This window comes from Anabaena sp. UHCC 0253 (assembly GCF_009712085.1).
In the GTDB taxonomy this organism is placed as follows: domain Bacteria; phylum Cyanobacteriota; class Cyanobacteriia; order Cyanobacteriales; family Nostocaceae; genus Dolichospermum.
Genome location: NZ_VILD01000002.1, coordinates 96,483 through 154,153 on the forward strand (window position 1 = coordinate 96,483; position 57,671 = coordinate 154,153).

The window sequence follows — 57,671 nt, forward strand, 5'->3', positions numbered from 1 at the left end:
ATCATTACCATCGCTACCGAAAGCGCGATCGCCCTTATTAACAAAAATAATATCGTCACCACTACCAGTATCAACATTGTTCTTACCAGCAAGCCCTAAAATAGGTGCAGTTGCTAGGTCTACTTCATCGTTTCCAGCACCGGTAAAGACAATATCACGGATACCATTAAAGTCAGTTCCAGCTATCAATATATCTGCACCGGGAGTTCCGGAAACGAGTTCTCCAGGAGCGCCTAAAACCGTATCTTCCCGGAAATTGAGGTTTTGGATTCTGGTATCTCCTTCTGGGGGTGTTTCCACAATATTGAAAGTTTTATTCCCACCTATGGGGAAGTTTGCAGCTAAAAATTCAGCTAGTGTATCCTGTTCCGAACCATCCGCAGCAAAGGTAGCAACACCAGTTCTATTAGCATTACTAGGTTGGGTTAAATCAACGCGATTTTCACCAAATTCAGGAAATGGGTAGTTATCACCACCACCTGCTAAGAAATCAAGGGTAATTAGGCGAATTTGCCGATTTGCATCTCCTACCAACTGCCCATTTTCCACAATTACATCTAAGACTTGACCATTGTTAGGATCAATAATAGCTAAACTACGAATGCGATCGCCTTCTGTTTGTACACCAGTCACTCTACCATTGGCATTTCGTTCAAAGACAATAGCCTGTTGACTGGAGTCAAAACTAAACTGAATCCCACTAACCTGGGGAAATTGTCCAGGAGTCGCACCTTCAGCAGTTGCAGCTACACCATATTCTAAAATTTGCTCTAATTCTGCTGCGGTTACAGTCAACAAAGATAAGCCATTATTGAATCGCAAACTATCCAGAATATCTAGCTGGGAAATCTCCCCCGTTTGCTTACCAGAAAAAGGGTTTTCTTGGGTAGGAAGAAGTGTTCCATTTGCATCTACTTCACCAATAGCTGCCCGAATACCACCGCCATTTTTTATGGATACTTGCACAGTAGCATCAATCGTTTTCGCAAAGGACAAATTAGCATCCGCAGACAAATTACCCAAAGTTGTTTCTTGGGTTCTTACCTGTTCTCGACGACCTTCGATAAATACCTCACTCCGACCAAAAACATTACTATCTTGTACTGCAACCAATCCTTCAACAGCGTCGGTTAGCTGTTTAACCAGATTACCTTTTGTCCCTTCAGCAAAAGCAGCTTCTGTACTACCCCATAAAGCAATTACTTGATCCTCTGTAGTCGCAACTGGACCATTAATTACTAAATCTAAATCACTGACTTCATCCAGAGGACTACCATTAGCATCTACTAAAATGCCATTAGCATCAAAATCTACTACCAATCTTCCTACATAAGAATATTCGCCATCAGTGCTAACAATAACTGCGGGATCTCCATCTGCATTAGTAGTGACGATGGGATAGGTATTTGCTGCTGTATCTCCAGAACGCAAATTATCATCACCATTAGCCAGGATAGTATCAGAACCACCAGCTATAACTACATCTACACCCCTTAACTTGGTAATTAGTTGTTGTTCTAGGGCAATTTGTTGCAGATGTGAAACTACAATAATTTTATTAATGCCTTGGGTTTGCAATTGATTGATCACAGGCTGCAAAATAGCAGCTAAGGCATCCATATCATTTGCTTTTGTTCCCTGTACCTTTGTCCCGGTGGGAGAAGAAATACTTTCTAATAATTGGGTGGTAGCACCAACTACACCTATTTTTTCACCACCTCTTTCAATAATTGTCGCCGGGGCAATTTTTGGGGTGGTTGTTCCTGCTAGGGACGCTGTGGGATTTGTTTGAAAGGCTGTATTAGGGAGAATATTAGGAGTAAATAAACCAGATAAATTGCTATCTGCGGCAAAATCTAAGTTAGCGGATAGGTAAGGAAATTGAGTTCCCACCCATCTATCATCGGCTAAACCTGCACCCCGATATTCTGCTTCTATAATGGTTCTTAAAACTTCCGAACCCAGATCAAATTCATGATTACCAAGGGCAGAGGCATCAAAGCCAATGATATTCATAATTGAGATATCAACTCGACCACTACCTTCTCTTAAACTACTATAGCTATTATTGATGGTTGCATTGGGTAAACCGAAAAGTTGATTGTAGATATTATTAAATAAGCCACTGTTACGGAAAGTTATATCTCCTGCGGCGCTAAAAAATGGTCCGGCTAGGTAGTTATCTCCCGCAGATAGGGTAATAGAGTTGTCAACTGAGTCTTCTAAGCTATCAACAATTGCTGCAAAGTTAGGTGCATCAGAAATTGCATTTACACCACCTTCTAGGTCAGAAGCATGGAGAATTTGCAGTCTAAAATCTGTCATGGGATCACCTCAAAACCTTTTAGAACTAGGATTGAATAAATAACTTAAGATAGAATTAAGAAAGTATAGGTAAATAGTTAAATTTATTAAGGTCTCTAGAGGAAAAATTAAACGCAGATTATTTTTTAGATCATGATATTCAACATCTCCGGTAATTAAGTAGGTATCACCTGAAACTGTTGTAGGGACAATTCATGAATTGTCCCTACAATAATTTTGCAAGAGGTCTATTTAGGACTTGCTGATTTTATACAAAAGCGAAATTAGCAGCAGTCAAACTTGAGGTACTGACACCACTTAAAGTCGCAACGGTTGTTGTACCGATCGCAATACTATTACCATTGAGAGTTAGATCACTAAAGTCAAAACCTGCGCCTTGACCAGAAATACCTAAGACATCAGTACCGATTTGGAAGTCAAGAATCGTATTAGCAGCTTTGGGTAATTCACCATTGACAATCCAGAATTGGTCAGCACCTGCACCACCTGATAGCAGGTTGCCATCACCGAGGACAACATAGAATTTGTCGTTACCATCGCCACCTAAAGCCCGGTCATTGCTACCGAGGAAGAAGGTATCATCACCAGCACCACCAGACATCCGGTTGCCACCTTTACCATCTCTAGCATCAAAGGTGTCATTACCATCGCTACCGAAAGCGCGATCGCCTTTGTTGACAAAGATACTATCATTACCACTACCAGCATCAATGTTGTTATTCCCAGCGAATGGAGAATTTGCCCCAAAAACGGTATCTATTGTGTCATTGCTTGCCCCAGTAAATACTATGTCGTTGATGCCGTCAATTCCACCATTGACAAATAGATCATCTATGCCAGTTGTACCTGCAACAACTTGGGCAGTTTCCGCAATAGCGGCAGATACACCTAACCGAGAATCGAGGTTTAGGGGTTGATCAAGTTCCAAGACAACGATTTCATTATTATCAATCGCTGGGGGACGACCGATAGAGAAGGGATAGTTGTTATCATTGGCAACTAAAATGGTTTTGCTATCCAGTACCAACACATCTTCAATGGTTTGGAATGGCATATCATAAGTAGTTTTGCCATCACCATTGAGATCGTTGGGATCTTGAATATTCAACAAGTTGGCAATTTCCTCTTTGGAGACGAATCCGTTAGCATCAATCTTGCTGAAATCAACTTTGAAAATTTTCTTGAAAGCCGCAGTGCTACCTTGTCCGTTATCCCGTTCAATAATTAGAAACTCGTTGTTATTTATGGGGGTAAAATCACCGATCGCATTACTAGGATTTGTTAATTGATAACGTCCTACTAATCCTTGGTAGCTTTCGCTGGCTACATCGAATTTATAAATCCGTAATGAGCCAATAGGATCGCCGACAACAGTCCCTTCCAGCAGAGGATAAAGAGTTTGACGGTCAGGACTAAATGCCATGCCTTCAAAGCCTTGGGAACGGTTCAGATTGGCTGTTACTAAGTCGCCGTAGTAGGGTTGATTAGGATCGAAATAGTTGGGAGAAGTGGAAAAGTAAGGACTGTTGAGATTGGCGTTAGGATTAGCGTAGCCTGTACCAGCAAGGTAATCATTAACTAGAACTTGTCGCCCTGTTTTGGGGAAGTCGGTAAAGAAACCATCTACGCCCAAATCAATGAATCTACGGAACTCTGCACCGGGGTCGTTTTTGTAAGTATCAGGAAGGAAGAACTCGTCATTTCTTAAAGTGTAAAGATGGACGATTAAACCTGCTGTGTGGGCATCTTGAATTAAGGTTGTAGGTGTGCCTAAAACGCGATCGCCATCACTAATTTGTCCATCACCATTCAAATCATCAGCCTGGCCGTCATTATTGGCATCTACCGTCAACTGGGGAATAATCCGCTGTTTATTTGGTCCAATACCTTGGGCATAAGTAGCAATTTCCGCTAAACCTGCGGGGGTGGAAAGATTGGTATAGGTGCGGGTATCACCAGCAACTACAAAGTCATAAGGTTGACCTGAACCGCCAAATAATTGCACCAGAGGAATATCAATCCCTGCTGTGGGCATAATCGTGTTGTTAAGTGCCTTGAGGTTAGCAACTTCAAAGGATTGAATGAAGATCCGGGATGGATCAGTAAAGTTTTCGGCTTTAAGGGTATCTACCAATAGTTGGCTAGTATTGATACCTTGTTGTTGGAAGAAAGTGGGATGTTTGGTTTCAGGATAAATACCGATTTTGCGTCCTGTTTCTTGTTCGACTTGTTTCACCAAATCAATTACTTCTGCCAGAGTGGGTACTTTTAGCCCGTCGTTGTTGAAAGCCGTACCACGTAAAGCAGGAATCCGCTCAATCGCATTTAGTTCTTTAACTTCTGCTAGGGTAAAGTCTTCCGCATACCAACCTGCCACATTGCGACCATCTAAATTTTTGATTGTCAGGCGATCGGCAAATTTGTCACGCAAATAAACATCGGTACTGGTGTCAGTAGTATTGATAACTGGTTTACCATTGGCATCCCGTTGAATTGTGCCATCAGTGTTGAGAACTGCGACGGCTAATAAGGGTTCGTGACGGGCAATTAAGATACCGTCTTTTGTTACCACTAAATCGGGTTCAATGAAATCTGCACCTTGAGCGATCGCTAATTTGTAGGCTTCTATTGTATGTTCTGGGCGATCGCCACTTGCACCCCGGTGGCCGATGACGATGGGGGCTTGACCTGTGAGTGTATCAAATTTAGGTGTAGAAAGCACAGTGGGATTTTGGGGCGATCGTACTTCATCACCAGTAATTTGATCACGGACTAAATCACCTGTCCCTGGGAAGTCGGTAAAGTAACCATCTACACCCAAATTAATGAATTGACGATACTCTAATTCAGGATTGTTGTTGTAATTTGATGCCAGGTAACGGTTTTCATTACGGAAGGTATAAGGATGAACAACCAAACCTTCCTTATGGGCATCACTAACTAAGCTGGTAGGTGCTAAGGTAACTTTGTCTGCATCGTTGATGACACCATCATTATTCAAATCGTCAGGTTGACCATCATTATTATTGTCTACCGTCTTCACGGACACAATCATCCGTTTCCAAGGACCTATCCCATCAGCATAAGCAGCAATTTCCGCTAAACCTGCTGGAGTTTGTAAATCTCCATAGGTGCGGGTATCACCTGCGACGGTAAAATCGTAAGGACGAGCATTGACATCTTGATATATCAATGTTCCATCATTTGCCACATCATAAGCATCAAGCAATTGTACCAAGGGCAAATTCGTGAGGGTATTCAGTTCTTTAAGATTACTGACTTCAAAAGATTGAATGAAAACTCGTGTTGGATCTGTGAAGCCTTTTTCATTAAGGACTGTAAGGAGCTTTTCTTCCAGTGACAAACCCAAGTTATCGTGGAAAGTGGGGTGTTTGGTTTCTGGGTAAATACCAATTTTCTTACCCGTTTGTGCTTCCACTTCTTTGAGTAAATCAATGATTTCGCTCAGAGTGGGGATTTCCAGAAGACCATTATAGACTTGATCACGGAAACCTTGAGGCATAATAGCGCGGAGGGTTTTGATTTCTGCCAAGGTAAAATCAGAAGCAAAGAAACCTTCTTCCGCAACACCATCTACTATCTTCGTGGTTTTCCGACTAGCAAATTCGGGACGACTAGCAACATCAGTAGTATTGATGAGATTGGGTTCATGACGGGCAATTAATATACCATCGCTGGTAGATACCAAATCTGGTTCAATAAAGTCTGCACCGCGTAAAATCGCCAGTCGGTAGGCTTCAATTGTGTGTTCTGGTAGTTCTCCACTAGCACCACGATGTCCGATTACAATAGGATCTTGACCATTGAGTGTATTTAGTTGGACGGGGTTAGGAGTAGCGAAGGGTGCATCTAATAAAACGCCGTTACTATTGAAATGCAGTAAGTATGTTCCAAATTCATCACCGACCCAAATATCACCTTTAGCATCAATGACAAAGGACTCTACATCAAAATCAGCCCCTGTCAATTCACGGTTGGCTGTGTTTTTATTGACAATATCAAAGGGGATTAATTTATTGGGGTCAGAGAGTTGAATAAAGCTTTGAACTGCTACACTACCATTACCGTTTTCTGTACCAGCAAAATTGGGGTCAACTTGGTAAAGTCGCAAGAGAAAATCAGCACTATTATTTTTCGCCCCAAAGCCATTATCTGCTAAAAACCAAAATACAGAACCACCACCATCAGGTGCAAACTGCACACCACTAAAACCTTGTACTGGTTGACCATTGAAAGGTGTAGGGCGACCATTTGTAGGGTTAGTCAATGCAGAACCGGATGCGGGTCCAGCAGCGAAGGTATCAGCAGGAAGAGAAGCAAAACCTTTGAGTGTCACCATATTAGAAGCAATATTTAAAGTAGTTGAAACTTGGTCATCTTCTTGGGCGTTGTTATTACCCGCAACAGAATCAAAGTCAGATTGATTTTGTCCGGTAATTTCGGCCTTGTTAATCACTGCACCACTTTGGGCGATTTTGGCGTTAATTGTCAGGGTGCGGGTGGTGTTACCAGCAATTTCTCCCACATTCCAAACACCAGTTTGACTGTTGTAAGTTCCCTGTTGTGGTGTCGCAGAGATGAAAGTTAATTGTTGTGGTAACAAATCTGTGACTTTAATGCCATTAGCCAGTAGAGAACCTTTGTTGGAAAGGGTTAAGGTAAAAGTTACCTGTTGTCCTACAACTGGGTTAGTGACATTTGCAGTTTGACTCAACTCTAAATCAACAAAATTAGGTTGAGGAGTGCGAGGATTATAGCTGGTAGTATCTATGTTTAGGGGAGTGGGGAAAGCATTGGCGATATTTTCCCAAGGGACTAACTTAAAGTTGCTGCTGATGTTCTCATCATCAACAATGGTGGCGGGATCATTTGAACCATCTTGGGTGATAAATACACCATAAGGGAAGTTCGGACCCAAGGGCAAGTTAATAACATCTGCACCGTCGGATTCTTGAACGCTGTCAATTCCTCCATTGTTCCCAACTCCAAATCTTCCTAAAAATTCGTTGTTGCTTTCACGGGTATAAACTGCAAAGGTGTTATCGCCTTGACTTGAGGCTAAAAGGTATCCTGTACCGTTTTTACCGTAGTAAATTGTTAAGCCTTCAACGTCATTGATGAGATTTTTGCCACCTTCGGCTTTGACTTTCTCAATTAATGTTCCAGTTGTTCCCCCATTGGGTTCGGCTTTGAATTTCCAAATCCCTACATCTTCTTGACCAATATACAGAAATCCTGTTTCTTGGTCTACAACCATTCCCTCTGTTTGGGCTGAAGCGTCTGGTGTGGTAGGGGCAGGAATCGTAAAGTTACGCACTAGCTCATAACCGATTGTACCATTGCCTTTGTCTACTAATTTGAGTTGGGCTACATCTCCAGTTTGACGACGACTGGTGAAGACGTAGTAATCGTTGGTGACGGGACTGCGATAGATTGCTAATCCATAAGCACTGCGAGTAGATTCAGAATAAGGAGTAGCAAAAGGTAGACCTTGGAAAATTGTGGCTGCATTGCTATCGGTAATATTTTCTAGGAAATTGCCATTTGTGCTGTTGGGGTTAATTTTGAAGATGGCTAGTTTATCATTGTTGCGATCGCTTGCTATGGCAATATCAATTTTTTGACCACCTAATGTAAACCCATATTGCAAATCAACGTTGTTGTAACGAATATCTGGATTACTAGGATTAATGGTCTGCAACAGGTTTCCAGCTAAATCATAAATCCGCAAACCACCATTTTTGACGCTGGTGAAAACTAGGCTTTTGCTAGAATCGGTAGAATTTACATAAATTGCCGGATCATCAGCATCGGCTCTTTGACTAAAAGGTAAACTATCATCATCTAAAAGCGCCGGACGGGTTTCTACAATAGGGGTGACTGTGGGAACTACATCTGCACTCAAGTTGATAATTTGAGTAAATTGGGTAGCACCAAAGTTATTATCACTCACCAAAACAATGGATTGACTACCATCTGCCAATTTAGGACCAAAAGCTAAACCTTCAATATTGTCTGTTCCTGTGGGGTGATTTCCGTCACTATTCGGCAAATTCAAGGAATCCAAATTCAATATTAGGCGTTTTTGGGTTGGTTGAATTGCTGCTAATTGTTCACTACTTAACCCACTCAGAGAATCAATTGTATTGATGTCTGTTGCCCCTTGGAGACTAATTTCATAGATTTTGATGGTGTTTCCTTGTCCAACCGCAAAGGAACGTTCTAAAGCTAACAGAGTGCCACGATTATCAATTGCTAGTAAATCTACCAAACCGTTATCAGCAAACCCAGTAATAGGGTTAGGTGCTATAGCAATGGGGTCAGTGACATACAGATATTCTTTCTCTGGTTGTCCTGTCACCAAATTGTATTGAATAATCCGAGAACGAGCGCCTGTGGTAGTTGTAGCAATTCCTCCATCTTGAAATAGACCGCTTTCTGTCGCTGTAAATAAGGTTTTCTGGTCGGGTGAAATTGTTAAACTTTCAAATGCTAAGTTGTTCCGTATCCCTAATGTTTGTTCACCGGGATTTAAAACACCATTGCTGTTCAGGTCGTTAAAAATCGGTTTAAATTTAGTGGGAACAGCGAGTGATTTAATCTCCTGTCCGGTCGTCAGGTTAAACTCTTTGATGAAAGGATCAATAACACGATTAGCACTAACTTCTCCCTCAGAAGAAATAAACACTGTCCCATTTTTAGTTAATGCAATACCTTCTGGGTCAAGACTATTGGCTGCAAAAGGATTACCATTGCTATCCTTGAGTTGGACAACCTTAGTAAACGTGACTGCGTTAGTGACAGGATCGAGAGTAAAAGTGTAAAATCGGGCATTGGATGAGCGATCGTCGGCAATGGCATAATATTGATTATTAGCCGCATCATAGGTTACACCAGACAACCCACCAACAGGTACATCCACTCCATTAATTGATTGTGCTGCACCAGTGGGAATAAATCCTGTATTGAAGATTTTTTGTCCTGTAAATTCTGCACTGACAACGGTTTTACCTGCTTCCGTTGCGCCAACTTGTACATCTGCAAATACTAACCGATGGTCAGAACTAGGAAAACCACCGGGAAGACTAGCGTTAAATGTACCTACTAAGGGGAAATTTGCATCTGTATTGCTAGGCCAGTACACTCCTGAGTTACTAATTTGTAAGTCTGTGGAGGGGAGTACATAGTCTGTTCTCAGGTTGCCAGGAGCAGTATCATTAAAGTCTGCGGTGTCGAAAGCAGGATTGCCTTTTTGACTGGTGTTTGCCCCACCTTGTGAGGTAGCTTGTTGAGGCGCGCCTAAACTTGTGGGGATAACATTGGTATTAATACTGGGATTCAGTAACAGTTGGTGAATGGCATTGTTATAACTATCACCATCCAAGGGATCAGCATTCTGATCACCCATAATTACAAAGCTTGAACCACTAGGAAGATTACCTGTTTTTCCCCCATCATCGTAGATATAATCACCTTTACCGGGAGTAATATAATCTGCCCAAAAACGGATTTCATCACTATTGCGTTTACCGTTGCGGTCTTCAGTTCCGTCAAAGGTGGGTGGTGTGGGGTGACTGACGAGAACATGAACGGTTTCCCCATTTACCTGAATAGGTACATCCCAATGACTCTTGGAAGATAAGCGCAGAACGTTAATTTCTTCCGGTGAATAAAAACCGTTTAAATTTTCATCAATTGCAGTAGTAGAATTATCTAAAGTTGGGTCATTTGTTAATAAGTTTCCTGGCATATCCTTCCACAAGAAATTTTGGAAGGTGCGAATATTAGTGGTATCAATGGGATATTTAGAAAGTAACAACATCCCAAACTGTCCAGGGAAATTCCCAAAGCCAAAAGCATCATCACCGTATCCTGTTGTGCCTTGAGTTGTAACTGTTGTACCATTATTATTTAAGTCAAAACCGGAAGCAATACCTGTGTTACTAGGAGCAATATAAAAGTAGGGGTAGTTAACTGGTACAACACCATTTTGGCTGATTTGGAGATAATTTTGTCTAAAAAGATTTACTGCTGTTGGGGAATAGTCAAATTCATTAATTAGTAATACATCCGGGTTGTTGCGTTGAATAATTTCCGCAACTGTTTTTGCTTGAGCGTTGTTAGGGGTAGATAAATCAGTGAGTAACTGACCTTCTGTGTTGCGATTTAGGGACGCATTAAATTGGGAAAAGCGGACTGTGGTAGATGCCATTTTTATTTCTCAAGTAAATGCAGAGTTGGCTTGAGTAAAGAAAATCTGGTAATTATAAATTCCAGATCATGGCATTAACATATCAGTCGAAAGTTAAGATATTATTGTCTATTGTTGAGATTTATTTAAGTCCTGATTAAGCTTCTCATAAGCTGTTAAATGCCTGATTTGACCTCACGCACTGGACAAGTGATAACAGTAACAGCTTTGGAGGAATTTTTTGATCGAGATTGCGATCGCTAGATTTTTTGCGCGAAATCTGGTATGGGAACAAAAAGTAGAACTCTTTGCTATTCTTGATCGTGCAATTGCATTAAAATTCAACGTGGTCATTTTCCATATCCGTCCTACCTGTAATACCTGATAAGATTACCACTACGATTCTTATTTTGATTTTAATTTTAATCTGATTCATAATGATAACGAGCTTGTAAAAAATAAACTTTATTTTGTGTTACTTTATAAACCAAACGATGTTCTAAATCAATGCGTCGTGACCAAGTATCAGGAGCAATATATTTAAGAGGTTCAGGTTTACCTAAGCCTGTAAACGGTTGACCATCAAGAATATCCGCTACTAAATCTAATATCTTATCTCCTTTTTTTCTATCATGATTATACCACCAAGCCAAATCTGCTTTAAAATCAGGACTGAAAACAGGAAAATAACCAGATAATTCTTTTTCTTCATTATGAGTATCTGGCTTTTTTTTCTTACTACTCAATTCCTAACTCCTCTTTTAATTCAGCCAATGTTTGAGGAGTTTCCGTTTCTGTTTGTGTCCATTCTAAAGCCCGAAATAAACGTTTAGCATTTTTAGGTGATCTTAATAAATAAACACATTCTAATAAACTGGAAAGTTCATCTTCGGCAATTAACGCCACGTTTTTCTCATTACGACGTTTAATTACTACGATTTCTCGTTGATCACACACCTGATCTAAGATAGTTGCTAAATTCAACCTTGCTTGAGAGTAAGTGGTTTCTTTGCTTAACATTCTCTTTTTTAAGAAGTTGTACAACTATATTGTACAATATTCTATTTTTGTTGTCAAAATTGCCTTTATTTATACATTAAAAAATAAGTATTTAGGGTTACAAGCAAAAACGGGAAATGATATGTAAGTCAATACTGTTCGGTTAAGGATTTTGGTAGGTTGGGTTAAGCGACAGCGCAACCCAACAAATGCTTATAAATGTTGGGTTTCCTAACGTCAACCCAACCTTGTATCTTAGAGGTATGAAATTCCTAAATTGAACCTTTAAAACTCTTACCTTTGCGTCTTTGCGCCTTTGCGTGAGACTAAAATTCATACCGTTAATCAGCAACGCCCATTTTTCCTTGTCGGATCTGGGAAATTGAGGATATCCAGATAGTTGAACCAGATAGTTAGTTGAAACTGTTCCCTGTTCCCTGTTCCCTCTCCTCACAGACAACTTTTATGGCTAACGCCACGCTACGCTATCAGCAAACCCTACTTAGCTTCCTAAAATCGTTATTTCCTGGAAGTCCCTTATTTTGGGTATATTTTACTCATCCTCATCTGGTTCTAAATCTTCTTCTGTCAATTCCTGATGAGGTACAGCGGCAATAATGGCATCTATGACTTTACCTACTGGTAATATCTCTATACCAAGATCGGGGAATTTTGTGCCTTTGGGGACTATGGCTCTTTTAAATCCTAGTTTTGCGGCTTCTTTTAATCGTAGTTCCATTTGAGAAACCGATCGCACTTGTCCCCCTAATCCTACTTCCCCAATTAAGACTGTCCCAGGATCAACTATTTTATCTCGGAAACTGGCAACGATCGCTACGGCAATTCCTAAATCTACGGCTGGTTCTTCTACGTTTAATCCCCCAGCAGAAGCTACATAAGAGTCTAATTTTGACATAGGTATACCCACACGCTTTTCTAATACGGCGAGTATCTGCACTAAACGATTGTAATCTATGCCTGTACCAGCCCGTCGAGGAGATGGGTAACTGGTAGGACTAACTAAAGCTTGTAATTCTACTACTATTGGTCTTGTTCCTTCACAAGCCACAACGATAGCAGTACCAGGAGCGGGATCGTCACGGTTGCCTAAAAATAGCTCGGAAGGGTTATCTACTTCCTTTAATCCTTGGGATACCATTTCAAATATACCAATTTCGTGTGTCGCTCCGAAACGGTTTTTTACAGTTCTTAATAATCTGTGAGAGGCAAAGCGATCGCCTTCAAAATACAATACAGTATCTACTAAATGTTCTAATACTTTGGGACCTGCGATCGCTCCTTCTTTGGTAACATGACCCACGATTAACATAGTAATATCTTCGTGTTTTGCCACTTTCATCAAAGCTGCGGTACATTCCCTGACTTGAGCAACTGAACCCGGTGCTGATGTCAAAGCTGGAAAAAACACCGTTTGGATACTATCTATTACCGCTACGTTTGGCTTGAGGGAGTCTATTTCCCGCAAGATTTCCTCTAAATCCGTTTCTGGTAACACATATAAATCTGCACCTATACTATCAGGATCTATGGGTTTCTCAGTCTCTTTAGCTAGATTATCAGGATCTTTATTTTTATGATCTTGATCTTCCGTGATCACTAGAGGAGTGTTTGACATTCCCAACCGAGAAGCCCGTAATTTTACCTGTTGTCCTGATTCTTCTCCCGTGACATAGAGGATACGGTATTTTTGTGCCAATTGATGAGAAACTTGCAATAATAAAGTTGATTTACCGATACCCGGATCACCACCAATTAGCACCATCGAACCGGGAACTATACCACCGCCTAAAACTCGATCTAATTCCCCATAGCCGGACTCCCAACGGGCAATTTGGCGATCGCTAATTTGATCAAAAGTCAAGGCGGATCTGGCTTTAGCTGGTTTATTATGAGACTTACTATGACCTCCAGCTTGCCAATTTCCTACACCTCCCCGGCTGGGTATATCCCCTATGTAAGCACTAATGTTCTGCTCTACTAAAGAATCGTAAGTGTCGCAATTTGAACATTTTCCGAACCATTGGGAGAATTCCGCTGCACAATTACTACAGATATAAATGGTTTTTGGCTTTGCCATGCTGAAATTTATTTAAGAATCTTAATTTTTCTTAATTCTTGGAAAAAACGAAAATTTAATAATAGTAATAGTTAGAGCTTTTTCCAAATCAATTGAGAGAATGATATCTTACTATTATGATATTAAAAATTAATCATGAAAAATTTTACTTAAGGAGCATTACAAAACTTGGAAAGTCATAAAGAAAAAATCCTGGTAGTAGACGACGAAGCCAGCATTCGGCGGATTTTGGAAACACGCCTTTCCATGATTGGCTACGATGTAGTGACAGCAGGAGATGGTGAGGAAGCTTTAGAAATATTTCGTAAAGCTGAACCAGACCTAGTAGTTTTAGATGTCATGATGCCAAAGCTAGATGGTTATGGCGTTTGTCAAGAATTACGCAAGGAATCGGATGTTCCCATCATCATGCTAACAGCTTTAGGCGACGTAGCAGATCGTATTACTGGCTTGGAATTGGGTGCAGATGATTATGTAGTTAAACCATTCTCACCCAAAGAACTAGAAGCGCGGATTCGCTCAGTATTGCGACGGGTAGACAAAACAGGTGCAAATGGTATTCCTAGTTCGGGAGTCATTCATGTCAGCACCATCAAAATTGATACAAATAAGCGCCAAGTTTATAAGGGTGATGAGCGGATTCGCTTAACCGGTATGGAGTTTAGCTTATTAGAATTATTAGTTAGCCGTTCTGGTGAAGCTTTTTCCCGTTCGGAAATTTTGCAAGAAGTATGGGGATATACTCCTGAACGCCACGTAGATACGCGCGTTGTGGACGTACATATCTCCAGGTTACGAGCAAAATTAGAAGATGATCCTAGCAACCCAGAACTAATTCTCACCGCTAGAGGGACTGGTTATCTTTTCCAACGCATACTCGAACCAGGAGAAGAGTAAGAAGTTAGGTGACAGGGGACAGGTGACAGGTGACAGTAAGAAGTTAGGTGACAGGGAGCAGGTAGTAGGGAAAAGAATTTCTTAATGACAAATGACAAATGACAAAATCTGATCCCAATCGAGTTTTACGGCGTTTACCCTTAGTTATTGGGGGTTTAGGAGCTGTACTTTTGTTGATGAATCGGTTGTTAACACCAGAACTGACAAACTCCCAAGCACGAGGGGATGTGGTGGGGGTAATTTTGAGTGCGGTATTGATTTTAACTGGTTTAATTTGGCAACAGGTACAGCCGCGCACACCTGAGACAGTAGAATTAATTGGGGAAGAGGGATTTTTTTTAGCAGCAGATTTACCAGAAACGGCGAAAATGGAACTAGCCTGGGCATCGCGGTTATTATTAACAAATACAGTTACGCGATCGCTCATAGTTTACTATCAAGGTAAGGTTCTATTACGTCGCGGTATTCTGGCTGCTAAATCAGAAGTAACACCAGGAATTATCTTAAACAGAGTTCTGGAAACACAAAAACCAATTTATCTAGTAGCTTTATATGTATATCCTGGTAGATTTGAATTTGACTATTTACCAGAAAACACACAAGGTGTAATTTGTCAACCAATTGGCAAAGGAGGGGTGTTAATTTTAGGTGCAAATGCTCCCCGCAGTTATACTAAACAAGATGAAAACTGGATTGCAGGAATTGCTGATAAATTAGCTGTAACCCTTGCTAATAATGGGTAATTGGTTATAAAATCCCTATTTTCATCCTTTCATCCTGGACATCCTGATTCAGACAATAATTATGCAAATTATTTATTTACTCTTAGTCGCTGTAATGTTAGTAGGTGTAATTGGTGCTGTCGTTCCAGCTATACCTGGAAGCAGTTTGATTTTAATATCTATTATTATCTGGGGAATTGTCAGTAGTTCCTTTACAGCTATCAAAATTCCCCTAATTGTCACCATTATTGTTCTCTTCCTGAGTATGGGTGTTGATTTCCTCGCGGGTTACATAGGAGCAAAACAAGCCGGTGCTAGTAAATGGGGACAAATTGGCGCTTTTGTAGGTTTATTACTGGGATTTTTTGGATTATTACCTGCTTTACCTTTTGGTGGACCATTATTAGGGATTCTATTTGGACCACTATTAGGAGCAATTATTGGTGAGTTCCTTTACCAGCGTCAATTATGGCCTGCGGTGAAAGCTGGTATAGGAATTACTGTCGGTACAGTTGTGGGAAATTTGATTCAAGGTGTATTAGCTATCAGCGCAGTTGTCGTATTTTTATTGACAACTTGGCCGCAAGTATATGGAGGTTAAAATTAATTAGTGCTTGCTGAAAATCAGACAAAAAAACAAAGCCCGCATGAGCAGGCTAAACTTCTAATTATTGAGTTGCAGTGATAATCCCTGAGTGGAATTACAATTTAAAATCTGAGTTAATACTAAACTGCTTGTGAAGCTTTCTTACCTTTACGCAAACCAAAAGCACTAGCTACACCTAAAGCACCTAAGCCAAGAATGGTTGTAGGTTCAGGGACTGATGCTTGCAGACGAGCACCATCACCAGGATTAAATTTACCACCAATTCTACCTAGATGAAGATTGAATGAATTGACATTACTCAAGGTTACTATTTTTATATTGCCATCAAGACCTGGAGTAATATCTATGTCACCACCGATTATGTTGCTAATTTTAGTGCCTATATCTTCTACGTCAAAGAAAGTTAGCTTGAGTTTCTCTATTGTTGTATCGAATGTAAACTTGAATTTACCAACTTCCAATTGACCATCTTCAGAAAGAGTACCGTCTGCTTTTACAGCTACCGGACGGAACCAATTACCACCTGAAGAGTTAGTTCCTTCATCTTCAGCTAAAAAGTTAATACCAAAACCGTAGTCGTTAGCAGTTTCGCTGTCATCGCTAAACAAAAGACTCTCTTTGTAACCATTTCCTACAACTAAACTCTCTATGGTGTAACCGAGTGGGGTTGTGTCAATACAACTTCCGGTCACACACGCGAGGTTTGTTTGAATTTCTCCTTCAGTAGATGGAACTAAAGAAGCGGCTTGAGCCTGAGATACTCCACCGAATAAGCTTAAACCTACAGCGGATGCTGCTAATGTTGCTGCTAAAGAGTTGAACTTTGTCATGTTTTATATGCCTATTTTGTAAGTGTTATACTTGAGGCTGTTATCTTTTGCCTCTTTTAATGCGTTTCTTATATAAACTATAACCCGGATATTTACCTAAGTAAATATAACTGAGGTTACTTTACACAATCTTTAAAAAAAGAAATAGAGTTCTTTATACTAACTTCATAGTAGAAGTCTGTTTCTCCCAAAATATGGCATATATAAATAACTCGAAATCCTTATCCCACAAGACATTGAGGTGAAATAGATATCTATAAAATTAGAGTAGCCTAAGTTAGTAAATTCAGCAGTTGTTATTTAAAGTTACAATAAAATAGGGATAAAGCCAGGCTGTATCCCTAAAACATAGACGGTATTTGCTGACTTTCCGGAAAACCAATATGAAGAAGCAAGTCCTGTTGGTTATTGTTATCTTTACTTATTATTTACAGTAAATACTGATCGCCAGTCAGTGGAGTAAATGCAAGTTGAAGGTATCATCAAGTCTTTATTAAGTTAATTGCAAAGCTTTTTTTGCTTCATTGGCGATCGCTTCTACTTCGTCATTCACCAAAGTTGCTAAAATAGATTTAGCTTCATCACCACCTAAACGAGTTAAAGCTTGCACAACCCTGTAACGCACTTGCCAATCTGGATTATTGCTGTATGGAACTAAAAGCGGAATAGCTTGTGAATCTCCCAACTCACCAAAAGAACTAATAGCCGCAGTTTGAATTAAGCCATTATCTGAAGCCAGAGCTTGTGTAAGTAATTCAAAGCCGCGGGGATCTCCTAATTCTCCTAATGTGGCAATAATGCTAAACTGCACCAACCATTCAGGACTTGTATGATAAAGTTCTTGTAAATCTTCAAAAGCTTCATGTAATTTTAGCGCACCTAAACAATCTGCTGCGGCGGCTTGAACATCAGCTTCCGGATCATTGAGTAAACGGCGTAAAATATCTAAGGATAACTGTAAATCCTGTGTTCCCAGAGTATCCATTTGACTTACCGCCGAATAACGTACACGCGCACTGTGATCACAGATGGCAATTTGCACTAATTCTAAACCGATTTTTGGCTCTAGTTCCCGAATTTGATTGACTGCACGTAGGCGATCGCCCAAATTTTCCGAACTCAGTAATTCTTTCACCGACTCAGCAGAAACACTCATTTAATCATCCTAATTTTCAAAATGTAATTGGTAAAGTCCAGAAATCTTCTCCCTATTCCCTTCTTACTGTCACCTAATCTTCTACTCAGCAGCCATAGCGCGAATAATATCACCACGAGTCAGAATACCAATGACCTGACCTGCATTGTCAAGAACAGGAAGACGGTGAACCTTATGATCCTGTATCAATTTTGCCGCTTCTCTTAATGGTTTCTCAGGAGAAATAGTCAAAGGATTTTTACTCATTACCTCCCCTACCGTTTGTCCTAAAGCCTTATGTAAATCTCGATCATAAGTAGCAGGATTTTGCAAATAAATCACACTATCCAAAAACATGATGTATGCAGGTGGAGTCACACCAGTTTCTTGCCACATCAAATCAGTTTCTGATATAATACCGACTAATTTACCTGCACCATCAATCACAGGTAAACCACTAATTCGTTTTTCTGCCAAAATTTGGATAGCTTCTTTCAAAGGAGTTTCAGGACGAACGAGAATAGGATCACGACTCATCACATCAGCAACAGTTTTAGACATTTTTTCTAAGGACACCTTTTATAAAGTCTTTTTCATTATTGTAGAAAATTACGGGTTATAACCCAAAACAGTTAATACATCGTTACTTTATAATTATAAATTTCCCGAAATAGAGACATTATATAAAATCTTTGGCATTGCTGATAGACTGCATGGCGATCGCTATATTGAAGTATGAAATTGAAAAATCAAAAATTGCGAATTCTTACTCTCTGTGACTGGAGCGCCTCTGCGTGAAACAAAATCATACTCTTAATCAGCAACGCCTCAAAACAAGAATCAAACAAATACATTTGTAGGGGTGGGGTTTCCCCACCCTTCATGACTAAGGATACAAACCCCTATCAGTTAAAGCTTGTGCGACTCTACCCACACCCAGAGTATAAGCAGCTAACCGCAGATTTACCCGCCGTGCTTTCGACTCGTTAATCACCTTATGGTAAGCCTGAACCATCAAATGTTCCATTTCTCTGTTTACGCGTTCCTCATCCCAGAACAGGTAAGAAAGACCTTGTACCCATTCCAAATAACTTACCACTACACCCCCAGCATTAGCTAAAATATCTGGCAACACAGTCACACCACGCGCTTCTAAAATTCGATTAGCCTCCAATGTCACTGGACCATTAGCAGCTTCCGCGACAAATTGCGCTTTGATCTGATGTACATTTTCCTCAGTTATTTGGTTTTCCAAAGCAGCAGGAATTAACACATCACAAGGTAAAGTTAGTAAATCTGCATTACTAATTGGTATAGCTTGGGGGAAACCTACCACACTGCGGCGATTTTCAGCAGCATAAGCTTTTAATGCCGGAATATCAAGACCAACTTCCGAAAAGACACCCCCAGCACCACTAGAAACAGCGATAATTTTCGCTCCCTCTTGGTATAATAATTCAGCAGCAGCCCCGCCCACATTACCAAAACCCTGAATCGCTACACGCACACCAGCAAGGGATTTACCATGATCTGCAAGTGCTTCACGGACAATAATCATTACACCGCGTCCGGTAGCCATTTCTCGTCCTAGCGAACCACCAATAGATAAAGGCTTACCAGTTACTACTCCAGGCACAGAATGACCGACATTGACAGAATAAGTATCCATCATCCACGCCATTTCCCGTGCTGAAGTTCCCATATCTGGGGCGGGTATATCCACCGATGGTCCAATGTCTTTAATTAATTCACTAATATAACGGCGGCTAATCCGTTCTAATTCCCCCACACTAAACTTTTTGGGGTCTATGGGAATTCCGCCTTTACCACCGCCATAGGGAATACCTAACAATGCACATTTCCAAGTCATCAGCATTGCCAGAGCGGAAACTTCCCGTAATGTGACTGCGGGATGATAGCGAATACCACCTTTATATGGTCCTAAAATATCCGAGTGTTGGACTCGATGTCCTGCAAAAACCCGCACGTCTCCATTATCCATTTTTATGGGTATGGAAACTGTCACAACTTTTCGGGGATGACTGAGTATTTCTACTATACCTGGATCTAATTTTAATTCTTTAGCTGCCCATTCTAAATAGCTACAAGCTTGATCATAAGGGCAAATGTAAGCTGGAGATTGATTTTCCATAAGTGGGAGAGACGTTAAAACCATAATATTCACTCCTCATCACGGTATATTCGTAAACCGGATTTATATGGTTAGCTTACCCTCTTTTTTTCAAAAAGACATCAATTTTGTAGTTTTTGTTACAGTTTTATTTTTGGGAGTATGTTTATGGAAACCGATGTTGGGTTTTCTTGCGTCAACCCAACCAACCTACATTTAAATAAATGTTTCGGGTGTAAAGCTCCCATGTAAACCATAGGGAATATGATGTTGAAGATGTAGTTTGGCGATCGCACCCTGTTCCAGATTTCCCGCATCTAAAATTACTACATCGGAACGATCATGTTCTGCATCATAAACTAAAGCTATTACCCAACCATCATCTTCTTGTTGAGAATTTGCACGAGGAACAAAAATTGGTTCACCGACAAAACCTCGTGGTGCAGCACTCCATAGTTGCTTTTGTTGTGACTCTAAATCAAGTTTAAGGATTGCTTGTAATGGTGCATTTCCAGTTGCTTGATGAGTCGCAGCAGCGTATAAGAAACGATATGATTTACCGACATTACGGGGGTGAATAGTTGGAAATTCACAAGATCGATCATCTATTAACTGATTCTGCACTTTATTTTCTTGTAAATTGAGATGAAATCGCCAAAGTTGTCCAGGAGAATTGGCATCAAAATCAGTTTCTCGATAATCGCTATTGGGTTCAACATCTGTTAATGATTCATAGCAAATAGAATCAATGATAATTCCATTCTCTATTTCAAAAGCATTAGCATGATGGAAAATAAACCCGGCTTGAGTTTCTAGAACTTTGACTTTTTCATCTTTGCTTTTTTCTGTGCGCGGAATAATGATAATTTTTGTAGGCTGATTTTTTTGAACCTTAATACATTGGGCTGCGCTAGATATTCCTAAAGCAAAAGGTATGGGATTAAATTTAACAGGATTTTGAAAGAAAATACAGTAATTTTCTGTAATTACAAAATCATGAATGAAGCAAAAACCAGGAACACTATGATTTTGTTTTTTAATAATTTCCCCGTTTGTGTTTAATTCAAATATCGTAATTGTTGTTGATGGTCCTGGTTTTACGGCAAAGTTAACTAATGTACCATTGGGATCAATACGAGGGTGGGCGCTAAAGGCTTCTTTTTTAGCTAAAACACCATTAAAATATTCATTTCCTAATGTTTCCAGCGTTTGGGGATTAAGTAAATAAGGTTCTGCTGCTTCCCATAATGCTAAAAGTTTACCACCCCAATAAATAACATTTGTATTTGCAATATGTTTGATTCTAAAATCAAAAGCATTCGCTAACCAACCTCCTGGTTTTTGAGTACCAAAAACACCACGATAAAGAATTTTACCTGCTTCCTTCTCTGCTAAATAACCTTCTGTTTGTACAAATCTATTCCGAAAATGGGCGCGTCCATTAGTAAATGTAATGCGGCTAATCATGCCATCTCCATCAAAGGGATGATGAAATCTTTGCCCGTTGATATCTAATAAACCGGGACCATTCCTAAATAATGTTCCTGTTAATTCTAGGGGAATTTCTCCTTCTATATCATCAATCCAATAATCAAATTCTTGGGTAAGAGATTCATATCCTCCTTGCCAATCTTTGAGGGTATAGGATTTTTCCGAAATTTGATGATCTTGAGGTTCTAATGTTTGCATAATATATTGTCCAGTTAAAGGTTAAATATCTCCAACTTATTAAAAAAGTCGAGGATCTAAATTAGTTTAGTTCTCAGCTATATTTAGATATGGTTTCTGACCACAAGCCATAAATCCCAATATTAATATAAATGGATTTTCTGAATTTAAAAACTTATTCATGGCAGCAATAGTATTTTCTGCTTCTTGTGCAGACAGCATCCCTAAACTAGCTAAATGTAAAAAGTGTTCTGGTTGAAATTGTTCAGAGATTGCTTCTATCCCTACATCATCACTATGGTAAGCAATAGTTTCTAAATCGAGATTTTCAAAACCTGCTGTTTGGAGAATGCGCCATAATTTACGCCCTAAGAAAGGATCTCCACCTCGATTAATTTGAAATTGTGCGGCTTTTTCATTAATCAAATCAAATTCTGGAAATAGTGGATCAATTAACATCATCATATTTCTATCACCACCAATAATTACTAACTTACCTCCGGGTTTAAGAACACGCAATACTTCTTTAACTGCACCAAGAGGATTAGATATATGCTCTAAAACTAATCGGGCAATAACAAAATCAAAACTGTTATCTGGTAAGCCAGTTTCCATAACAGAAGCTTCAATAATCTGTAAACGATGATCAGCTTTGTTTTGTAAATACTGTTGAGACTGTTTAACTAAAACAGGATCAATTTCTAAGGCTGTGATTTGGCTATTGGGGAGCAAATTCAGAAGTTGTTCTGTATAAAATCCGGGACCACTGCCCAATTCTAAAACAGACATTTGATCATTTAAACCAAACCAGCCTAATGTCCTGGCTTCTTTTTTCCAACTTAAAAGAACTTGTAAATGTAATCTTTGCAGTTCTTTAGCTAAATCAACATTCATGATGCTGGCATCATAAGAACCAGGAGTCGTCATATCATCTATTTTCCTAATAAGTTTTTCTCTATGGACTAATTACATCATTGATAAGTGGTTGACTATTACCAATATCAATTTTAGCATCTGGTAGCCATTTAATAAATAAGATCGGAATCAGGGAGCTACAGTTAGTAATGATGATTAATAACCACAGAGAATCAAATTGATTTTCTGTAATTCCCAACCATTTCATGATGATTGCCCCAAAGCCATAGGAAACTGTTCCTCCTAAATTAAATATAGACATTATTAAAGCAAAGAATGTAGCTTCTATACCAGGAGGACAAAGCTTTGTTGCTAATACTAATACGGGCATAAAGACAACTTGCCCAATAACGGTAATAATCAAACTATCACCTAAACTAAACCAATGATCATCTATTCCTAAAAGTCTGTTAGTGTGAGTGACTAATAATAAAGTTGTCATTCCTAAAGCTGTAGATATAAAAATCCCCCAAGTAAACATCACTCTAAAAGGGATAGTTTTAAAATAACGTTGAAAAGCCCACACCCCAACTAAGGAAGCAAAACTGGTGACTAAACGGACTCTCCCTAAAAATTCTGGTTCAAAGTGTAGTTCATTAGTTGTAAAATAGAAAAATGCTGATTCTGCATTTGGTGTAGCGTGCCAAATAAATATAAATGCTGTTGGTAGCCAAATTGCTTTTTGGCTGAGGGCTTGGATCAATTGTCCAATTTGATGTTTTGTATTATTGCTTTTTTTAGTATCTTTGTTAATTGGTTGTTCAGCAATTAACCAAGCTACAGATGAAATAATTAAAGGAAATAATGCTGTAATTAAAAATACTGTGCGTGTGGTGAAATATTCCAAAAGTAAGCCACTAAAGTAAGCTATACAAAGTCCTCCAATTGCTGAACTACCCCAACAAAGAGATTGCAAAGAACCGATTTTTGCTTCTGATTCGATTCTGGCTCTTTCCACTACTATAGAATCAACTATCACATCACTGATAGCAACAGAAAGAGAAGAAAGTAGAATCATAATCGTTGCTGTTGAGCTAGTATGAACTACTGTTCCTAAGCTCACCCAAGAAATACATCCAATGATTCCAGATAGCACTATGTAAGGTTTTCTGTGGTAGCCAAATAAGGGTAAACTATCGGATATAAAACCATATAATGGCTTAATCATCCAAGGAATGGTACTGATGCCCACAATCGCTGACATCTGCACTGGGCTTAATCGCAATTCATCTTTGAGAAAAAAGCTCACGGCTAAACGCGATAATGCTAATATCCCTTGGACAAAATAGATGGTAAGAATTGCTATTAACTCAGCACTAGGTTCGTTACCTAAGAGAATTTTTTGGGTTAGTGAATTTTTAACCTTGGGCAAGCTAGGGGAGTCATTTAGCATTTGGATAAATATTCTTTAAGTTTTGTTTACTTTTATATCATACCGATATTTAAGGTAGGGAGAAACTCATCCCAGATCATTAATAACAATTTAAGGAAAAGGGGAAATTGTGTAAAACTCAGAATAGGCAAGTAATTGAGCCATTGTAAACAGCCATGACTCCAAACTGAAAAAAACAGCGACTACTATATAGAAGCAGAACTTACGCAAAATAGAACGGAAGTAGGGGTAATTCATGAATTACCCCTACCCAAGAATCAGGTTTTTAGTTCAATCTTGCGTAAGTCCTAAGAAGATAAAGCAATTGTAGAGTAACTCGTATAATATAGCTGTTATCCATCTGATACCGTACAAAAGAGGGTGCAGACACTACACCCCTACAGGATTTACAGTGAAAAACAGCACTTCGCTAATTTGAAAACCGCATAATTTTTTTTCAACTAGAATTGCAATGAATCGCCAGTTAAAAATAGATAATTTATTATTGGGAATACTGATTATATTCGCATTAATACTTCGTGTTGGTATATCCTTAAAATTTCCCAATATATTTTGGGCTGATGAGATTTTCCAAACTCAAGAACCTGCACACCGACTTGTTTTTGGTAATGGGATAGTGACGTGGGAATTTAGAGACGGGATTCGTTCTTGGGTATTACCAGGAATTCTCGCAGGTATCATACGTCTTACTGCTTGGCTAGGAGAAGGTTCTTATGGATACTTACTAGGAATTAATATCTTTTTATCTCTACTTTCTCTCAGTAATATCTTAGTAGCTTATTTATGGGGAAAAAAGATAGGCGGAATAATTACAGCTTTTATTTGTGCGGGAATTTGTACTATTTGGTTTGAACTGGTTTATTTTAGTCCTAAAGCTTTTACCGAAGTTATAGCAACTCATTTATTTTTACCTGGTGTCTATTTAGGAATCTTCAGAAACCATTTGCAACTACGAAAGCGGTTATTTTTAGCAGGCTGCTTTTTAGGAATAGCATTAGCATTAAGAATACATTTTCTACCACTTATTGGCTTTGTAGTTATCTATATTTGTAGAAAAGATTGGCGGCAAAAATGGTTGTCAATGATAGCAGGGATGATAGTCCCTATACTTATCTTTGGTACTGTTGATGCTTTTACTTGGTCTTATCCTTTTCAATCTTTTTGGTTAAACATTTGGGTGAATGTTGTAGAAGGTAAAAGTAAACTTTATGGAGTTTCTCCTTGGTATGAATATTTTATTTTCTTGCTGAAAAGTTGGTCTTGGTTCTCTATACCTATCTTAATTCTGGCTATTATAGGTTTACGTCGTAGCCCGATTCTAGGATGGTTGGTATTAGTTATTATTTTGTCCCATAGTTTACTGGCTCATAAAGAATATCGCTTTATTTATCCAGCATTACCAATGCTGATGATATTAGCAGGGCTTGGTACTGGAGAATTAGTTTTAAGTTTATCTCGCAGATGGAATTCAATCCCAAAATTACTAATCACTATATTACTTTGTCTTTTAGTTTGGACTTCTACTTCTGTGGCTTTATTGAGCCGCTTCAATATTTATAATCCGTTGACTTTTTCTACTTTTGGTACTAATTTAGAAGATACACATTTATATGGTGCAACTAATAATTTACTAGCTTTACAAAGTTTAAGTAAAGAAAATAGTATTTGCGGACTTGGGCTTTGGGGTATTCATTGGGCTTTATCAGGAGGCTATACCTATTTACATCAGAATGTTCCTATATATCCAGTAGAAGAAGCAGCAGATTTTGCAGAGTTAAAAGCAGGTTTTAACTACATTATTGGTAATCGTTCCATACCATTTCCATATCAAAACTATACTTTGCAAAAATGTTGGCAAGGAACTTGTATTTATAAGCGTCCGGGTACTTGTAGCCCAGTTATAGAGCGTGATATTAATTCTGTTCTCAAAAAATCAGGAAATTAGTCTAATTTATTACTTGCCTTGGCGACTATAAGTCGCGCGCCACTTGCTACAAGTCGGGGAACCCGCCCAACGCAGTGGCTTGGCTACACAGACAAAACCCATCTTCATGGGTTTCAAACTCTCAATTTTTCGTTAGGACTTCCGTAGCGTGGCGTTAGCCATAAACTTTTAAAACATCCTCTCAGCAATTTATATTTAAAATTAGCGTTAATTATTAAAAAATTGTGAAAGCTATTACTCTCCTTGGTTCTACTGGCTCAATTGGTACTCAAACCTTAGATATTGTCTCTGAACACCCTGATAAGTTCCGAATTGTCGGATTAGCTGCGGGACGGAATGTGGAGTTATTCGCGGCGCAAATTCGCCAGTTTCGTCCCCAAATTGCGGCTATTTCTGCTGCGGACAAATTACCAGAACTCAAAGAAGCTATTAAAGACCTCAATCCTCAACCCATTTTACTCGCTGGAGAAGCAGGAGTGATCGAAGTTGCGCGTTATGGTGATTCTCAGTCCGTTGTAACTGGTATTGTTGGTTGTGCGGGTTTATTACCAACTATTGCTGCTATTGAAGCGGGTAAAGATATAGCTTTAGCCAATAAAGAAACTATCATTGCCGGCGCTCCTGTGGTGTTACCTTTGGTGGAAAAACACGGTGTGAAACTATTACCCGCAGACTCCGAACATTCAGCAATTTTTCAATGTCTGCAAGGTGTTCCTAAAGATGGTTTGAGAAAAATATTACTCACGGCTTCTGGTGGGGCTTTTCGAGATTGGCCTGTGGAAAAGTTACCAGAAGTGAAAGTTGCTGATGCTATTAAACACCCTAATTGGTCAATGGGGCGAAAAATCACTGTAGATTCGGCAACTTTGATGAATAAAGGTTTGGAAGTAATTGAGGCTCATTATTTATTTGGAGTAGATTATGACAACATCGAAATTGTCATTCATCCTCAAAGTATTATTCACTCTTTAATAGAATTACAAGATACTTCGGTTTTAGCTCAACTGGGTTGGCCGGATATGCGTTTACCTTTGCTTTATGCTTTATCTTGGCCAGAGCGAATTTACACTAATTGGGAAAGATTGAATTTAGTGAAATCTGGTGATTTAACTTTCCGTGAACCAGATCATCAAAAATATCCTTGTATGGGTTTGGCTTATGCTGCGGGGAGAGCGGGTGGTTCTATGCCGGCTGTGTTAAATGCGGCAAATGAGCAAGCTGTGGCGCTATTTTTAGAAGAGAAGATTCACTATTTGGATATTACGAAGTGTATTGAATTTGTGTGCGATCGCCATCAAAATGATAACACACAAAATCCCTCTTTAGATGACATTTTGGCAGCAGATAAATGGGCTAGACAAGAAGTTTTCACAGCTATGGAAAAGGTAGCAACTCAGCCACAGATAATTTCTGTTGGTTAAACATCATAATAATCTTACACTCATCCTATCGGGTGCAGTGTAGGATTATTTTTTTTTAAATAATGTAAATTATCATCAAAAATAAAATATTCAACTAGTAGAACGTTATTATATACACTATAATGAAATCAGCATAAGCACTCACATAGGTCTGGGAATATTACAACCTCAGTCAAAGCCAAAGAGCAGTTTTGAGAGTGGAATTGATTTTTTTAAGTAAAATCACTGCAAAGTTCATATTATTCAATACTTGATAGACTATGGCTAAAATGCAACTGCATTTCAACGGTAATTTTTCTCTCAAAAAAGAAGAAATTAAGAGAATACTTGATGCTGCTTCTGAAAAAGAAGGCTTAAAAGATACTTTACCAAATCTAATGACAAAAACAGGTTTAGGTAATGCCAAAGTTGGTAAAATTAAAAGTTGGGCAATTAGAGCAGGTTTAGTTAAAGATAATTATTTAAGTCCAGAAGGAAAAATAGTTTTAAAACATGATCCTTATTTAAAATCAATTACTACTGATTGGTTCATGCACTTTTATTTAAGTTTTGGTAATCAAGGTTTAAATAAAATTCCAGAAAATCCTGCTGAATGGGGAGGTTGGACTTATTTTATTTATACTTTTCTCCCTGAAAATTCAACTTTTAGTAAAAATGATTTATTTCAAAATAGTATTCCTATATTTGAAGAACCAGATAACGTTATTCCTGAAAGATTCAAGTATGTTTTAAGAGCTTATGTTGAACAACAAGCATTAGCTAATTGTCAATTTATCAAAGAAATCAAAACAGATACATATCAAATAGGGAATTCTAAGCTTCCTAATACCTATTTGATAGGTTATTTCCTAGCTAAACTGTGGGAACGAGATTTTAGTCAGGAAACTTCTGTATTAACTGATGATATTTTTTCTCAAAAGATGGGAATTATCCCTGTTTTAGGTATTCAATCTGAAACTTTACAAGACCATCTGAATAGGATGGAATCTTTAGGAATTATTGAACAAAGACGCACAGTTTCACCTTATCAAATTATCCGTCGTTGGGATAATCCTTTAACTTTATTGGAGAAAGCTTATGTTAACAATAAATAATCTCTATCTTAAAGATGCTAAACCAACTGATTCTCCTCATTTACTATTGTGGGATAACCCTAACGGTTTAGAAATTCAACAAATTTTATTTAACAATAATGCTCAACTTGTCAGTTATCGTGACAACTTAATAAGTCGTGTTAATAGCAAAAGTCCCTTTTTAATTCTTGATAAAAAATTAGGTCAAGAATTAGATGCTATCAGAAAATTTTGTGCTGACAGTAATAAACCAATTGTACTGTTAAAAGACCTTGATATTTTAATAACTTATCTTTACAGTCAACCGCAATCTCCTATTAGTTTATTTTGGAAAAAGTTGGGAGATATGAGACATCTAGAAAGCAGTTTATGGATTATTCTTCCTACTCAATTAAAGCCACAAGATTGGGATAAAAAACGTATTCATTTAAGCTTATAGTTGTTCTTTAACGCAGACAAACTTCAAAATATATAACTAAACCAGGGGTGTAAAACTATGCAACTTCATCAAATAGTTAAAATTAATGAATCAGGAATGGTAGCCAATGCCGTTAATTTTGGTATGATGGCTGATGCTGATAAAAATTTACTTTTGTGTCAAGGATTTGTATTTAATTATAATTCTAATGATCCTAAATCTTCTACATTAGGTGTTCTTGATGCTATTCAAAGAAGTTACCATAGTATAAATCAACCGAATATTCATTTATTTGTTCAAGATTATGGTAAAGGAAAATCTCATTTTGCTTTAGTTGCTGCTAACTATTTTAAACAATTATTAGATAGTCCTGAAATTGAAGGAATATTAAATCAAATTAAAATTGCAGCAGGAAATAATCAAGGAATAGTAGAAGATTTAACAGCTTATAAAAGACGTAACCCTAAACATTTAGTAATTTGTATCAGTGGAGATGAAGGAATAGATTTAAGACAGATATTTTTAAAATCAATTCGTCAAACCTTAGAAAATGAAGGTATTACTGATTCATTAGCACAACAACTTTGTCAGAAACCTCTTGAATATTTATATAATTTAACGGATGAAAAAATTAATCAAGCTAATCTTTTTTTAGACACAACTGGAAATCAATTTGGAGATTTTTACAGTATTATTGATTTATTAGAAAAAGATAATTATCGAGTAATTCCTACGGTTAAAGAAATTAGTAAGCAATTAAATAAAGGTTTTGCTATTGACTTTGAAACAGATTTAAGGATTGAAGAAATTTTAGAAGAATTAATTACTACTTTATGTTCTGGACAAGATGCAAAATATTCAGGGATTTTAATTTTATTTGATGAACTTAATGCTTATCTTCAATCATGGTCAAAAGATCCATTTAATTCAGGAGGATTTACTTTACAAGGTACTACTAATATTTGTGAAAATTATAAAAGCAAAATTGCTTTAGTTTGTTTCACTCAAATTGAACCTTTAAAATCAGTTCCAAATCAATCAGCAGAAGATTATAAAAAACTCGCTTCTCGTTTAGAAGTTGCTGGAAGCACCTATGAACCAAGTTCTAGTTTAGAATTAGTCATTAAAGGTTTATTACCAAAAGAAGATAATACTAATTTATGGAATCAATTTTATCAAAAATGGAATAATACTCTGTTAACTGATAGTAGGAAATCCCATGGAACTAGAATTAAAACTTATCGTGAAAGAGGTTGGAGTTTAGAAGAATTTAATGAGAAGCTTACTATTGGTTGTTTTCCCCTTCATCCTTTGAATAGTTATCTACTTTGTAACTTAGATTTTACTCAAGGAAGAACAGCGATTCAATATATCAAAGAAGATGTTAAACAGTTTATTAATTCTCAACCTGTTGAAGACAACGGTAAATTAAATTGTATTCCTGCTATTTCTTTAGTGGATGCTTTTGAAAATAACTTTTCTCAACTAGAATTTTCTCGTCATTATTCAGAATATCAAAAAGCCTATGATATTATAGCTGCATCTACTACAGATGCAGAAATTGCAGTTTTAAAAGGACTTTTCTTATTTTATGTTAGTCAAAGTAAACTTCATAAACCAGAATCAGAAAAACATGAAGTTATTCTTAGTGAATTGACAGGTTTATCGGAAAAAGAAACAAAAGAAACCTTAGATAAACTAACTTATGAAAGAAAAGTTATTTATCCTAATACCGGAGATAATACCTATCGTTTTTATTCAGGGAGAAATTTACTAGAAATTGATCAAGAACTAGAAGAAGAAGTTAGCAAACAAGCTAATAAAATCTCCATTAATTTAGCAGTTAAACATTGTCAACAAGAGATTAGCACCTTTTTATCAAAAGCAACAATTGAAGGGATAGATTTTATTGAAAAAAATCAACTCCTGAATGATGAATGGTTTTTTTGAATATAAATTTTATAGTATAGCGGAATTTGAACAAGCGTTATCTGGTTACAAAACCATAGAAAACTCAGAAGGAAAAGGAATTTTCGCTTACGTTTTAGCGGAAACTATCGAAGAATTACAGGATATTCGCTATAAAGTAGATCAGCTTCTTTCTCAATCTAAACATAAGGAACGTATTGCTGTTGCTATTCCTAATCAACCAGTTAGAGATATTTGTTATGATTTATGGAAACTAAAAATTCTTCAAAACAAAACTGCTACTGATAAACAAGGATCAGAAACAGCTTTCCAAGTAAAGATTAAAGAGTTACAAGACAAAACTACAAGAGAAATTAAAGAAGTAATTACTTATTGTACTTATCATTGTCTTGATTTGTATAAACTAACTACTACAGACAAACAAAATCCAGAAAGTATTGTTAGTCATCTGTTACAGCAACTTTATCCTTTTGTTCCACCTCTCGGTAGATGTGATAAAATGGCTTTAAAAAATTCAACTGGAAATAGAATAATTGGATCTTTATCGAAATATTTATTAGACAATAATACAAGTAATTTTTTAAATACATCTGATCAGACTTTAATTAATCAAGTATTTGTTAATACTTGGGGATTATTTAAAACTGCTTCTCAAAAATATTCTGTACAAGTTCCCACCTATGAAAATGTTAAAAAAGCATGGAATACAATATCTCAGTTAACGGCTTTAGGAAATAAACAACGAACATCTATTAATATAGATAGAATTTGGCGAGAATTATCCAATCCTCCCTTTGGGTATAATGAATATACCTTTACAATGCTATTTACAGCCTGGATATCTTATCATCGTACTGAAGTAATGCTACAGGGAAATTTTAGTATTCCTAAAAGCAAGAAAGAAGAAGTATTAATTCAAGAAAAACCAATTAAAGATTGGGTGAAAACTAATGTATTTGATAAACCTAAAGATTTTGTCAGAATCTGGATTTTAGGATCTAGTAAAACACCTAAATTGATTCGTATTCAATCTGTTAATTGTCCTGAAATACCAACAAGAGTTGATTATTATCAAGCGCAAAAGCTGATTGAAGAAATTGATAAATTTATTAATTCTGCTGATCCAGATCAAGTAAAAATACAAGAAATTAAACCTCAAAAACAACAACTTTTAGATGAAATTAAAAAAATTGATGATCGGTTAAAACCAATAGAAACATTAGAAAACTTACTAGATGATGTCAATATTGAAACCTTGGTAAATCTTTATTCTTCTCTTCAACTACCATTATCAAAACCAAAAACTTTTAATTTAGCAAATAATTCAAACGCATCAATATCATCCAGTACATCAGATACTATTGTTGTTAATCCTACTCCACAACACAAGCAACGTCACGCTGATGCTTTAAAAACTGTTCCAGATAAAATTAATGACTTTGTTGAAAAGTTAGGTGAAAAATCCGCATCTCTGAAAACAGTACAAGAATTTGCTGATTATCAAGTTGAACTTGAAACGGCAATTGAGAAAATTACCCAAGTTTCCTTACCTGAACATTTAATTGAGAGATTAAATTACTACCGTCAAGTTGCTACTAGAAAACGCGATGAAATTCAACATGAATTTGCAAGTAAAGACTGTTTAGATAAAATCGAAATTCGTTATAATTCTTTGAGTAATAATGCAACTCAGCAGGATTATATAGATGCTATCCATGATATTGAAAAATTAACCAACAATATTATAAAACCAGAATCTCGTTATCAGCAAATAATTACCGAAATTAAAGAGAAACAGAATATTTTAGAAGAAAATATTAGAATTTGGGAAGAAAAACTGAGAGGAATTAATAAACCTGAAGCTTTTAAATTATCCCAAGAAATTAGTAATCAACAAAATCGGTTTACTCACCCTGAATCTTCTCAACAAGTTAAGGAAATATTAGAGAAATTAAACCCGATTATTTTAGAAAGTGCAAATCAAGAAAAAACAGATATAGAAAATCAAATCATTACTTTATTTACACAACTTTCTCCTGAAAGACAACAAGATTTATATTTAAAATTAAAAGAATATTTATCTATACAGGAGGATACTAATGAGTAAAATCATATTAGATCCTACTGGATTATATCAACCTCTTTCTGACTATCTTGTTATCACTACAGAAGTAGAATGGGTACGATACTTCACCCTTAAAAATGACAATTATTGGATTAAAGGTAAAACCCTTTGTAATTGGACAGAAGAATGGTTAAGAGTATGGAACAAATCAGATTTAATAATTGAAAGAAAACAAGTTCCACGTCAAAGATTAACAACTATTTTTTCTCCTTTATCTATTCCTGATGATTGGGATGATCAGTATATTTTAAAATTAGCTACTCAGTTTGATAATTATCCTTCAAATCATCCTCTTAACTCTTTATTAGCTGATATAACTAATACTGAAGAGGATTTTTGGTTAATTGATAATCTATCCATAGGACATTTAGCTAAATGGTTATGTGTTCAAGTCCCCCAAGACTATCAAATATTTGAAGATGTTTGGAAACATAAAATTAGTCAAAACCATAATCATGATCATTTACTCAGTTATTATCAAACTGAGAATAAAAATCAACTTTTAAAGAATTGGTTAGGTTTAAGTTCAGATTGTCAGATTACTAATATATTAGGTCAATATCCTTTAGATATTCCTGATTTTTGTTTAGAGGAATTTAGAAAGTTTTGGGAACAAAAGATTTATCAAACAGAAGCGAAAATTTTAGATGGTTTGATTTTACCTCAAGAATCTGGTAATAAAGTTATTTCTTCCATTGCTTATGATATTTTATTAGATAAATCCATTTGGATAAACACAGAAAGATTTATAAAAATCAGTCCATATTTAGGTAGCACTGAAAAATCTAAATTAGAGCAAAAACTACCTCTACCTCAACCTTTATCCTTATCCATTAATGCGACTCCTGAAGATACTTTAAAATGGGTAACAGAATCTTATTTACCCTTTAGATGTTGGGAGACAACAATTAACAATACTCCTAGAGAACAACAAATTAGCGAACAATTAGCAGATAGTTTTGTTAACTGGATAGTAAAATATTACCCAGAATTAAAAATTGATAATGTAGAAAATTCATGTTTGAATTATAGTGTAGCATTTCAAGTTCAAGAATTAGCTAAAGACAATCCTATTCTTTGGATAGTTGTTGATGGTTTAGGATGGTTAGATCATCAGCAACTAATTGCAATTTTAACTAAGAATAATCAACTTTCACTAGAAACAGATATGAAACCTTATTTTAGTATTCTCCCTACTAAGACTGAATATGCAAAATGGAGTCTTTATTCTCAACTTTTACCGGAACATTCGTCTTGGACACCTAATGCAAAAGACGGTTTTTCTATGGTAAAATCAGGAAATCGTTATACAGATAATAATAAACATGAGTTAAATCAAGATTTAAAAGAAAATAAATATCAAATTTATTGCTGGGATACTGATCAATTAGATGAACTTTATCATCAAGAAAAAGATTGGAACACTCTATATAAAGTAGAAAGGGTCAATCGTTTAGAAGGAATTGCTAGAAACATTCAGCACTACTTAGAAGAATATAACAGTTCGGAAGAATTAAAAATTGTTATTGCTAGTGATCATGGACAAATGATGGGAGAAGTACAAAAATTATCTAATTGTCCAGCAGAATTAAAATCAAAAGGTAGAATGGGAATTGGTAAAACTGATGATCCTCGTTTTGTAGTTCTTGAAGCTAGACGTTTTGGACTTCCCCATGATATTAGTATTGTGAGAAATTCCGATTGTATTAGTGCGTTTTTTTATACAAAAGATAAAGAAATTATTGGTTCTCATGGGGGATTATTTCCCGAAGAAGTTGTAGTAGGATTTTCAGTTTTAAGTAAATCATTAAAACGTTATCCAGTTATAGTAACTTGTAGTGGAGAAGGTAAACCTAAACAACCAGGAGAATTAATAATTACTATTCATAATCATAATTTAGCATCCTTAACGCATCTTTCTTTATATATTAATGAATTACGAGAATTTAAAACAGGAAAAATCTTAGATATTACTATTAAACCTCATGATAAAATTACTCATAAAATATTTATTAGTGAATATCCAGAATTACCACCACACAAGAATGAAACAACTATTAAATTATCCGGTAAATTAACTTTTCTTTTTGCTAATAATCATTCAGGAGAATCAAATATTGATTCAGAATCATTCATTAGCATTCAACAAATCTTTAGTAGCGGTTTTCAAGGTGATTTAGATGACTTTTAATTACGACAATGATTTAATCACTCAAATATTTCAATCATTAAGTATTGATAAAAAACGTTTACCATCAAGTGGACTAACCACTTTAGGTATTCCTAGTTTTGTGGGTGAATGGTTACTAGATAAAATCGTTCCGGGAATGGGAATTTTAGATAATTTAGAATTAGAAAAAATTAATAATTTTGTCCAAAAAGCATTTCCTAGAAAAGATGATCAAGAAGTTATTAAATTTAAACTCACACAACAAGGAGAAATATATAAATTAATCGCACTACTTCAAGTAAGAATAAAATTGGAATCAAACTCTAAACAAATACCTGAACCATTAGCGAATATTCCTGTTTTGAATTTCTCAGATTGTGAAATTTCTACAGATATTGTCGAACGTTATCAGATGCTACTTAGACAAGGAGTATGGGGTAAGATTACTTTAAGATATGGTAATTCTCAAGTCTCAATTATTGATTTTGATCCTTTTCAGTGTTCTGAAGTTAACCTGAAAACTTATGCTGAATATCGTTCTGAATTTACCACAGAACAATGGCGAAATTTGATGTTTTGTTCAATGGGTTTTAATCCCGAACATCCAAATTATAATTATCGCTCAAAAACCTGGATGTTAACTCGTTTAATTCCCTTAGTTGAACCTAATTATCACATCATAGAACTAGCACCTAAAGGAACAGGAAAAAGTTTTGTTTATGAAAACATTAATAATAAAGTTTCTGTTATTAGTGGAGGAAAAGTAACTCCTTCACAATTATTTATTAATGGAAAAACTAAAGAAGTTGGTTTATTAGGACGTTATGATGTAGTTGTTTTAGATGAAATTCAAAGTTTAACATTTGACAATCCTGATGAAATTATTGGACCGTTAAAAACTTATCTTGCTAACGGACGTTACAACCGTTCAGGATTTGCTGATATTGCTAGTGATTGTTCCTTGGTGTTATTAGGTAACATTGAACTTGATGAATATCAACGTCCTAAAGATAAATATAATTTAATGGCTAAGTTACCTAAATTTTTCTCGGAAACAGCTTTTTTAGATCGTTTTGCTGGTATTTTACCTGGTTGGGAAATTCCTAAATTTAAAAGGGAGATGATTGCTAATCAAATCGGTTTAAAAATGGACTTTTTTGGGGAAGCATTATTATCTTTAAGGAAAGATGGTAGTTTTTACCAATATGTTCAACAACATACTCAATTTGATGATCATACTACCATTAGAGATCAACAAGCAATTCTCAAAACAGCATCAGGATTTTTAAAATTACTTTATCCTCATCTTGAATTAACTTTACAAGATTATCAACGTGATTGTTTAGAACCTGCTAGAGAACTTCGTCAACAAATTAGAAATTTACTCTATAACCTAGATGATGAATTTAAGCAATCTGAAAAAGATATTTATGTTGATGTCAAATGATTTTATTAATTTAAATATAAAAGCCAATTTTCATCAAATTATGGGTATATTTTCAGTAAACTTGATTAACTTTAGACTAAGGCATTGCTAACTTACCTAAGTATCTTAATGGGTTCGCAGCAAGGGATACAAAAATCAAATATTAGTCCTATATGTCTGTAAAAATTTCTTAATAAAGTGAATTATTTTTTGATTCTGAGATATAATTTACTCTTTATTCAAACATAAGAGTCAATTTCAAGGATTTGAATATATGATCATTACTTTAATAGTAGCTTGGATAGTATTTGTCATCCTCTGGAAATTAGTAAAAACTACCGTCAAAACGGCAGTTACCTGTGGCGCTATCGTTGTTTTATTATACTTTGGATTTGGTGTTACTCCCCAAGATATTTGGCATCAAATCACCCAGTTTGCTCAAACTTTCTCACAAACACCAGTAAGTAGATAATTAATTCAAGTGATTTTAAATGCCTAATCTTACTTGCGAGATGCTGAAATTTTCGCCAAAGCATCTTGAACCGCAGGTGGTAACTGTCGCATGATTTTACCTTTTTCCCGATCTAAAGCCACTAACGTCACTTGGGCAGTAACATATAAATCCTGACCATCAGTAGAAACAATAGTATAGTCCCAGTTAAGCCGTACTCCTGTCACTTCAGCCATGCGTGTTTTTACTATGACTGGCATACCTAATTGCACCGACCGATGATAACGGATTGATAACTCCACAACAGGTAAATCACAACCTAAAGCCACTAAATCAGCAAATTCAATGCCTATAGAGCGCAAGCATTCTACCCGTGCTTCCTCCATCCAAGTTAAGTATGTACCATGCCAAACAATACCAGCATAGTCTGTGTGGTGTGGTTGCGCTCTGACTGGATATTCAAACCAATTTTCAAAGGTAACATTAGTAACACTTTCAATGGCACTAGTGGGTGGTAATTTGGGTTGGTTTATTTCTTGAGACATCTGAATAATTTTTTGAGCAATACAATAAAAAACTGATAAAACTTTGTAAATTGGTCATTTGTACACCATCGTTAATTTTACCAGATTGTCAAGACGTTGCATGAAAGGTCCATGATTAAGAAAATTTGAGCAATACTTGTACAAGAAGGATGATAGACAGAACTTACAAAAATGATGATTCAACTTACAAATACGGCATTATTAGACTGGACTGGTGATACTTTGGCGATCGCCTTATTTGAAGATGCAGTCGAGTTAACAGGCGATTTAGCAACTCTAGATGATAAATGCGGCGGAATTCTCAAAGAATTGATTGCTGAAGAAGAATTTACCGGAAAAGTCAATAGCACCATCTTCACAAGAGTCTCTGCTGGTAATTTAGTGCGGAAGGTGATTTTAGTCGGTTTAGGTAAACCAGATGGGCTGCAACTAGAAACCTTACGCCGTGTGGCGGCTACAATAGCGCGGACTGCTAAAAAGCAAAAAACTAAAACTCTGGGAATTAGTTTACCACTGTGGAACAATCACCCAGCCGCCACAGCCCAAGCCATAGCCGAAGGTTTAGAATTAGCACTTTACCAAGATACGCGCTTTAAATCCGAGCCAGAAGATAAAGGTCCCAACGTTGAAACAATTGACTTATTCGGTTTAACAGGACAAGAAGCAGCTATTACCCGCGCCAATCAAATTGTGTCTGGGGTAATTTTGGCACGGCAGTTAGTAGCAGCCCCAGCTAATAGTGTTACACCTATTACTATGGCAGAAACTGCTCAAGCGATCGCTCACGAATATGGCTTACAACTGGAAATTCTCGAAAAAGAAGAATGTGAAAAACTAGGTATGGGAGCATTTTTAGGAGTCGCTCAAGCTTCTGATTTACCCCCGAAATTCATTCACCTAATCTACAAACCAGCCACCACACCCAAACGCAAACTCGCAATTATTGGTAAAGGTGTAACCTTTGATTCCGGCGGTTTGAATATTAAAGGCGCTGGTAGTGGCATTGAAACCATGAAAATGGATATGGGTGGTGCTGCGGCTACTCTCGGTGCTGCTAAAGCTATCGGCCAATTAAAACCAGATGTAGAAGTTCACTTTATATCAGCCGTTACCGAAAACATGATTAGCGGTAAGGCTCTGCACCCAGGAGATATCTTAACAGCATCAAATGGCAAAACCATCGAAGTCAACAATACCGACGCAGAAGGGCGTTTAACCCTGGCTGATGCCTTAGTTTATGCTGATAAATTGGGTGTAGATGCGATCGTTGATCTAGCTACTCTTACAGGTGCTTGTGTGGTGGCTTTGGGTGATGATATTGCCGGTTTATTTACACCTGATGATGCTGTTGCTTCCCAACTACAAACAGCCGCTGAAACCGCTGGTGAGAAAATCTGGCGGATGCCTATGGAAGACAAATATTTTGAAGGGATGAAATCGGGTATTGCGGATATGAAAAACACCGGACCCCGTTATGGCGGTTCTATTACTGCGGCTTTGTTCCTCAAGCAGTTTGTTAAGGATACTCCTTGGGCGCATTTAGATATTGCAGGTCCTGTTTGGGCTGATAAGGAAAATGGCTATAACGGTGCAGGTGCTACCGGTTTTGGTGTCAGAACTTTGGTTAGTTGGGTTTTGAGTTAATTTAATTTCACCTAAACAGGGCGGGGAAACCCCGCCCCTACGGTTTCTGTATGGGAGCTAGATAAAAGTGCGATCGCTCAAAATAGCATATTATTAGGCTAGGTGTAACCTGTATTCCATAACTTCATGCCTTTCTCTGATTTCACTAATCCTTATAAAAATCCGGCTGACTTACCAGAAAAGTATCGTCAGGATATAAATCTACAGAAATTATTTAAAGCTGATGGTTCTTATGTGCGTCCAGCAGAAGACCCTGTGACAATGTGGGCGCTTCAGATTCTAGTAGAAGAGTACGGCGTTCCACTAGAAGCAATGGAACTAGAAATAAGTGCAGATTTTGCCGAGGGAACTTATCAAGGTGGACGACGCTATCTAGGACGGGCAGACGTTGTAGTTTATGATGACCGTTATGCTGACTCTGTAGGTAATTTGGATGTAGCCTTTATTATGGTAGAGGCTATGGAACCAAATAAAAAAGTTGGTGGAACTGAAGCGGAAGGTTGGGTAGAACATCTTAACCGACTCAATGCTTACATGAGTGCTTCACCTTTTGCCCGTTATGCAATTTTAACCAGTGGTAAACACACAGATATCTATCATCGTGATCTTGACTACCCACGGAAGTTAGAAATAATTGGTAACTTACCTAAATATGAAAGCACCCGTGAAGCTGCAACCCATAGTCCTTATACTGTAATTTTAAATCCTAGTGAAGCAGATGGGATTCAAACCGGACTCACACCTCTATCCCGTGATAAGTTTCGTGAGGTTTTGGGAGATACCCGTTCTGGATGTCATTCTATTCTCAGAGATAACGAGGGTTTGCAACCACAAGAAGCAGTTGATGCAATGGTTAAATTTTTGTTTGCTAAGTGGTATGACGAACAAGCAACAATTGACTTGGTAAAGCAAACAGGAGAATCACGGGCTTATGTATTTAGTGTCAGTAATGAAACTGACCCAGAACGTTTATTAGTTCAAGTCAGAGAAACTTTTGAAAAAGCGAAGCAGTGGGAACGGGACACACTAGCGCAAAAATTTGGTGATGATTTGGGTGTGAGGTTGGCTTTTAATGAAGCTGATGTTTTGCAATTCAAGCCTCATACGACAATGGAAATAGTTAAGCGTTTACAGCCTTGGAGTTTGCGGAAATCTTCAGCAGATGTCAAAGGTGGAGTATTTGAGGACTTTTTAAGTAAGACTTTCCGCGATGATTTGGGGCAATATTTCACACCTACACCTGTAATTAATTTAATGGTGGGAATTTTGCAACCAACAGTAAATGATTATGTTGGTGATCCTGCTTGCGGTTCAGCGCGGATGCTAACTCACGTTTTGGATTATGTGCGTAAACAGGAATATACAAAAGCAATAGCAAATAATGGTGGTAGTGCTGAAGGGATAAATCCTGAAGAACCAACGGAAGAGTTTATCAAGTTTCGAGATAATCATTTATTTGGGGCTGAATATTCTCGAAATGTGATGCACATAGCGCGAGTTAATACTTTAATGAATGGCGCACAATATGCCGATTTAAAAGTAATGGATTCGCTGGAAAGATTGGGTAGTATTACAGGAGGAATTACGGAGGGACTTCCAGAACGTCCTGGTTTTTATCTGGGAGGTTTAACGATGATTTTAACTAATCCTCCATTTGGTTCTAAGTTGACAAATGAAAGTGTTTTAAAGGACTTTGCTTCACGGGATGGAGTGACAAAGAAAAATGGCAAACTTGTTAGAAGTATTCCTGAAGAAGTCGCTTTTATTAATCGTTGTCTTGAATTTTTAGCACCAGGGGGAAAATTAGCAATTGTTTTACCTGATGGAGTGTTGGCGAACAGTTCAATGCAGGACGTTAGAGATTGGATTTTACGCTGGGCAAGATTAAAAGCAATTGTGAGTTTACCACAAGAAACATTCAGACCCTATGGTGCTGCTGTGAAAACTAGCGTGGTTCTTCTAGAAAAGCGTGATATAGCTTTGACAGCAGAAAGTCAGCTAGAAATTGAGCAGGATGATAAGATTTACATGGCTAGGATTGATGATATTGGCTATGACGCATCTGGTCGTATTTCTGCCGCAAAAGATGAAGTTAATGAACCGCCAGAAGTAAAGAAAGCAATTACAGATTTAGCTGGGTTATTAGGAAGGTAGTTAAATGGAAAAAACTATAGTTAATCTTTCGCAGTTACGTCAAAAAGGTGTCTGGAACTTTGAACCTTACTCACAAGTTGTGACAGGTGCAATGGCTCAGTTAGAGAAAAGCCCCTTTCCAGTGGTTAAGTTGGTAACTGTAGTTGTTGAAGGAACTACTAAGCGTGGTTATTCCGTGACTGGGCTTGAGAATGTTGACGGTATTCCTTTACTCTCAATACGTAATATTTCAGCACAGGGTATTAATCTTAATCATGTACGCTATCTAAATCCAGATGATCATAAGAAACTTGAAGCAACTCAAGTTCATAAGGGTGATGTGCTGGTTAGTTTAATCATGCGTCCAGGGATAGCTGCTGTTTACGAATCTGACGAACCAGCCAACATAGATACACACCTTGCAAGATTGCGCTTAACAGACAAGATTGATCCTGCTTACCTAGCTTTCTATCTTAATTCAGATGTTGGTCAAACCCTGGTTCACTCCCTTTCAACTGGTAGCATTCAACCTATGTTAACTATTACTGCTCTAAATGATTTGCCTGTGATGCTTCCCTCTCTAGATGAACAAAAACGAATTATTTCAGAAGCACAACGATTGACACAAGAGGCAGGGAAATTATCTAAAGCTGCTGAGGATTGCCGTGCTGAAGCCCATAAGCTTTTTGGAAAGCTATTTCAAGGGGCAGTGTAAATGATTCATGCTTGCTACTTGACTGTTTTTGAACAGCCACAGGAGGAATTAGAAAGAGCCTTGTATGATCTTTTCGATGACTTGGGTGCTGTATACGACGAATATGAGTCAGTACCTGTAAATCCATTAAATAATCAATATGAATTGCAAGCAGCAGTTACCCAAAATTTTGAGTTTCTCTTAAATGTACATTGGCAATCCGATATCAATTCTCATACTTTAATAACTTTTGACGTTGAAATGGCAGTTCCGGTTGAACCTATCGAACTTGAGAAGGTTTTAGCACAGGCAGCAGAAACGTATTTTCCTAAATTAATACTTGTTTATAACTCTTATGGGGATGAGAGAAGTGAGAGATTATTCCCTTTAGTAATGAATTTTGAAAACGCAGTCAGAGAGTTTATTATATCTGTAATGCTCAAAAAGTATGGTTCTTTCTGGGAAGATACTCTTGATAGATATATAGAAGATGCTGAACAAAATCTTGAAAAATATAAAATGAAATATGGCTATAAATGGGAAGATAGACTTAAAAAATATAAAGAATGTAAGAGTGAAGCATTAAAGAATAAGGAAAATGAAGCTAACTACCAGCAACATAATCCTCTACTTATGCAGTGGCTTTATTATGCAGATTTTACAGATTTATCAAAAATGATTAGTATAGTTGATGACTTAGAAGGAGGTTATAAGCTATCAAATTCACCTCAGTCAATTTTTGCTAATACTGTTAATAAAAATACACGAGATACAATCACGAAAAAAATTAATGACCTCCGTGTATTAAGGAATAGGCTGATGCACGGACGTTATCTAACAGGGGAGAATGAAGAGTTAATTAGATTGATTTGTAAAGAGTTTCAAGAGCTAATTATTCAGCCAGGATATATTAATAACTTTGAAAGTCGTAGGCTAACTGAAAACTAACTAATTGATAGAAGATAATAGATGTTAGTAGAGGAAGAGGTAACATGAAGGAGGGTAGTAAATACCAGCCACTCCTAGACTTTTTGTATAGCAGTGAACAAAATGAAATAACTTTATCATTTGTTGAAATCGAGAGTTTAATAAAAGATTCCTTACCCAATTCAGCAAAAAGTAAACGGGCATGGTGGAGTAATCGCAGCAAAGGCGCATTACAAGCTTCTGCCTGGATAGAAGCAGGATATCGGGTTGAAAATGTTGATTTTGATCAGCAATGTGTTACTTTTCGCCAATTTACTAATAGCAAACAAGTGCAACTTGTAGATGGGCAAGTGGTATGGAATAGCAAATCAATCAAGGCATTACGTCTCCAAATGGGTTTAACACAAGCAGAATTTGCAGCACAATTGGGTGTGCGGCAAGCAACAGTGAGTGAATGGGAAAACGGAATCTATGAACCAACTCGCTCAACGTCAAAACATTTAGAATTAGTTGCTCAGATGGTTGGATTTACACATCAGGAGGAAAGCTAAACTTTCTAAGTTAATGTTTGACATTTATTCGGTTAACGTATATTGTCAGAATAGCATCTGCTTCTGGCAACTGTCAAGCATGAATATAAAAAACACCAAACCCAAAGCCCTCTTCCTCTCCCCCGACGGCAAAGTATACCCCGACAGCCTAATTTGCACAGGTATCATGCCCGCAGAACTAGACGGTAAACCCTGCCCCTATTCTCAAAACAGTCAATTTCCTGGCATCAAACCCCTAAAATCTGAAGACGCAAATTACACCATAGACAAAGGAAAACCAGGCGACCTTTGCCCCACCTGTGCCAAACAACAACTTGCAAACCTGGGACACTGGCAAGGTTACAGAAATCAAAAATTCCCTGAAGAACTACTATTACTGCGCTTGTTCAAGTGTCGAATGTGGCTATGGCTAGTCGTCCCCGGACTGCATGACCATGACGCAACCCAGCTTTTACCGCCACGGCTATGAAACGAGAGTGTTTATAAGCGATGAAAACACACTCACAGCAACCCGCCAACAAAACTACAAATATTGTCAGAAGCCAGCAAATAAGTTTCCGACGCTTGCTGCTGACTTCCGGCTTCCTAAGATAAGGAGACATTCACCATGATAAAACCAGTTGTTACCCAAAATCATCCTTGGGTCATAGTCAGAACTGTAACAATTACCGAATCTTACACCGTCGCCCGTTTTGCTAACCGCCAAGATGCAGAAGACCATTTAAGATTTTTGCGTCGAACTATTCCCAACGGTGGCTTTGAGATCATGTTTGAGTCGCCAGAAGATGTAAAAGAAAACCTGAATATTGAATTACTGACTATCAGCCAAAAAAAGGGTGTAAATCGTGAGTTTTGATAATGTTTGTAAAAATCCTAGCTGAAAAATATCCCCTTGATTTTGCCAACTGGTTGCTACCGGAAACAGTTGAAACAATCAAAGTCTTAAAAACCGAACTTAGCATTGAACCAATTCGCGCAGATTCTGTTATTTTGCTGCAAACGAAAAACAGAATCCTACATCTAGAATTTCAGACTAACACCAAATCAGACACTCCCATTCCGTTAAGAATGTTAGATTATTTTGTCAGATTAGTTAGACAATATAATCTGCCTGTCACCCAAGTAGTGATTTTCTTACAAGAAACAAGTAATGAAATCGCGTTTACCGAAGCTTATATTGATGAAATGACAAATCATCGCTATCGAGTAATCCGGATGTGGGAGCAAGATTCAGATTTATTTCTCCATAACCCAGCATTGCTTCCATTAGCACCATTAACAAAAACCAATTCCGCACCAGGGTTATTATCCCAAGTAGCCACAGAAATTGCTAAAATTGCAGATGTACCAGCCAGACAGAATACCGCTGCTTACACAGAGATTTTAGCAGGTTTACGATTCGAGAAAAATCTAATTCGTCAATTATTGAGCGAGGATATTATGCAAGAATCTGTAATTTATCAGGATATTTTGGAAAAGGGAGAACAAAAAGAAGCTTTTCGTTTCTTGAATCGCCAATTAAATCGTCGCTTTGGTGAAATGGATTCATTCATAGTTGAACGAATTCGCTTATTATCTACCGAGCAATTAGAAGTATTAGGAGAAGAGTTTTTAGATTTTTCTGAAATATCTGATTTGGTTGCTTGGTTAGATCAAAACCATTAAATAATTACGGATAAGTCAGTGGGCAATATAAATTTAGATGTTGCCCTTTTTTGTCAGCATTCTTGGTAAGATTATAAATCTTATCAAGAATATGTCAAATGATTCTAGAGTAATCGCTTATTTGTATAATTTAACTTAATTGCTTTGTAGCTAGTTTATGCGAGAGTAATAGAGTTATAGATTATCTAGTTGCGATAAAAGTCTAGTTTCTTATGGTTTTTTTAGAATTTTCAAATTTTAAGTATTGCAATCTGATAAAATTTGTAAGGTTTCTATAAGCTCTGAGCAATGGGATCGACTGGTGTAAGGATCGCAATTGACGCAATGGGGGGAGATCATGCACCCACTGAAATCGTCGCCGGCGCACTGCGGGCGCGCGAAGAATTGGGTGTAAAAATATTATTGGTTGGTGATCCCCAACAAATTGAGGCTGTGATGCCGCCAAAAACTAATATGGCGGATTTAGAGATTGTTCCTGCCGAGGATGCGATCGCTATGGATGAAGAGCCTCTCAACGCAGTTAGACGTAAGCGAAAAGCTTCCATCAACATAGCGATGGATTTAGTGAAAACGAAACAAGCAGATGCTGTATTTTCTGCCGGTCATTCTGGGGCGGCGATGGCATCAGCTTTACTGCGTTTAGGAAGATTACCGGGAATTGACCGCCCAGCAATTGGCACAGTATTCCCTACCATCAAAGCCGGTAAACCAGTAATGATCCTGGATGTCGGCGCTAATGTAGACTGTCGCCCTAAATTTTTAGAGCAGTTTGCAGTTATGGGTTCAATTTACAGTCAGTATGTTTTGGGAACAGAACAACCCAAAATAGGTTTATTGAATATTGGCGAAGAAGATACTAAAGGTAACGAAGTAGTTCTCCGCGCCCACCAATTGTTAAGGGAAAATACTCAAATTAATTTTACTGGTAATGCGGAAGGGCGTGATGTATTATCCGGTGAATTTGATGTGATTGTTTGCGACGGCTTTGTGGGTAATATTTTATTAAAATTTGCCGAAGCAGTCGGCGGTGTAATCCTGCAAATTCTGCGAGAAGAATTACCCCAAGGGCTACATGGTCAAATCGGTACAGCGATTTTAAAACCCAATTTAAAGCGCGTTAAACAGCGCATGGATCACGCTGAACATGGAGGCGCTTTGCTTTTAGGTGTCAGCGGAATTTGTTTTATTGGTCATGGTAGTTCCCAAGCACCATCTATTTTTAGCGCCATTCGTATGGCTAAAGAAGCTGTAGATAATCAGGTGTTAGAAAGACTCCAATCTCAATATCAAATTCTCCAGAATGAAAGCAGTTAGCTATTTGTTCTCAAAAGTAGAGATACTACGCTAACAGCCATTTGTCATTTGTCATCCGATTTGAGATTTCGGATTTTAGATGAAAAATTACGATTTTTTATAAATCTAAAGTCCCCCGTCTCAAATTGGAATTGTCATTGGTACTCGTTATTAATGCTTACAAACAAGACAACTGACAATTGACAACTGACAATTGACAACTGAGGAGATTAAGAGTGCAACATTTTTTGAGCAGCGGCATAGCAATCATCGGCAGTGGTTCAGCAGTCCCAGCAAATTGTTTACATAACCAGGAACTAACTCAATTAGTAGAAACATCAGATGAGTGGATCACCACAAGAACAGGCATTCGTCAACGGCGGTTAGCATTGCCCCCCGACTCACTCACATCATTAGCTACTGCTGCTAGTCAAAAGGCTCTGGAATCCGCCGGAATTACAGCAGCAGATATTGATTTAATTTTGCTGGCCACTTCTACCCCTGATGACCTATTTGGAACTGCTTGCCGTGTTCAAGGTGAATTAGGTGCTATCAAAGCAGTCGCCTTTGACTTAACTGCCGCCTGTTCTGGTTTTGTGTTTGGTCTAGTTACCGCAGCACAATACATCAGAACAGGTGCTTACAAAAATGTACTCTTGATTGGGGCAGATATCCTCTCCCGGTGGGTAGATTGGCAAGATAGACGCAGTTGTGTATTATTTGGTGATGGCGCTGGAGCAGTTGTATTACAGGCCAATAAGAGCGATCGCTTATTAGGATTTTGCCTCAAAAGCGACGGTTCTCAAAATCATTTTCTCAACCTCCCCTATAATGCTTCCACCGAAGAACTAACACCAGATATTCACGTATCTACAGGCAAATATCACCCGATTACCATGAACGGGAAAGAAGTCTACCGCTTTGCTGTGCAGAAAGTTCCAGAAGTTATAGACAAAGCCTTATTTGCAGCTAACCTGAAAATTGAAAACATAGATTGGCTCGTATTACATCAAGCAAATCAACGCATTATCAATTCCGTTGCTGAACGCTTACATATTCCAGAAGATAAAGTCATCAGCAATGTCGCCAATTATGGTAACACCTCCGCCGCATCTATTCCCCTAGCCTTAGATGAAGCAGTCCGAGAAGGCAAAATTAAAGCAAATGATATAATTGCTACATCTGGCTTTGGTGCAGGACTCTCCTGGGGTGCAGCCATTTTTCAATGGGGAAGATAAACAATTGATAATTGACAATTGACAATTGACAATTGACAACGAACAACCGACAACTGACCACTGACAACTGACCACTGACAACCGACAAATGACTAAAACTGCATGGGTGTTTCCCGGACAAGGTTCTCAAGCACTGGGAATGGGAATAGACTTGTTAAATCTACCATTAGCCAAAGAAAAATTTATTCAAGCTGAGGCAATTTTGGGCTGGTCTGTCACAGATATATGTCAAAGTGACATTGAAACTTTATCAAGGACACTTTATACCCAGCCTAGTTTGTATGTAATCGAAAGTATAATTGCTGATATATTGCGGGAAAAAGGACAGCGACCAGATATAGTTGCAGGTCACAGTTTAGGAGAATATATCGCTCTTTATGTAGCTGGTGCCTTTGAATGGTCTACGGGTTTACGCTTAGTCAAACGCCGCGCTGAATTAATGGATAGTGCTGTTGGTGGAATGATGGCCGCGCTCATGAATTTTGACCGAGAAGAATTGGAAAAAGTCATTAGCGAAACACCTAATGTAGTTTTAGCAAATGATAATAGTGCTGCTCAAGTTGTAATTTCTGGAACTCCAGAAGCTGTACAGATTGTTATGTCTCAAGTTAAAGCTAAACGAGCTATCCCCTTAAAGGTTTCAGGAGCATTTCATTCACATTTAATGAAAGCAGCCGCAACGGAATTTCAAGAAGTTCTAGACTCCGTTGTTTTTCAGTCAGCAACTGTCCCCGTTTTATCCAATGTAGACCCAGTTCCCGCAATAGGAGCAGAGATTTTAAAACAGCGTCTTTCTCAACAAATGACAGGTTCTGTGCGGTGGCGAGAAATTTCTTTGCAATTACCAGAAAATGGTATTGAAAAAGTTGTGGAAATTGGACCTGGTAACGTTTTAACAGGTTTGATTAAACGGACTGCTCCTGGCTTAATGTTAGAAAACATTCGTAATGCTGCTGAGTTACCTGCATAGATAATTTCGCAAATTAATTTAAACTTAAATAAGTCTTTTTGTAGATGACATTGGCAACATAAACTTTCTATGTTGCCTATTTTTTGTCTAAAGATTTATTTAATAAACTCCAGTAATTTGTGAAGGGTTTAAGTGAGATAATGACAAAAAATCCACCTTACATTTCCTGAAAAATGCTCAAAAATTGACGTAATAAACCTACAAAAAAAACTAAAAATATTCATGAATACAGTTCACAAAAACACCGATATATGAAAAAGTATCCCAGGATTTTAGTCCTTAGTTACTGTTTGGGACCACTTCTGATCATAGTAACACACTTAGGAGCTTTCGTTCCCTTGATCACAGGATTATCATGGAAAAGTATTCTTTGGGGAGTTGCTCTTTATGTAATCAGAATGATGAGTATTACAGCCATATACCATCGGCTCATTATTCATAAATCCTATCAAGCTCCGGCGATCATCAAATGGGTTGGCAGCATTATTGCCTGTTCTTCAGGACAAATGGGCCCTAACTGGTGGAAAGGTCATCATATTCAAGGACACCACAATAACTCCGATAAACCAGACGATAGCCACTCTCCTCATACACCGTTTCAAGGTTTTAAAGGCTTTCTTTGGTCGCAATGTGGATGGCTTTTATCTCGAAACTTTTTTCCCCCCTGCCTTCCTGCTGATGTGGAAGCAGACTGGGTTCTTAAAACCATAGACCGGTTACACTTTATTCCTATGATCCTATTAGGGGTAATTTCTTTCTGGATAGGTGGGTTGGAGTTTCTCGGTGCTTTCTTCTTAAGTACGATGATACTCTTCCATTGTGTCGCCTTTGTCAACTCTCTTTCTCATATATTTGGAGACAAGCCCTTCGTCAGCAATGATTATAGCTGCAATAACTGGTTTGTAGCACTACTTACATTTGGTGAAGGGTGGCACAATATGCACCACGCATTTCAGTGGTCAGCCCGTCATGGCTTCTCCGTTAAAGAAGGCAAAGTTGTCTACTTAATAGATCCTACCTACGGATTTATCCGACTACTAGAAAGACTACACTTAAGTTCTAATCTGAAACTACCCTCTGAAGCAGAACTTTTGCAAGCAGCAAACAGAGTCAGTACAGTAAAAAAATGACGGTTAATGAAATGTGAAAAAGTTGACATAGAAGTGGTGTGTGTGTCAATTTTAAGGTACAAATATTACCATAACCATCCTCACTAAAATAACTTTGGGTTATGAAAAAAGCTGTCTACTGGATAATGGGTGAACGGGCAGGGAGAACCATCGTTGGGACTTGGAACTGGTTATGGGGAATGCCTGTAGAGTCGGGTGGTAAGGTAGCTGTCGCAGTTGCTGAAGAATCTCTACAGTCAATGCAAGTAGCAGTACAAAAACTGGCTCAAGCCGTTGCCGCGCAAGAAGGGGCTTATAAAACTGCCAAGGCTAAATATGAGACAAAAATTAGAGAATTCAAAACCTTAGAGCAGCAAGCCATGATTGCTCAACGTAGTGGCAATGAAGAAGCAGCGCGAATGGCCATGAGTAAGGCTATTCAAACGGAGCAAATCTTGCCAAAACTTGAGGAAATGGTTAAACAAGCAGAAATGGCTGTTAAGGCTTCTAAAGATAAACTCAACCGTGAGCGCATGAAGCTAGAAACTTACAAAGCCGATATGCAGAATATGAAAGATATGTCAGAGGTAAATGAAGCCCTGGCTATGATTGCTAAAGTCAATAATGAATTTGATATTGGTTCAGCTAAAAGTGACTTTGAAAAAGCTAAAGGTGCAGTTGAACGTCGCAATCTCAAAACAGAAGCTTTAGCAGAATTGTCGGAAAATCCAACAGAAAAACTACAAGCCGAAATTGAAAATATGACATTAGATGACGAAGTTGCTCGTCGTTTGCAAAGGTTACAAGATTCTCAACCTAAACAACTACCGGAATAAATAGGAATTTATGAGTCAGAAAAGCGGACCGCCGCCTATTGTTTTTATCCTGCTGTTTTTGGGGCTTTTGGGTGGTGGTTACTGGTGGTTTTTCATGCGGAATCCTGCGTCAAACCCCATTTCTTCCGGTGGTGATACAACCACTACTGAGGCTTTCTCCGTCCCGACAACAGTAGCCAGCGGTACTACCGTCAAAATAGATGGTTCTACCAGTATGGTGACAATTAACCAAAGTCTCAAAAATGGTTTTGAGAAACAGTTTCCGGGGACAAAGGTAGAAGCGATTGGGAATGGGACAGATAGGGGAATTCAGGATTTGTTAGCGGGGAAAATTGATATTTCCGCAGCTTCTAGACCATTGACAGCACAGGAGCAAAGTCAGGGATTAAAGGCTGTTACTGTAACACAAGATGCGATCGCTGTCATTGTCAGTAAAGCCAATCCTTTCAACCGAGGATTAACCAGCAGCCAAATTGCAGATATATTTGAAGGGAAAATTAATAATTGGTCAGCAGTGGGTGGTTCGTCTGCAACTATCCGCGTCATTAATCGCCCCGCAATTAGTGGCACACATCAAACTTTTAAAGAATTAGTCCTCAAAGGAGCTAATTTTGGGACTACACCCAACATTACGACATTACCGCAAGATGCGACAACTCCCTTAATTCAAGCTTTGAACAAAGATGGTATTGGCTATGCAACCTTTGATCAAGTTGCTAACCAGCAAACTGTGCGCGTCGTTGCTATTGAGGGCTTGACTCCAGAAGCTGCTAGTTATCCTTACAAGCGATCGCTATATTACGTCTATAAAGATCCTGCTAATGTGGGAGTTCAAGCATTTCTAGGTTATGCAACTTCGCCCCAAGGACAGCAAGCTTTAACATCAGGAAACTAATGTAGAAGAAATAGGAAGTTAAGATATGGAAGTTAGAGGTTAAAATGAGTTCTGACTTCTTTTTTCATATCCTGATTCCTGTATTATTTATCTTATTTTCCGTGACTAGAACTCGTGAACCCTTAATTAGTTTGGCACTGTATCACGCCTTTAAGTGGTCTGTGGTTAGCCCCATGCTACACGCATACTTTCGGGGCAAAATTTATGGTGTGGAAAATGTCCCCCAAAGTGGTGCTGTTATCGTAGTTAGTAATCATGCTAGTTATTTTGACCCACCGATAGTTTCTAGTTGTGTCCGCCGTCCAGTTGCATACATGGCCAAGGAAGAATTATTTAAAGTTCCTGTTTTATCGCAAGCAATTAAATTATACGGTGCTTACCCTGTGAGTCGCGGTAGTGCTGATCGCAATGCTATCCGTTCTGCTCTAGAATTTTTAGACAATGGTTGGGCTGTGGGTGTATTTCTAGAAGGTACAAGGACACCAGATGGTCGTATTGCTGACCCCAAAAGAGGTGCAGCACTTCTTGCAGCAAAAGCTAAAGCCCCTTTCTTACCGGTGAGTTTATGGGGAAGTGAGCAGATTTTACAACCAGGTTCTTCTTTACCCCGTTCAGTACCTTTAACTATTAGAATTGGTCAATTAATTGATGCTCCTAATTCTACGAATAAAGAAGAGTTGGAAAAAGTTACCCAAAGGTGTGCTGCGGTGATTAATGAAATGCACGATTTAGGACGATAAGAGTAATTTTAGATAGCGTGGGGACGATTCCATGAATTGTTCCTGTAAAATTTTTCGGGCAATATATAATTATTTTCCACTAGTACCGCAGGGCGGAATTAAAAATTAATAATTAAAAATTAAAAAAGCAGATGACACAAGCTTCTTGAGAGTTCTTAATGGTTGCTTGATTTACGCCGCAGTGTACTAGATATAAGGAATATGCTTAAGATATGGAAAAATTCTGTACTTGCATATATTTTAACTTTAGCACTATAGTTATAATAATTGGGAAAATAATAGACACAGATAAGGCTCTTAAAAGCTGATTTTGTTAGTTTTTAATAATCTCAAATTAAAAATTTAAAAATCTTAAATTTATATGAGTGGTTCTGGAGCTAAAAACGTCTGGCATAAACTAAATAATTTAGTTTTAGTTCGCTTTTTACTTTTAGTTGCTTCTGGCTGGGCAATTGTTCAGCTTTTAGATTATTTTCAAGCGGTGATTGTGATTTTCTCATTCGCTGCAATTTTGGCTTTTTTACTTAACTATCCTGTAGATTTTCTCCGGCGGTTTTTACCTCATCCTCTAGCAGTTATCGTGGTTTTTTTACTCAGCATTATGATAATTGGAGTGCTGATTATTACTATAGGTTTAACAGTTTCATCACAAGGACAACAATTAATTGATAGTACATCAAATTTTTTAAATTCTTTAATTCCTTTAATCAAACAAGTAGAAGCATTTCTACAAACACGGAATCTCCGCATAGATTTAAGTGTAGTTGAAAATCAACTGCGGAATCAAGCTGTATCAACATTGGTGACAAGTTTGGCAATTTTGCAAAGCATACTCACTAATTTTATGACGTTTGTATTTATTGCTGTTGTCGCTTTTTTTATGTTGCTAGATGGAGAAAAATTATGGAATTTCATTATTAAAATAGTTCCGCCAAATCGCCGACAAAAATTTACCAATATCATCAGACGCAGTTTTTTAAGTTTTTTTCGTGGTCAGTTAATATTAACTTTATTTTTGACAACTTCAACTTTTATAGTTTTCTTGTTATTTCAAGTACCATTTGCTTTATTATTATCTTTGGTAGTAGGAATTCTAGACATGATACCGGGCATAGGTGCAACATTAGGAGTTAGTATAATTACTTTAATTATTTTAGCTCAAAATGCTTGGTTAGCATTAAAAGTATTGATAGCTTGTGTAATTCTCCAGCAAATTCAAGATAACTTAATTGCTCCACGAGTTATGCAAGGAACAATGAATTTAAACCCAGTAGCAATATTTTTTTCCTTGTTAGTTGGTGCTAGAGTGGCAGGTTTATTAGGTGTTTTTATCTCTATTCCTATTGCTGCAATAATTGTAGCTTTATTAGAAATTGAAGACATAAAATCAGAAACTTCGGGAATAAATCATGTAAAATCAAACTGAGTAAGTAAAAGACTGGGAATTATGGCTGATTTAAGAGCAGAATTACAACAAAATCTCGATGAAGCAGAATGGGAATGGCTAATTCCCCATGTCCAAAAAGATGCAGTTATTCTGGTAGCAGAGAATTTAGATTTACTAGATGTGGGGGAAGCGATCGCTAGTGATAACATCCCCTCTGTGCAACGTTGGATTGATGAACAATTACTAGCCAAACCCACAATAGATCAAGTGGGAGAATGGAATCTCAACCGCAACAAGCGATTTAATGCCCTGATCGTTGAACCTTACGTTTTAGTACAAGAAATCGCTGTTGTTTAAAAAGTTGATCATTCATAATTCCTATTCAATGATGAATTAGGAATTATCAGTTATTTTCTTGATCTGGTTGGTTCAAAATAGGTGTAACAACGTGGTTATTACTCCGGACTAATTGACTAACTTGCCCAATTAGTTCTCCTAATTTACCTTCATCTAACAAGGTGTTAATTAAGGATAATCCACTGGTAGATAGTAGTAATTTGTTAATATCTTGACTGCCACTACTGCCATTTGCACCAGGGAAAGAATAGATGCGAGTATCTCCTAAAACCCCTGGTTGTGGTGCTAAAGAAGAGAGAATTTCTGGTAATTTATCCGCTAATTCTGGCCAGATAGTCGTAATAATTTTGGCAGTCAGATTAGCATTACTAATGGTGTTTTCAGCCGCAATTCTAGCTTGAATACCTTCAGCATCTGCTAAGGCTTTATCACGGTTAGCATCTGCGAGAACACGAATTGCTTCAGCTTCTAATTCTGCGGCTTCTTGAGAGATTTCGGCTTGACGACGACGACGGAAAGCGTCAATTTCCACAACGTTGCGATCGCTAATACTCCGTTCTTGAGCTTCTCGTTCTGCTGCAATTAAAGACAAGCGTTTGGTTCGTTCAGCTTTTTCAACTTCACTGGCTGTTTTCACAGATTCTTCGGCTTTAGCTTGTTCAGCTTGAGCAACTAAACTTTCACGTTTCTTATTAGCAATTGCGATCGCTACATCTTCTTGTGCTAGTCTGGCTATGCGTTCTGATTCAGCTATTTGTACTTGTGCTTTGAGTTTACCAGATTCTACACTTTGTTGACGCAAAATTTCGGCAATTTCTGCTTCTTGCTGTTGCAATGATTTTGCTACTTTTAGCTGTTTATTCCGTTCTTCTAATGCAATATCAGCTTGAATTTGACTTTCTTGTAAAGACAATTTTCTGCGAATTTCTTCCTCTTCAACTGACTTTTCCTGCAAAATTTTCGTCCGTCTGACTGTTGCAGCTTCTGTGTCTTTAGATTCTTGAATTTCTCTTTCTCTTTGGGCTTTCAGAGCCTCCACTTGCAGTCTTTGAGATAATTTAGCACTTTCTTGTTCTTGGGCAATTTGCAGCGATCGCTTTTGAGCATCTAATTCTTTTTGCTCAATTGTTACCTGTGCCGCTAATTCAACTTCTCGTTTTTGTTGTACTGAACGTTGAATTATCTCTGTTCGCAACCGCACACCCTGAGCATCAAAGAAGTTATCAGGATCGTAAGTAACACTTTCTAATATTTCGGAAATTGCAATATTATTTAGTGTTAATCCCACTTTCTTTAAATCTGTCCCTACCAAGTTCAATACTTCTTGAGCAAAACCCAATTTATCAGAATCAATTTCTGCTAAATCCTTAGTTTTAGCTGCTGCTCTAATTGCATCATCTGCCCTTTTTTCTAAAGCATTTTTGATATCTTCAGGAGTAATTCTTGTTCCATTTTGAGACAGTCTAGCAGCAGATGTCAAAACATCATCTTCGGAAGCATTAATACATACATAGAAAGTGACTCTGATATCTGCTCTGAGGTAATCTTTAGTTCTGACAGCTAATTTTCCAGTCCGTTCGACATCAATAGAAATTTCTCTTAAAGGTACTCTTGTTAATTGATGAAATCCCGGAAGCACTATGCAACCACCATAGAGAATCACTGATTTCTTCTTAGTAAATAATCCCCCAGTTCTGACAAAAGCTTCGTTGTTGGGTGTGACAACATAAACTCTTGTATAAGCAAATAAACTTAATATCAAGAGGATGACAAACATCACAATGATTCCCGGAAATACTAAACCACCGTTAACTTGAGCTAAAGTCGGTTGATTTATAATTGGAAATGTGGGATTAATTGCAGTTGTTTGTTGTTGTTTTGGTTGTAATTGAACTGATGGTATTTCAGTTAAATGTACACTTGGTAAAGCCTGGATAAAATTCAACCAAAAAAGCATATTTTTCTTCTCCTGATATCCAAATTAATTTCTGGAATTTGAGTTATTTAACCAATTTTGTTCATCGGGACTATCTTTAGCAAGCACTAAATAAATACCCTGTTTAATTTCCACAATGATCACTTTTTCTCCCCGTTGTGGTGCAATAGTAGCCCAATCAGGAATTACCGCAGTCACTGTCAAAAGATTGTGCTTGGCATCAAGAACATCTATCTGACCAATTTTTCCTAAATTCTCTGTGGGAATATAAACAGAGGTAACAGTACCAATGCAACCAATTAAGCGATCGCTACTTACATCTTCCCCAAATTCAGAGAAAATTTGACTAATTGATTGTGCTATCCATCTGCCGATACATAAGCTGATTATCAGAGAAATAAATAGAACAAAACCACTTAATAAAGGATAGTTTTTGATAGCAAAAATGCTATTTAACGCAACATTTATTATCCAACCAATAATCCCCCACAGACTTAAATCTGTTGCCAATAATAACAACAATGGAGCTTTGCCAATACCTGCCCATCCCAAAAAGTCTTCAAAGGCAAAATCACCGTCTGTTTCTATATCTAAATCTGCTTCAATATCTACATCTTGTCCACCTCCACCCATAAAAATCATCAACAAAAAAAGTAACCCTCCTATCCCCAGGAAAATCCAATAGGGCAAGTTAGCTGGACTAAACAGCATATTTTTATTTACAGATATGTGGCAGGTATTTTTATATTGTTATTTGCATATATCTTATTCTCTCTTTTGGGGCAATGTCAAGATCAAATCTCTTTTATTTGGATAAATTTAGATTAAAAATAAGTATATTTAGGTCTTGTTAAGAATAGTAACAAATTAGATAATTTAAATTTAATAACCAGGTGAATATAAATAACTTAAATTATGGAAAATTGTCTATTTACAAATATTTAGCTATCTATGAAACTAAGCTAGATTCTTAAATTCTGATCTGCACCAGATTAAGGTAAACTGAAAAAAAGATCCCAACTTCTTACTAAAGAGGGGATCTGAGTTTAGCGACAGTAAATTTATTAATTTTATGACTCGACAACCCCATGACCAATTTGCTAAAGAATATTTAGAAGAATTGTTAACCTCTTTAGGTAATGTCAAAACCAGCAAAGATGTAAAAAGCGAAGTTCAAGAAATTGATGTTTGGTTTGTTCCTACAACATCATCTCCAAGAGCTACTTCAGAATTAGGATTATTAGCAAGAATGGCAGTTACAAGCTGTCTATTTGAGCCTTATCGTAATGCTCCCAGTGAAGTAGAAATTAGAAGTTGTTTGTTAAAATTGTATAGTGTGCATGGAGATTTATTACGACAAGCCAAAAGAGAAAAAAGTTCTATCTCTGAAGACGAATTACCCTGTTTATGGATTTTAACACCAACTTGTTCTGAAAAAATCCTCAACGGATTTGGAGCAAAACCCAAAGAGGACTGGGAAAAAGGAGTTTATTTTCTGTCAGGATTATTGAAAGCGGCCATTGTTGCTATCAATCAGTTACCGATGACAGAGGATACACTATGGTTAAGGGTACTGGGAAAAGGCAAAACCCAAACCCAAGCAATAAACGAAGTAGTTCAACTTTCAGAAGAGAATGACAAATGGAAGCAATTACTAGAAATGTTTGCGTCTTGGCGTAAAAATTTAGAATTGAATAGTAATGTTAATGATGAAGAAAAGGAGTTAATCATGAGTTTATCACCAGCGTATCTCAAGCAACGAGAAGAATGGAAACAAGAGGGACTGGAAGCAGGACGACAAGAGGGACTGGAAGCAGGACGACAAGCAGGACTGGAAGCAGGACGACAAGAAGGACGACAA

General features: G+C 37.5%; 44 protein-coding genes and 1 pseudogene (1 of these 45 only partly in view). 30 read left to right on the forward strand and 15 right to left on the reverse strand.

Translation table 11 applies throughout. The features are described 5' to 3' along the window. The 5 genes from FJR38_RS04600 to radA all read right to left on the reverse strand — a co-directional run. Positions 1-2,325: bifunctional metallophosphatase/5'-nucleotidase (locus FJR38_RS04600; RefSeq protein WP_168535705.1), on the reverse strand; the 2,325-nt coding region annotated here is incomplete at its 3' end. Positions 2,326-2,572: 247 nt separating this feature from the next. Then, positions 2,573-10,558 carry a phytase gene (locus FJR38_RS04605; RefSeq protein WP_168535707.1) on the reverse strand — a complete coding sequence of 2,662 codons (7,986 nt, stop codon included), beginning with the start codon at positions 10,556-10,558 and terminating at the stop codon, positions 2,573-2,575. A gap of 401 nt (positions 10,559-10,959) precedes the next feature. After that, a complete protein-coding gene (locus tag FJR38_RS04610) occupies positions 10,960-11,283 on the reverse strand; it encodes a Txe/YoeB family addiction module toxin (protein ID WP_079290402.1) in 324 nt (107 codons plus the stop codon). Beyond that, entirely contained in the window at positions 11,276-11,557 is a 282-nt protein-coding gene (locus FJR38_RS04615) for a type II toxin-antitoxin system Phd/YefM family antitoxin (RefSeq protein WP_168492361.1), read from the reverse strand. Before FJR38_RS04615 ends, FJR38_RS04610 begins: the two co-directional genes overlap by 8 nt. A gap of 532 nt (positions 11,558-12,089) precedes the next feature. Further along, complete coding sequence (gene radA / locus FJR38_RS04620; RefSeq protein ID WP_168492360.1) at positions 12,090-13,634, reverse strand: DNA repair protein RadA; 1,545 nt, start codon at positions 13,632-13,634, stop codon at positions 12,090-12,092. 168 nt (positions 13,635-13,802) lie between these two features. On the opposite strand from radA, the gene rpaB reads away from it, so the two are divergent. From rpaB to FJR38_RS04635, 3 genes are all read left to right on the forward strand, one after another. After that, entirely contained in the window at positions 13,803-14,531 is a 729-nt protein-coding gene (gene rpaB, locus FJR38_RS04625) for a response regulator transcription factor RpaB (protein WP_015079764.1), read from the forward strand. Between the two features lie 98 nt (positions 14,532-14,629). After that, positions 14,630-15,274 carry a cofactor assembly of complex C subunit B gene (locus FJR38_RS04630; protein ID WP_168535709.1) on the forward strand — a complete coding sequence of 215 codons (645 nt, stop codon included), beginning with the start codon at positions 14,630-14,632 and terminating at the stop codon, positions 15,272-15,274. Positions 15,275-15,335: 61 nt separating this feature from the next. Then, positions 15,336-15,854, forward strand: a complete 519-nt coding sequence (locus FJR38_RS04635) for a DUF456 domain-containing protein (protein ID WP_168492357.1) — start codon at positions 15,336-15,338, stop codon at positions 15,852-15,854. Positions 15,855-15,979: 125 nt separating this feature from the next. On the opposite strand, the gene FJR38_RS04640 is transcribed toward FJR38_RS04635, so the two are convergent. The 7 genes from FJR38_RS04640 to FJR38_RS04670 form a co-directional block, all read right to left on the reverse strand. Then, complete coding sequence (locus tag FJR38_RS04640) at positions 15,980-16,690, reverse strand: LEVG family PEP-CTERM protein (RefSeq protein ID WP_168535711.1); 711 nt, start codon at positions 16,688-16,690, stop codon at positions 15,980-15,982. Positions 16,691-17,183: 493 nt separating this feature from the next. Then, a complete protein-coding gene (gene nblB, locus FJR38_RS04645; RefSeq protein ID WP_168535713.1) occupies positions 17,184-17,846 on the reverse strand; it encodes a phycobilisome degradation protein NblB in 663 nt (220 codons plus the stop codon). A gap of 81 nt (positions 17,847-17,927) precedes the next feature. Next, entirely contained in the window at positions 17,928-18,386 is a 459-nt protein-coding gene (locus FJR38_RS04650; protein ID WP_168492352.1) for a CBS domain-containing protein, read from the reverse strand. Positions 18,387-18,711: 325 nt separating this feature from the next. Continuing rightward, positions 18,712-20,001 carry a Glu/Leu/Phe/Val dehydrogenase gene (locus FJR38_RS04655; protein ID WP_168492350.1) on the reverse strand — a complete coding sequence of 430 codons (1,290 nt, stop codon included), beginning with the start codon at positions 19,999-20,001 and terminating at the stop codon, positions 18,712-18,714. A 171-nt stretch (positions 20,002-20,172) separates the two neighbouring features. Then, positions 20,173-21,645 carry a carotenoid oxygenase family protein gene (locus FJR38_RS04660; RefSeq protein WP_168492348.1) on the reverse strand — a complete coding sequence of 491 codons (1,473 nt, stop codon included), beginning with the start codon at positions 21,643-21,645 and terminating at the stop codon, positions 20,173-20,175. Between the two features lie 66 nt (positions 21,646-21,711). Beyond that, positions 21,712-22,551, reverse strand: coding sequence for a class I SAM-dependent methyltransferase (locus FJR38_RS04665; RefSeq protein ID WP_168492347.1), 840 nt, complete (start codon positions 22,549-22,551; stop codon positions 21,712-21,714). A gap of 28 nt (positions 22,552-22,579) precedes the next feature. After that, positions 22,580-23,932 (reverse strand): folate/biopterin family MFS transporter, encoded by a 1,353-nt coding sequence (locus FJR38_RS04670; protein WP_168535715.1) that lies wholly within the window; start codon positions 23,930-23,932, stop codon positions 22,580-22,582. A 451-nt stretch (positions 23,933-24,383) separates the two neighbouring features. Between FJR38_RS04670 and FJR38_RS04675 the strand changes: the two genes are divergently transcribed. From FJR38_RS04675 to FJR38_RS04715, 9 genes are all read left to right on the forward strand, one after another. Next, entirely contained in the window at positions 24,384-25,877 is a 1,494-nt protein-coding gene (locus FJR38_RS04675; protein WP_168535717.1) for a mannosyltransferase, read from the forward strand. Between the two features lie 224 nt (positions 25,878-26,101). Further along, the gene (locus FJR38_RS04680; RefSeq protein ID WP_168535719.1) at positions 26,102-27,298 is read left to right on the forward strand and encodes a 1-deoxy-D-xylulose-5-phosphate reductoisomerase; all 1,197 of its coding nucleotides are present in this window, start codon (positions 26,102-26,104) and stop codon (positions 27,296-27,298) included. Positions 27,299-27,558: 260 nt separating this feature from the next. Continuing rightward, positions 27,559-28,392, forward strand: a complete 834-nt coding sequence (locus FJR38_RS04685) for a DUF4007 family protein (RefSeq protein WP_168535721.1) — start codon at positions 27,559-27,561, stop codon at positions 28,390-28,392. Beyond that, entirely contained in the window at positions 28,376-28,810 is a 435-nt protein-coding gene (locus FJR38_RS04690; RefSeq protein ID WP_168535723.1) for a hypothetical protein, read from the forward strand. The genes FJR38_RS04685 and FJR38_RS04690 overlap by 17 nt, the downstream gene beginning before the upstream one ends. Positions 28,811-28,867: 57 nt before the next feature. Next, the gene (locus FJR38_RS04695) at positions 28,868-30,739 is read left to right on the forward strand and encodes a hypothetical protein (protein ID WP_168535725.1); all 1,872 of its coding nucleotides are present in this window, start codon (positions 28,868-28,870) and stop codon (positions 30,737-30,739) included. Next, positions 30,720-32,825 (forward strand): hypothetical protein, encoded by a 2,106-nt coding sequence (locus FJR38_RS04700; RefSeq protein WP_168535727.1) that lies wholly within the window; start codon positions 30,720-30,722, stop codon positions 32,823-32,825. The genes FJR38_RS04695 and FJR38_RS04700 overlap by 20 nt, the downstream gene beginning before the upstream one ends. After that, a complete protein-coding gene (locus FJR38_RS04705) occupies positions 32,818-35,034 on the forward strand; it encodes a PglZ domain-containing protein (RefSeq protein WP_168535729.1) in 2,217 nt (738 codons plus the stop codon). Before FJR38_RS04700 ends, FJR38_RS04705 begins: the two co-directional genes overlap by 8 nt. After that, positions 35,024-36,460 carry a BREX system Lon protease-like protein BrxL gene (brxL, locus tag FJR38_RS04710; protein ID WP_168492333.1) on the forward strand — a complete coding sequence of 479 codons (1,437 nt, stop codon included), beginning with the start codon at positions 35,024-35,026 and terminating at the stop codon, positions 36,458-36,460. The genes FJR38_RS04705 and brxL overlap by 11 nt, the downstream gene beginning before the upstream one ends. A 253-nt stretch (positions 36,461-36,713) precedes the next feature. Continuing rightward, positions 36,714-36,911, forward strand: coding sequence for a hypothetical protein (locus FJR38_RS04715; protein WP_168492332.1), 198 nt, complete (start codon positions 36,714-36,716; stop codon positions 36,909-36,911). Positions 36,912-36,940: 29 nt separating this feature from the next. On the opposite strand, the gene FJR38_RS04720 is transcribed toward FJR38_RS04715, so the two are convergent. Beyond that, positions 36,941-37,435 (reverse strand): thioesterase family protein, encoded by a 495-nt coding sequence (locus FJR38_RS04720; RefSeq protein ID WP_168492330.1) that lies wholly within the window; start codon positions 37,433-37,435, stop codon positions 36,941-36,943. 171 nt (positions 37,436-37,606) lie between these two features. Between FJR38_RS04720 and FJR38_RS04725 the strand changes: the two genes are divergently transcribed. From FJR38_RS04725 to FJR38_RS04805, 17 genes and pseudogenes are all read left to right on the forward strand, one after another. Beyond that, positions 37,607-39,079, forward strand: a complete 1,473-nt coding sequence (locus FJR38_RS04725) for a leucyl aminopeptidase (protein WP_168492328.1) — start codon at positions 37,607-37,609, stop codon at positions 39,077-39,079. 126 nt (positions 39,080-39,205) lie between these two features. Then, positions 39,206-41,233 (forward strand): N-6 DNA methylase, encoded by a 2,028-nt coding sequence (locus FJR38_RS04730; protein ID WP_168492326.1) that lies wholly within the window; start codon positions 39,206-39,208, stop codon positions 41,231-41,233. A gap of 4 nt (positions 41,234-41,237) precedes the next feature. After that, the gene (locus FJR38_RS04735; RefSeq protein ID WP_168492324.1) at positions 41,238-41,927 is read left to right on the forward strand and encodes a restriction endonuclease subunit S; all 690 of its coding nucleotides are present in this window, start codon (positions 41,238-41,240) and stop codon (positions 41,925-41,927) included. Next, positions 41,928-42,854 carry a hypothetical protein gene (locus FJR38_RS04740; RefSeq protein ID WP_168492322.1) on the forward strand — a complete coding sequence of 309 codons (927 nt, stop codon included), beginning with the start codon at positions 41,928-41,930 and terminating at the stop codon, positions 42,852-42,854. A gap of 44 nt (positions 42,855-42,898) precedes the next feature. Next, positions 42,899-43,384, forward strand: coding sequence for a DNA-binding transcriptional regulator (locus FJR38_RS04745; RefSeq protein WP_168492320.1), 486 nt, complete (start codon positions 42,899-42,901; stop codon positions 43,382-43,384). A 79-nt stretch (positions 43,385-43,463) separates the two neighbouring features. Continuing rightward, on the forward strand, positions 43,464-43,853 hold the full coding sequence (locus FJR38_RS04750) for a hypothetical protein (RefSeq protein ID WP_168492318.1): 390 nt from the start codon (positions 43,464-43,466) through the stop codon (positions 43,851-43,853). Positions 43,854-43,991: 138 nt separating this feature from the next. Beyond that, positions 43,992-44,240, forward strand: coding sequence for a hypothetical protein (locus FJR38_RS04755; RefSeq protein WP_168492316.1), 249 nt, complete (start codon positions 43,992-43,994; stop codon positions 44,238-44,240). Next, a pseudogene (locus FJR38_RS04760) lies at positions 44,230-45,049 on the forward strand (Rpn family recombination-promoting nuclease/putative transposase). Before FJR38_RS04755 ends, FJR38_RS04760 begins: the two are co-directional and overlap by 11 nt. Before the next feature lie 288 nt (positions 45,050-45,337). Beyond that, on the forward strand, positions 45,338-46,363 hold the full coding sequence (gene plsX / locus FJR38_RS04765; RefSeq protein ID WP_168492314.1) for a phosphate acyltransferase PlsX: 1,026 nt from the start codon (positions 45,338-45,340) through the stop codon (positions 46,361-46,363). Positions 46,364-46,578: 215 nt separating this feature from the next. Then, positions 46,579-47,580, forward strand: coding sequence for a beta-ketoacyl-ACP synthase III (locus tag FJR38_RS04770; RefSeq protein WP_174763500.1), 1,002 nt, complete (start codon positions 46,579-46,581; stop codon positions 47,578-47,580). Between the two features lie 88 nt (positions 47,581-47,668). Further along, positions 47,669-48,550, forward strand: a complete 882-nt coding sequence (fabD, locus tag FJR38_RS04775) for an ACP S-malonyltransferase (protein WP_168492312.1) — start codon at positions 47,669-47,671, stop codon at positions 48,548-48,550. 251 nt (positions 48,551-48,801) lie between these two features. Further along, complete coding sequence (locus tag FJR38_RS04780) at positions 48,802-49,680, forward strand: acyl-CoA desaturase (RefSeq protein WP_168492311.1); 879 nt, start codon at positions 48,802-48,804, stop codon at positions 49,678-49,680. 101 nt (positions 49,681-49,781) lie between these two features. After that, entirely contained in the window at positions 49,782-50,495 is a 714-nt protein-coding gene (locus FJR38_RS04785) for a PspA/IM30 family protein (RefSeq protein WP_168492309.1), read from the forward strand. A gap of 10 nt (positions 50,496-50,505) precedes the next feature. Next, on the forward strand, positions 50,506-51,390 hold the full coding sequence (locus FJR38_RS04790; protein ID WP_168535731.1) for a phosphate ABC transporter substrate-binding protein: 885 nt from the start codon (positions 50,506-50,508) through the stop codon (positions 51,388-51,390). Positions 51,391-51,491: 101 nt separating this feature from the next. Beyond that, on the forward strand, positions 51,492-52,130 hold the full coding sequence (locus FJR38_RS04795; protein WP_168492471.1) for a lysophospholipid acyltransferase family protein: 639 nt from the start codon (positions 51,492-51,494) through the stop codon (positions 52,128-52,130). Between the two features lie 361 nt (positions 52,131-52,491). Beyond that, positions 52,492-53,556 carry an AI-2E family transporter gene (locus FJR38_RS04800; RefSeq protein WP_168492306.1) on the forward strand — a complete coding sequence of 355 codons (1,065 nt, stop codon included), beginning with the start codon at positions 52,492-52,494 and terminating at the stop codon, positions 53,554-53,556. Positions 53,557-53,577: 21 nt separating this feature from the next. Then, a complete protein-coding gene (locus FJR38_RS04805; protein WP_168492305.1) occupies positions 53,578-53,874 on the forward strand; it encodes a DUF2288 domain-containing protein in 297 nt (98 codons plus the stop codon). A gap of 46 nt (positions 53,875-53,920) precedes the next feature. On the opposite strand, the gene FJR38_RS04810 is transcribed toward FJR38_RS04805, so the two are convergent. Next, positions 53,921-55,831, reverse strand: a complete 1,911-nt coding sequence (locus tag FJR38_RS04810; protein WP_168492303.1) for a flotillin family protein — start codon at positions 55,829-55,831, stop codon at positions 53,921-53,923. Between the two features lie 24 nt (positions 55,832-55,855). After that, complete coding sequence (locus FJR38_RS04815; RefSeq protein ID WP_168492302.1) at positions 55,856-56,521, reverse strand: OB-fold-containig protein; 666 nt, start codon at positions 56,519-56,521, stop codon at positions 55,856-55,858. 361 nt (positions 56,522-56,882) lie between these two features. Between FJR38_RS04815 and FJR38_RS04820 the strand changes: the two genes are divergently transcribed. Next, positions 56,883-57,671, forward strand: the 5' portion of a protein-coding gene (locus tag FJR38_RS04820; RefSeq protein ID WP_168492301.1) for a hypothetical protein. Its footprint extends 252 nt past the window's final position; only the first 789 of its 1,041 coding nucleotides appear in the window; it begins with the start codon at positions 56,883-56,885; its stop codon lies off the right edge, out of view.

Coding starts and splice junctions, on each gene's coding strand:
- FJR38_RS04655 (WP_168492350.1), bottom strand. CDS start 20,001: ATGGTTTTAACGTCTCTCCCACTTATGGAAAATCAATCTCCAGCTTAC.
- FJR38_RS04670 (WP_168535715.1), bottom strand. CDS start 23,932: ATGCTAAATGACTCCCCTAGCTTGCCCAAGGTTAAAAATTCACTAACC.
- FJR38_RS04740 (WP_168492322.1), top strand. CDS start 41,928: ATGATTCATGCTTGCTACTTGACTGTTTTTGAACAGCCACAGGAGGAA.
- FJR38_RS04675 (WP_168535717.1), top strand. CDS start 24,384: ATGAATCGCCAGTTAAAAATAGATAATTTATTATTGGGAATACTGATT.
- FJR38_RS04745 (WP_168492320.1), top strand. CDS start 42,899: ATGAAGGAGGGTAGTAAATACCAGCCACTCCTAGACTTTTTGTATAGC.
- FJR38_RS04790 (WP_168535731.1), top strand. CDS start 50,506: ATGAGTCAGAAAAGCGGACCGCCGCCTATTGTTTTTATCCTGCTGTTT.
- FJR38_RS04725 (WP_168492328.1), top strand. CDS start 37,607: ATGATGATTCAACTTACAAATACGGCATTATTAGACTGGACTGGTGAT.
- FJR38_RS04615 (WP_168492361.1), bottom strand. CDS start 11,557: ATGTTAAGCAAAGAAACCACTTACTCTCAAGCAAGGTTGAATTTAGCA.
- FJR38_RS04630 (WP_168535709.1), top strand. CDS start 14,630: ATGACAAAATCTGATCCCAATCGAGTTTTACGGCGTTTACCCTTAGTT.
- FJR38_RS04750 (WP_168492318.1), top strand. CDS start 43,464: ATGAATATAAAAAACACCAAACCCAAAGCCCTCTTCCTCTCCCCCGAC.
- FJR38_RS04755 (WP_168492316.1), top strand. CDS start 43,992: ATGATAAAACCAGTTGTTACCCAAAATCATCCTTGGGTCATAGTCAGA.
- FJR38_RS04660 (WP_168492348.1), bottom strand. CDS start 21,645: ATGCAAACATTAGAACCTCAAGATCATCAAATTTCGGAAAAATCCTAT.
- FJR38_RS04700 (WP_168535727.1), top strand. CDS start 30,720: ATGATGAATGGTTTTTTTGAATATAAATTTTATAGTATAGCGGAATTT.
- FJR38_RS04785 (WP_168492309.1), top strand. CDS start 49,782: ATGAAAAAAGCTGTCTACTGGATAATGGGTGAACGGGCAGGGAGAACC.
- radA (WP_168492360.1), bottom strand. CDS start 13,634: ATGGCAAAGCCAAAAACCATTTATATCTGTAGTAATTGTGCAGCGGAA.
- FJR38_RS04730 (WP_168492326.1), top strand. CDS start 39,206: ATGCCTTTCTCTGATTTCACTAATCCTTATAAAAATCCGGCTGACTTA.
- nblB (WP_168535713.1), bottom strand. CDS start 17,846: ATGAGTGTTTCTGCTGAGTCGGTGAAAGAATTACTGAGTTCGGAAAAT.
- FJR38_RS04715 (WP_168492332.1), top strand. CDS start 36,714: ATGATCATTACTTTAATAGTAGCTTGGATAGTATTTGTCATCCTCTGG.
- FJR38_RS04735 (WP_168492324.1), top strand. CDS start 41,238: ATGGAAAAAACTATAGTTAATCTTTCGCAGTTACGTCAAAAAGGTGTC.
- FJR38_RS04805 (WP_168492305.1), top strand. CDS start 53,578: ATGGCTGATTTAAGAGCAGAATTACAACAAAATCTCGATGAAGCAGAA.
- plsX (WP_168492314.1), top strand. CDS start 45,338: ATGGGATCGACTGGTGTAAGGATCGCAATTGACGCAATGGGGGGAGAT.
- FJR38_RS04780 (WP_168492311.1), top strand. CDS start 48,802: ATGAAAAAGTATCCCAGGATTTTAGTCCTTAGTTACTGTTTGGGACCA.
- FJR38_RS04605 (WP_168535707.1), bottom strand. CDS start 10,558: ATGGCATCTACCACAGTCCGCTTTTCCCAATTTAATGCGTCCCTAAAT.
- FJR38_RS04665 (WP_168492347.1), bottom strand. CDS start 22,551: ATGACGACTCCTGGTTCTTATGATGCCAGCATCATGAATGTTGATTTA.
- FJR38_RS04685 (WP_168535721.1), top strand. CDS start 27,559: ATGGCTAAAATGCAACTGCATTTCAACGGTAATTTTTCTCTCAAAAAA.
- FJR38_RS04650 (WP_168492352.1), bottom strand. CDS start 18,386: ATGTCTAAAACTGTTGCTGATGTGATGAGTCGTGATCCTATTCTCGTT.
- FJR38_RS04705 (WP_168535729.1), top strand. CDS start 32,818: ATGAGTAAAATCATATTAGATCCTACTGGATTATATCAACCTCTTTCT.
- fabD (WP_168492312.1), top strand. CDS start 47,669: ATGACTAAAACTGCATGGGTGTTTCCCGGACAAGGTTCTCAAGCACTG.
- FJR38_RS04800 (WP_168492306.1), top strand. CDS start 52,492: ATGAGTGGTTCTGGAGCTAAAAACGTCTGGCATAAACTAAATAATTTA.
- FJR38_RS04640 (WP_168535711.1), bottom strand. CDS start 16,690: ATGACAAAGTTCAACTCTTTAGCAGCAACATTAGCAGCATCCGCTGTA.
- FJR38_RS04815 (WP_168492302.1), bottom strand. CDS start 56,521: ATGCTGTTTAGTCCAGCTAACTTGCCCTATTGGATTTTCCTGGGGATA.
- FJR38_RS04810 (WP_168492303.1), bottom strand. CDS start 55,831: ATGCTTTTTTGGTTGAATTTTATCCAGGCTTTACCAAGTGTACATTTA.
- FJR38_RS04690 (WP_168535723.1), top strand. CDS start 28,376: ATGTTAACAATAAATAATCTCTATCTTAAAGATGCTAAACCAACTGAT.
- FJR38_RS04720 (WP_168492330.1), bottom strand. CDS start 37,435: ATGTCTCAAGAAATAAACCAACCCAAATTACCACCCACTAGTGCCATT.
- FJR38_RS04635 (WP_168492357.1), top strand. CDS start 15,336: ATGCAAATTATTTATTTACTCTTAGTCGCTGTAATGTTAGTAGGTGTA.
- brxL (WP_168492333.1), top strand. CDS start 35,024: ATGACTTTTAATTACGACAATGATTTAATCACTCAAATATTTCAATCA.
- FJR38_RS04695 (WP_168535725.1), top strand. CDS start 28,868: ATGCAACTTCATCAAATAGTTAAAATTAATGAATCAGGAATGGTAGCC.